This is a genomic window from Microbacterium halotolerans, from assembly GCF_003569805.1.
Taxonomy (GTDB): domain Bacteria; phylum Actinomycetota; class Actinomycetes; order Actinomycetales; family Microbacteriaceae; genus Microbacterium; species Microbacterium halotolerans.
Map to the genome: position 1 here is coordinate 416,163 of NZ_KZ984052.1, position 55,637 is coordinate 471,799.

Here is a 55,637-nt window from a genome sequence, read left to right on the forward strand (position 1 = left end):
GCGACCAGATCTGGCACATCTTCCAGGACGAGTACCTGCCTTCCGACACCTCAGACGCGCGCTGGGGACGATTCGAGATCATCTCCACAGACACCCGCAGCTCGGGAAGCGACGTCACCCTCGAGGTGACGCTGCGCGACGGCGAGGAGCAGCGCACTGTCACCGGAACCGGCAACGGGCCGATCGCGGCCTTCCTCGAGGTGCTGCGTGACTCAGGGCGCGAGGTCACGCTCTACGACTACGTCGAGCACGCGATGTCGGCATCCGGCGATGCGCAGGCGGCGGCCTATGTCGACCTGCAGATCGATGACCAGCGGCTGTGGGGCGTCGGCATCGACGGCGACATCTCGATGGCATCGCTGAAGGCGATCGTCTCGGCGGTCAACCGCACCATCCGGGCCCGCGAGGACGACCTCGTCGCTGCCTGAGCAACCGCGCCGACAATCGCTCAGGTGCGGCGACTTGCCGCACCTGAGCGGCGGGACCCGGTTCCGGTGCGGATTAGGCTGGAAGGGTGCCGACCTATCGAGACGAAGCGGTCGTGCTTCGCACCCACAAACTGGGGGAGGCCGACCGCATCGTGACGCTCCTCTCGCGGCAGCACGGCAAGATCCGTGCCGTCGCGAAGGGGGTCAGGCGCACGTCGTCGAAGTTCGGTGCGCGGCTCGAGCCCTTCATGGTCGTGGACGCGCAGTTCTACGCCGGACGCAGCCTCGACATCGTGCAGCAGGCGGACTCGATCGGCTCCTACGGGGCCGCGATCGCGAACGACTACGACAGGTACACCGCGGCCAGCGCGATGGCGGAGGCCGCTGACCGCATCGCCGAAGCCGAGTCCGGCGCGCAGCAGTACTACCTGCTGGTCGGCGCCCTGCGCTCGCTCTCGCGCGGCGAGCACGCGCCCGCGGCGATCCAGACGTCCTACCTCCTCCGGGCGATGGCGCTGTCCGGATGGGCGCCCGCCCTCGACGACTGCGCACGGTGCGCCGCTCCCGGCCCGCACAGCGCGTTCGTCGCACAGCTGGGCGGCAGCGTCTGCGGCAGCTGCGCACCCGCAGGAAGCCCGAAGGCACAGGAGAAGTCCCTCGTGATGCTGCGGGCGCTGCTCGCAGGAGACTGGGGAACGGTCGACGACGCACCCGAGGCAGATCTGCACAGCGCATCCGGTCTCGCGAACGCGTACGTGCAGCACCATCTCGAGCGGGGCATCCGCGCCTTCAGCCAGACGGGACGCCGCGGAGGCACACGATGACGAAGCCCTACACGCACCGCGACGCCGTCGCGTTCCGTCCGCTCGACTGGACGGGCGTGCATCCGACGCCCTTCGCCGGGCCTGTGCCGAACCACGTCGCCGTTGTGATGGACGGCAACGGTCGTTGGGCCAACAAACGTGGTCTGAACCGGATCGAGGGGCACCAGGCGGGGGAGGAGGTGCTGCTCGACGTCGTCGCTGGTGCCATCCAGGCAGGCGTGAAGCACCTGTCCGTGTACGCGTTCTCAACGGAGAACTGGCGCCGCTCGCCCGATGAGGTGCGCTTCCTGATGGGCTTCAACCGCGATGTGCTGCATCGGCGCCGCGACCAGCTCAACGAGTGGGGCGTGCGGGTGCGCTGGGCGGGGCGCGAGCCTCGCCTGTGGCGCAGCGTCATCAAGGAGCTGCGATACGCGGAGGAGCTCACACGCAGCAACGACGTGCTCACGCTGACGATGTGCGTCAACTACGGCGGACGCAACGAGATCGTCGATGCCGTCAGGCGGATCGCCGAGGATGTGGCGGCCGGCCGGATGAAGCCGTCGGGTGTGAGTGAGAAGGCGCTCCGGCGGCACACCTACATCCCGGACATGCCGGATGTCGACCTGTTCGTGCGCTCCAGCGGCGAACAGCGCACATCGAACTTCCTGCTCTGGCAGGCGGCGTACGCCGAGATGGTCTTCCTCGACACGCTGTGGCCGGATTTTTCGCGCGAGAACCTGTGGGAGGCCATCCGGATCTTCCACTCGCGCGATCGTCGATTCGGCGGGGCGATCGATGCGCCGAGCGACGGATAGGCACATGAGGCCGAAACCAGGGACGAGCACTTTCGGGTTCGAAGCAGTCGTCCTGCGGATCGACGCTCAGCACTCGTATGTGCGCCGATATCGTGCACGGTAGCGTGAGGCGGTATGAGAACAGATACGATCCCCCTCCGCGAGGGACGCGGCGACGTCACACTGACCACCTACGTCCTCGACGATTCGGCGGCGATGCTCGGCGGTGCATCCCGTCCCGCCGTTCTCATCCTGCCGGGCGGCGGCTACCTGAGCTGCTCCGACCGCGAAGCGGAGCCGGTCGCCATGGCGTTCGCCTCGCTCGGCTATCACGCGTTCGTGCTGCGCTACTCGGTGTACGGCGATGCCGACCTGACGCAGCCGCTCGAGCCGCGCGAGCGCTCGCAGTTCCCGCACCCGCTCGTCGACGTGGGACTCGCTATGCGCGAGATCCGCGCGCGGGCGGGGGAGTGGCTCGTCGACGTCGACCGGATCGCGGTGTGCGGTTTCTCCGCTGGCGGCCACAATGCGGCCATGTACGCCACCCACTGGGACAAGCCGGTGATCACCGATGCCGTCGGCGAGGGCCTGCGCCCGGCGGCTCTCATCGCCGGCTACGCGATCACGGACTACATCGACGTCGCCGAGAGGATGCACGAGGCCGGTGAGATCGAACGGGCCGTGCGCGGTGCGGCGGCGGTCGCGTACCTCGGAACCGCCGAACCGTCGCCGGAGGCACTCGTCGCGGCCAGCCCCGCGCGCACGGCTGACGCGACCACGCCTCCATCCTTCATCTGGGGCACCGCGGGCGATACCCTCGTTCCGGCGCGGCACAGCATGTACCTCGCGACGCGCTTGGCTGACGTGGGCGTGCCGTACGAGCTGCACGTGTACGAGGAGGGCCGCCACGGCCTGTCGCTGGCGACGCAGGCGACGGCCGGTTCTCGCGGCGACATGGATGTCAGGGCGGCCGACTGGTTCCGTCAGGCGTCGTCGTGGCTCGAGCGTCGGTTCGCCCTCGATGTGCCTGAGCTGTCCGCCAGGGAGCGCCCAGGCGCCTGACCGCCTCTGCAATGCGCTGACGGGTGCCCGGTCGCTGCGGTCAGGCGGAGCACTACTCGCGCAGCGCGCCCTCGATCGCAGTGATCACCGCGGGGTCGTCAGGGGTCGTGCGAGGGCGGAACCGGGTGACGGCGCCGTCGGGGGAGACGAGGAACTTCTCGAAGTTCCAGGTCACGCGGCCTGCCTTGCCCTCGGTGTCTTCGGTCTGCTTCAGCGCCTTGTAGAGGGGATGCGCGTTCCTGCCGTTGACCTTGACCTTGTCGGCGACCGGGAACGACACGCCCCACGTCGTCGCGCAGTAGTCGAGGATCTCCTCGATCGAGCCCGGCTCCTGACCCATGAACTGGTTGCACGGGAAGCCCAGCACGGTGAGTCCCTTCTCGCCGTATGTGCGCTGCAGCTGCTCCAGCTGCTCGTACTGCGGCGTGAGACCGCACTTCGACGCGACGTTCACGATGAGTACGGGGCCGTCGGAGACCTCGCCGAGCGTCTTCGTCTCTCCCGTCGCGGTGTCGAAGGGAATGCTGCGCACATCGAGTACTTCGCTCATACAGCCCAGCCTACGCCCGCCAGTCATCTTCGGCTCGGCGCGCTGTGGACCCGGTGAGGACGGAACGCCCCCCCATGGACAGCACGGTCGCCTCCCACGTCGACTCTGGAAGAATGGAAGGATGACCTCTGCGCTGACCGAATCTCGAGCTGCGGGCTCGGCGAACCCGACTGGCGCACCGCTGAAGATCGGCCCGCTCACGATCGATGTGCCCGTCGTCCTCGCTCCGATGGCAGGCATCACCAATACGGCGTTCCGACGCCTGTGCCGCGAGTACGGTGCGGGCCTCTACGTCAGCGAGATGATCACGACGCGTGCACTGGTCGAGCGCAACCCGGTCACGATGCGTCTCATCCAGCACCACGAGTCCGAGACGCCGCGTTCGATCCAGCTCTACGGCGTCGACCCCGAGTACACCGGCAAGGCGGCCCGCATCATCGCGGAGGAGAACCACGCCGACCACATCGACCTCAACTTCGGCTGCCCCGTCCCCAAGGTCACCCGCAAGGGCGGGGGAGCGGCGCTGCCGTGGAAGCTCGACCTGTTCCGCGACATCGTGGAAGCCGCAGTCGACGGCGCCGGCGAGCTTCCCGTGACGGTCAAGATGCGCAAGGGCATCGACGACGACCACCTCACCTTCCTCGACGCCGGGCGCATCGCGGAGGACGCCGGCGCGAAAGCCGTCGCCCTGCACGCTCGCACCGCAGGCGAGTTCTATTCGGGCCACGCAGACTGGTCCGCCATCGCCGAGCTGAAGCAGGCGGTCACGTCGATCCCCGTGCTCGGCAACGGCGACATCTGGAGCGCGGACGATGCCATCCGGATGGTCGAGGCGACCGGATGCGACGGTGTCGTCGTCGGGAGAGGATGCCTCGGTCGCCCGTGGCTGTTCGGCGATCTCGCACTGGCGTTCGGCGGGGAGGGCACGAGCGTCGATGCCACGCTCGCGTTCGTCGCGCAGGCGTTCAAGCGCCACGCCGAGCTCCTGGTCGAGTTCTTCGAGAGCGAGGACCGCGGCTGCCGCGACGTGCGCAAGCACGCATCGTGGTACTTCAAGGGGTACCCGATCGGCGGCGACCTGCGCGGACAGTTCTCGCAGGTGACATCGCTTGCGCACATCGACGAGCTCATCTCGCAGCTCGACCTCGACGCGCCGTACCCCGGCGCGCCCGCAGAGGGCCAGCGCGGGCGTTCGGGGCGGCCGAAGCGCCCCGTGCTGCCCCAGGGCTGGCTAGACTCGCGAGGGATGGCCGCAGACGCGACCAGCGAACTTCAGGAAGCGGAGCTGGACACCAGTGGGGGATGAGCTGACCCGGACGAGGCCTGCCGGATACACGGACGAAGATGCAGAGCGCTTCCATCCGGAACAGCATCGTTCTCAGCGCGACAGCTTCGCGCGCGACCGCGCCAGAGTGCTCCACTCCGCGGGCCTTCGGCGATTGGCCGCGAAGACCCAGGTGCTGAGCCCCGCAAGCCCTGCGGATTTCGCGCGCAACCGGCTGACGCACTCGCTCGAGGTCGCGCAGGTCGGGCGCGAGATCGGCAGTTCGCTCGACATCGCTGCCGATGTCGTCGACACCGCGTGCCTCAGCCATGACCTCGGTCATCCGCCGTTCGGGCACAACGGAGAACGCGCCCTCAACGACTGGGCCAGCGACATCGGAGGCTTCGAGGGCAACGCTCAGAGCCTGCGCATTCTGACCCGTCTCGAGGCCAAGATCGTCGGCGACGGGCGATCCCACGGCCTCAATCTCACGCGCGCCTCGCTCGACGCGGTCTGCAAGTACCCGTGGACGGTCGAGGATCCCGTGCCCGATCCAGGCGGCCGCCTCAAGTTCGGGGTGTACCCCGAAGACGAAGACGTATTCGCGTGGATGCGGCAGGATGCCCCGTACCGCAAGCGCTGCATCGAGGCCGAGGTGATGGACCTCTGCGACGACATCGCGTACTCCGTGCACGACTTCGAAGATGCCCTGCTCAACGGCTACCTCGACCTCCGACTCATCAACGACCCGGTCGAGCACCACCCGATGGTGGGGCGCATCCAGCAGTGGGTCGGCTACGACTTCTCACGTGAGGAGCTCGCAGACGGCCTGTACCGCCTCACCCATCAGCCGATGTGGCTGAGAAGGTTCGACCGCTCGCGCTCGGACATCGGTCGGCTGAAGAATCTCACCAGCGACCTGATCGGGCGCTTCGCCACCGAGAGCGTGAAGGCCACCCGTGAGGCGTACCCGCAGGAGTCGCTCACGCGCTACCGTGCGAGCGTCATCGTGCCGCGCAACATCGAGGTGGAGATCGCCGTGCTCAAGGGGATCATGGGCGCCACGGTCGCCAGTCTCGACACTCGCCGCGGCATCTACGAGGAGCAGCGCCGCGTGTTGGAGCGTCTCGCGAACACGCTGCTGTCGACCGACACGCTGTTCTCATCCGGCGCCGACCAGCTCGATCCGGAGTTCGCCGCCGACTTCGCCGATGCGACCACCGATGCCGAGCGCAAGCGGGTCATCGTCGACCAGGTGGCCAGTCTGACCGACCAGACAGCCCTCTCGTGGCACAACCGGTTGGTGGGCCCGATCGACCCCGAGGAGGTCGGCATCTGGGCTCCTCGCCCCTCCGAGCTGGCGGAGGTGTAGCCCGTGCCTCGCATTCGACAGGCCGACGTGGAAGAGGTCAAGTCGCGCACGAACATCGCCGACGTGATCGGTGACCGCGTCGCGCTGAAGCCGGCAGGCATCGGATCGTTGAAGGGACTGTGCCCGTTCCACGACGAGAAATCGCCCAGCTTTCACGTGCGGCCGCAGCACGGCTACTACCACTGCTTCGGTTGCGGCGAGTCGGGCGACGTGTACAGCTTCCTGCGCGAGATGGACCACATGTCGTTCACCGAGGCCGTCGAGCGCCTTGCCGCGCGCATCGGCTTCCCCCTGCACTACGAGGAGGGCGGCGGCCCGGCACCCGAGACGAGCGCCAGGTCACGGCTGCTCGCGGTGAACAAGGCCGCTGCCGACTACTTCCGCTCGCAGCTCGGCTCGCCGGGTGCCGAGATCGCGCGCCGGTTCCTGGGGGAGCGGGGCTTCGATCCTGCCGCGGCCGCACACTTCGGCGTCGGCTTCGCACCTCAGGGGTGGGATCACATGCTGAAGGCGCTGGGCCAGCAGGGTTTCACACGCGACGAGATGATCGCCGCCGGCGTGGTCTCGCAGAATCAGCGAGGCGGTGTCTACGACCGATTCCGCGGGCGCGTCGTATGGCCCATACGAGACGTCACCGGTCAGACCATCGGGTTCGGCGCGCGCCGGCTCTTCGACGACGACAAGGGCCCGAAGTACCTGAATACGCCCGAGACCGCCGTGTACAAGAAGAATCAGGTGCTGTACGGGCTCGATCTGGCCAAACGCGACATCTCGCGCGGCGAACCCAAGCGCGTGGTCGTGGTCGAGGGATACACCGACGTGATGGCTTGCCACCTCGCGGGCGTCACCACTGCGATCGCGACGTGCGGTACGGCATTCGGGCCGGACCACGTCACCGTGCTGCGACGCGTGATGGGCGACGACTCGGCCAACGGTGAGGTGATCTTCACCTTCGATCCGGATGAGGCGGGCCAGAAGGCAGCCGTGCGCGCGTTCGCGGAGGAGAAGCGGTTCAACGCCCAGTCGTATGTGGCCGTGGCACCGGACGGCCTCGACCCGTGCGACCTCCGCCTGCAGCGCGGTGACAGCGCCGTGAAGGGCCTCGTCGAGCAGAAGAAGCCGATGTTCGAGTTCATGATCGACCGGCGGATCTCCGGGTTCGACCTCGCGACTGTCGAGGGCAGGGTCGGCGCGCTGCGTTCCGGCGCTCCGATCGTCGCGGAGATCCGGGATCGGCTGCTGCGTCCCGGCTACGAGCGCGTGCTCGCGCTGCGCCTCGGCATGGACCCGGCCGACGTTCATCGCGAGGTCGAGGGCGCCGCGCACCAGGCGCGACGCAGCGCGTCCCAGCCGCAGCGCACCTACGGGGCGGATCAGGCGTCGGAGCATCAGGTGGCAGCCCCCGCGGTGACACTCGGCTCGCTCCCGCCCACACCGCAGAACGCGCGCGAGCGCGACGCACTCACCGGATTCCTGCAGTACGGCCACCGGGTCGATCCGGAGCTGTTCGTCAGGGCGCTCGCCGTGCCGTTCCATCATCCGGCTCTGGAGGGCGTGCGCGCCACGCTGGAGGGCACCGATCGGAGCAGGCCCGGATGGGCGCTGACGGTCGTGGAGAGCGCGCCGCCTGCATACGCGACGCTGGCCGGCGAGCTCTTGGCGCGGGACTTCCCCGCACGCGACGAAGAGCACGCAGTCAATTCGATAAACGACCTGGCCAGGCAGCTCATCATCGGAGCGCTCCTGGCGCAGAAGAATCAGCTTCTCGGTGCAATCCAGCGCGTGCCGGCCGATTCCGAGGAGGGCAGGGCGCTGCGCGTGCAGCTGCGCGACCTCGATGCGGAGAAGGCGCGCCTCACCCGTGATGACTGAGAAGCTGCACGAGAAAGGCCCCCACCCGGAAGGGTGAGGGCCGTCTGCTCCCCGGGTTGGACTCGAACCAACAACCTATCGGTTAACAGCCGATTGCTCTGCCATTGAGCTACCGGGGAATACTCCGTGGAGCGCGCCGCCGCGATCGCGACAACTCGTCCAGCTTAGCAAACGATCCGGAGGGAAATCGACTCCGGGCACGTCCCGGGCGCGTCACGAAATCGAGAGCGTCCCATCGACCTGGGCGTCCGGTGTCCACTGCACGTCATCGCTGGATCCGATCGCCACGACGTGTCCGCCGCGCAGCTGCATCCGGTCGGCGCGCAGCTCGCGCGCCAGGTAGGGGTCGTTGCTGACGATCAGCGACGCCATGTTCCACTCGGCGCGGCGCTTCACGATGGCGTCGAAGACGGTGTGGCGCACCTCGAGGTCGAGATTCGCCAGCGGCTCGTCGGCGACGAACAGCTGCGGGTCGAGGACGAGCGCGCGGGCGATCGCGACACGCTGCCGCATACCGGCGCTGAGCTCGTAGGGGAAACGGTCCGTGGCGCCCAGGGGGAGCTGCACCTCGTCGAGCAGCGCCGCGATGCGCAGGTCGAGTGCGCGTCCGGATGCGCGACGATCGCGGGAGAGAATCGGTTCGGCGATGATCTCGGCGACGTTGAGTCGCGGGGGCAGGTTCGCGCCAGCGCTCTGCGGCAGATATCCGGCGCGGTACGTCAGAACGCGGTGCCCGCGACCGGGCTTGCGGATGTTCACACCGCACACGGTGGCCTCACCGCCCGCGACCTTGCGGGTGTCGTCTCGTTCCCCTGCAAGCACCGAGACAAGACTCGACTTACCGGAGCCCGTCGGCCCGCTGATGCACATCGTCCCGGCCCAGTCGAGGGTGAATGAGACGCCGTCTACGGCTCTGATCGTCGGCCCTCGCCCCGCACGTCCGACGCTGAGATCGTGACACGTGATCGCAGCGTCCGGATGGTCTTCGATGCGCATTCCTCCATCCTGCCCCACGATGGGCATCCCGTGGTGGTCAGCGCCTGGTCGGGGTGTGTGAAAGTCGCTATGGACATCCGGGCACGGGCGTTGCAGACTAGCGGCAAGCGGCCGTTGAGCCGACCGTCGAGAGCAAGGGGGTTGTCTGTGGGAAGCGATGATATCGCTGGCAAGGCGAAGGACTTTCTCAACTCCGACAAGGCAGAAGAGATCAGCGACCAGGTACTCGATGGGGCTGAAGGCCTCGCAAACAAGGTCACAGGTGACAAGTTCGCCGACAAGGTCGAGGACGCACGCGATGCGGCTGACGACAAGATCGGCAACGAGTAACCTTCGCACTTGACGCGAACAGGTCCCTCGCTCGGTCTCCGAGCGAGGGACTCTTTCTGCCTGTCACCCTCCGGGGGTCAGCCCTCGAGGTCGTCGATGCCGGGCGTCCAGGCCTGTCCCGGCTTCCCCCAGCCGCGCTTCTTCGAGATCTTCTGCGCGGTCTTCCAGTCTCCGTCGGACACGCGGTCGATGTAGATGATGCCGTCGAGGTGGTCGAACTCGTGCTGCATGATGCGCGCGCGCCATCCGTCGACGTCGACGCGCACCGAGTCGCCGCGCACGTCGGTGCCCGTCACGATCACGCGATCGGAACGGCGCAGCGGGAACCTCTCACCGGGGAAGGACAGACATCCTTCTGACTCCTCGTCCTCATCCGGGTGACCGGGGGTCGGCGGCGTCATGAGCAGCTCTGGGTTCAGAATCTCCCCGCGCCAGGGTCTGCCGTCGTCGTCTTCGAAGGAATACACGTAGATGCGCAGGGCGACCCCCACCTGGGGGGCGGCGAGCCCGACACCGGGAGCGGCGTCCATGGTCTCGTACATGTCGGAGACGAGAGTGCGGATCTCGTCGGTGATCTCTGCGACCTCGGCGGCGGGTGCGTGGAGCACGGGATCGCCCCAGATGCGAATGGGAAGGACTGCCATTCGTCCAGCGTAGACGCGCCGATTCGGAGATCCGTGCATGCGTGGCATCGTCTCGATCCGGTCACGGTCGCGGGGGAGAACCCCCGTAATCCCGGTGTTCTCTGCGTGCTGGACCGATCTGCGCAGGAGGGCCCATTAGGCTCGGTTTCCGTGATGTGGGGCATGGAAGTCGGCGACCCAGGCGAGCAGCTCGTCGGGTTTCTGCAGAACCCTGGGCTGCTGCTCGGCATTCCGCTGGCGCTGGCCGGTGCCGTGTTCATGTCGCTCGGCGCCCAGTACCAGAGCCGCGGCGTCCGCAAAGTCGAGCGGCTCTCCGGCGCGACGGGGGAGCAGGGCCTCGGCATGGCCCACTTCCTGCGCCTGCTGCGTCGCCCGTCGTGGATCGTCGGCACGCTGTTGTTGGGCGTAGCCGTCGTCTGCCAGCTCAGTGCGCTCTCCGTCGCTCCGCTCGTCGTCGTGCAGCCTCTCGGCGCGGTCTCCCTCGTGATCACGACCCTGCTGAATGCGCAGATGACGGGCCACATGCCGACCAGACGGTCGATGACCGCGATCGGCCTGTGCGTCGGCGGCATCTTCGTCTTCGTCATCATCGCAGCGCTGTTCGCAACCGAGCGACCAGTCACCGACTACGAGCTGCTCACGGTACTCGCGATCCTGCTCATGGTGGCCATCGCCCTCGGAACGGCGTGGCTGGCGCTGCGGAAACGGCTGTCCGCGCTGTTCTACATCACCGCCGGCGGCATGCTCTACGGCTTCGTCGCCACCTTCGCGAAGATCATCATCCTCCGCGTGCAGAGCGGGAACTTCGGCTGGGTGACGATCACCTGCGCGATCGCGCTGATCGCCGCCGCCGTCGTCGGCGGATACTTCGTGCAGACCGCGTACTCGTCGGGACCGCCGGACCTCGTCATCGCCGGTCTGACCGTGATCGACCCGATCATCGCCGTGCTCATCGGTGCGCTGGTGCTGGGAGAGACTGCACACGCGCCGTTGTGGGCCGTTGTCGTGTTCATACTGATGGGCGCAGTCGCCGCCGTCGGGGTGTTCCTGCTCGCCAGGCACCATCCACAGGTGATCAGTGAGTCGCAGCAGCTGAACATCGCGCGCGGCGGCGACGCGCGCCTCGATCGCACCGCCACCGATGCGCAGCGAGGCGCGCCTCGTGCGTCCAGTGAACCGTTCGAACAGGATTCAGCGGTCATCCGCGATCAGCCCCTCACGCGCGATCCGGATTCTTCGCACTCGCCGTCGACGCCGCTCGACGACCTGCGCGCACTGCGCGACCCCGACGATCTGCTGGAGCGCCGTAACCCGCCGCAGGACGGATCGCCGAAGCGCGGTGACACCGCCCCGCCGCCGCGTGGCACCGACGACACGTCGCGGTAAGCTGTGAACCGAAACGGGGCCGTAGCCAAGATGGTCAAGGCAGCGAGCTCATAACTCGACGATCCGTGGGTTCAAGTCCCACCGGCCCCACCGTCTGACCCTCCTTCTGCCGCATGATTCCGCGGAAGTCGGAGTGAATCATGAACGTCGTGGAAACCGCAGATCGAGCGAAGTCGTCGTTCTATGGTCCTCAAAGGCGTGTCCGCCGCGCGGGACGAGCCAGCAACGCCGCAGAAGACGATATGCCACTTTCAGAAGCGGAGAGGGCCGTCGCCACGGCACTGGCGGTCCACGGCGCGCCGAGCCATCAGCAGATCAGCCGGCCCGTTCTGTCTGGAGCTTGCGCAACCGGAGCTTGATCTTGTCGCGGTTGACGTCGGGGTCACCGACGAGGTCGAGCAGTTTGCCTTGTGAGAATCCTCGTGCAGGTCTGCCTGTGGGGCTTCGCACAGCTGTGTCACGATGAAGGCATGAAAGCCGTCTTCACCGCGTGCGTTGTGCTTGCTGGCACGCTGTGTCTCGTCGCATGCAGCCCGTCCGCGCCACCTGTGGGTCAGGTTGTGAAGGGCCTTCCGGAGGGCTGGGAAGGGCCGGAACCGGACTTGCTTGCTGCAGAGACTACGGTCGGTTGGGCCGATGGTGGTACTTCATTCGGCGTCGTGACCATCGGCAGTAGCTCTTGCCCGGTGGTCGCTAGGTCACTTACCACCGAGCCACCGGACGAAATCACGATCACCTTCGAAGCAGCGGCACACGAAGAGTGCACTGCAGACTCCGCGGTGACGACTCACGTCTTCGACTTGCCATCCGAGATCGTTGAAAGCCCCATCACCATCGTCGCTGAGATCGCTGGCCAGGAGATCGAGCTCCGGCTCCGATGATCGCAAAGTGCTTCACAAGCGATTCGAAGCTCGCGCGCATGCTTGGCCAAGTTGACTGAGGCCCGAGGCGCCTCATATCTAACTGGTCACGAATCGGCACTGTCGTTGCTTGCCCGCGCCGCTAGCGTGGGGCGGGCTGGAGGTCGATGTGCTGATCACCGCGGCGCAGGAACGCCCCGGCGCCGGAGCGGCCCTCGGACTCCGGCACTTCCGCGACGCGCCCGAAGGACACGCTTGTGATTTCGGGGTCGTAGGTGTGATAATCGAACCGCAATCGAATACGCAGTCCGCCGGATCTCCGGTCGGGTTCATGACAGGTCGTAGGGGAAGACGCACCTGACACACGAACCAGACGAAAACGGAGAAGATCATGGCGACACCACATGCGCGCGGAGTGATCTACATCCACTCCGCGCCGAAAGCGCTCTGCTCACACCTGGAGTGGGCGGTCGGTCGTTCGCTCGGCCGGGCCGTGAACTTCGAGTGGGCGGAGCAGTCGGTTATGCCCGGCGCTCGGCGCGCCGAGTTCTACTGGGAGGCCCCCGCGGGAACCGGCGCCGCTCTGGCGACCGCGATTCGCGGCTGGGAGCATCTGCGGTTCGAAGTGACGGAGGATCCGACGCCCCGCAGCGACGGCGGCCGCTGGATGCACACCCCCGATCTCGGCATCCACTACTCCCAGATGGACACTGCCGGCAATGTCGTGATCCCGGAGGACCGCGTGCGCTACGCCATGGAGGTCGCCTCCGGCGATGCGTTCGAGCTGCAGCGCGAGCTCGACATCGCGCTGGGCTCCGCGTGGGACGACGAGCTCGAGCCCTTCCGGCACGCCTCTGACGATGCCGCCGTGGTCTGGCTCCACAAGGTCGGCTGACCGACCCTCAGGCAGTCATCTGTGCTCCGTGCGCGGGCATAAAGACTTGCGGCCGCCCGGTCGAAGGATCCTGGGCGGCCGCAGTACGTCGTCGTCGGCTGTCAGTCGTCGTAGCTCGCGAAGGCGACGACGGCGTTGTGGCCGCCGAAGCCGAACGAATTGCTGATCGCGAGCTGCGGCCCGTCGCCGAGCGGTTGTGACTCGCCCGACAGCTTGAACGGCACGGCCGGATCCTGTTCCGTCATGTTGATCGTCGGCGGGGCCACGCGGTCACGCAGCGCCAGCACGGTGAACGCGGCCTCCAGCGCACCGGTTCCGCCCAGCAGATGACCCGTCGACGCCTTGGTCGCCGACACCGGGATGTCATCGACCCTGTCGCCGAACACGCTCCTCAGCGCCACGTACTCGTTCGGGTCTCCGACCGGGGTCGACGTGGCATGGGCGTTGATATGGGTCACATCGTCCGGCGCCGCACCGGCTTGCGCCAGCGCCTGCTCCACGGCACGGGCTGCGCCCGCACCCTCAGGGTCGTTGCCCGTGATGTGGTAGGAGTCCGCCGTCACGCCTCCGCCTACGAGATAAGCGTAGATCTTGGCACCGCGCGCCTTGGCGTGCTCCTCCGTCTCGAGGACGAGCGCGGCGCCGCCCTCACCCATCACGAAACCGTCGCGGTCGATCGCGCCGGGACGCGATGCGCCCTCCGGATCGTCGTTGCGGCGCGACAGCGCCTGGGCGGAGGCGAACGAGGCCATCGTGATCGGATGGATCGCGGACTCCGCACCACCGGCGATCACGACGTCGGCGAGGCCGTCCTGCAGGTGCTCGTATGCGTTCCCGATCGACTCCGTGCTGGAGGCGCAGGCGCTGACCACAGTACGGGCGAAGGCCTTCGCCCCGAACTGCAGCGACAGGTTGCCCGCGCCCGCGTTGGGCATGAGCATCGGAACAGTGAGGGGCATCACACGCCTCGGACCCTTCTCACGCAGAGTGTCCCAGGCATCCAGCAGCGTCCACACGCCGCCGATGCCCGTCGCCCAGTCCACGCCGAGCCGCTCGGGGGCGACGTCGGGAGCACCGGCGTCCTCCCACGCCTCGCGGGCAGCGATGAGGGCGAACTGCGTGGACGGATCGAGACGCTTCGCCTCGTGGCGAGGCAGCACTTCCGACGGGCGAACGGACGCCTCGGCGGCGAACGTCACCGGAATCTGATACTGCTCGATCCACTCGTGAGGCAGTGTGTGCGCTCCTGGCTTTCCTGCGAGCAGGTTCTTCCAGTTGTCCTGAACGGTGCCGCCGAGCGCCGAGGTGGCTCCGATTCCGGTGACGACGATGCGCTTGGTCATGGTTGGTTCCTTGATCCGGGCTTGAATGTTGCTCGGGAGAGTGACGTGGTGCCGTACGCCGTAGGTACGGCACCACGCACCATCACTGGTTGCTGGTGATGTAGTCGACCGCGTTCTTGACGGTCTTGAGGTTCTTCACCTCATCGTCCGGAATGGTCACGCCGAACTTCTCCTCCGCGTTGACGACGATCGTCATCATCGAGATCGAGTCGATGTCGAGGTCGTCGGTGAACGACTTCTCGAGCGCCACCTCCGATGCGTCGATGCCGGTCTCGTCGGTGATCAGCTCAGCAAGGCCCTCGAGGACCTCGTCGTTCGTGAATGCCATGGGTTTCTCCTTAGTCGAAGGGATTATTCGGGTCTCAGAACCGGGATCAATTCTATGAGTGATCGTGCTCGATCAGGGGAGCACGACCACCTGCGCGGCGAAAACAAGGCCGGCGCCGAAGCCGATCTGCAGTGCGAGTCCGCCGCTGAGCTCCGGCCGCTCCTCGAGCAGCCGGTGCGTGGCGAGTGGAATCGACGCGGCGGAGGTGTTTCCCGTCGTCGTGATGTCATCCGCAATCGCGACCGTGTCGGGCAGGCCGAGCTGCTTCGCGAACTCGCTCACGATGCGCATGTTGGCCTGGTGCGGGACGAAGGCCGAAAGATCCTCGGCCTTCACACCTGCGTCGTCGAGCGTCTGCTGGGCCACCTTGACCATGTCCCACACAGCCCAGCGGAAGACGGACGGCCCCTCTTGGCGCAGCGTCGGCCACTCCGCCTCGCCGTCGCGGAACTGCGTCAGCGTCGCGTTCATGCCGACGAGGTCAGCCTTCGAACCGTCAGAGCCCCACTGCGTCTTGGAGACGCCGGGTGTGTCGCTCGGGCCGAGAACGGCGGCGCCTGCGCCGTCGCCCAGCAGGAACGAGATACTGCGATCGGTCGGGTCGATGACGTCACTGAGCTTCTCGGCCCCGATGACGACCACGAACCGGGCCCCGCCTGACCGGATGAGGGCGTCGGCCTGCGCGATCCCGTAGCAGTATCCTGCGCACGCGGCGTTGAGGTCGAAGGCGGCGGCCGGCGTCGCCCCGATGCGGTCGGCGACGACCGCCGACACGGAGGGGGTCTGCTGCGGGTTGCTGATCGTCGCGACGATCACCGCATCGATCTCCGTCGGGTCGACGCCCGACTTCCGAATCGCCTCGGTCGCGGCGTCGACGGCGAGATCGACGGCCGACGTATCCTTTTCGGCACGAACACGCGTGATCACACCTGTGCGCTTCTGAATCCACTCGTCGCTGGAGTCGATCGGCTCGATGATGTCGGAGTTCGGCACGGCGTTCTCGCCTCGTGCGGCACCCATCGCGTAGATGCGCGAGTGGGCGGCGCCCGTCGCTTCGGTAAGTGTGGCAGTCATTCTGGGTCTTTCTGCTCAGGCGGCGAGAAGCTCACGTGCGGCGGTGAGGTCATCCGGGGTCTTGACCGCGACGCTGGGCACACCGCGGAGTCCGCGCTTGGCGAGGCCGACGAGCGCGCCTGCGGGTGCGAGCTCGATGATGCCCGTGATGCCGCGTTCGACGAATTCGGCCATGGTGAGGTCCCAGCGCACCGGGTTCGAGATCTGGTGCACGATCAGGTCGAGCGCGCGCGCTCCCGTGTCGACCGGCTTGCCATCGCTGTTGCTCCACAGGGTGATCGACGGGTCATTCACGTCCGCGACGGAGTCGACCGCAGAGCGCAGCTCCTCGCGCGCGGAGGCCATGTAGCGCGTGTGGAAGGCACCGGCCACCTGCAGCGGGACGACGCGCGCGCCGCGCGGGGCGTTCTCACCGAGGGAGACGAGGTTCTCCTTCGCGCCGGCGGCGACGATCTGACCACCGCCGTTGAAGTTGGCGGGTTCCAGGTCGTTCTCCGCGATCGCTTGAAGCACCTGCTCCTCGACACCGCCCACAACGGCGCTCATTCCTGTCTCGACCCGTGCCGCGGCATCTGCCATCGCCCGACCGCGCGTTCCGACGATGCGCACGGCGTCGTCCTGAGAGATCACGCCGGTCGCACCGAGCGCGGCGAGCTCACCGACCGAATGGCCGGCGACTCCCGCAGGGGGAGTGGCATCGGCGGTCAGCGCGTTCCATGACAGCAGGCTCGCCGCCACGATCAGCGGCTGCGCGACGCGGGTGTCGCGGATCTGGTCCGCGTCCCACTCCGTGCCTGCCGCGAGCAGATCAACGCCTGAGGCCTCGCCGAAGGCGGCGATGCTCTCGCGCGCGCCATCCAGCTCGAGCCATGGAGCGAGGAATCCGGGCGTCTGGGAGCCCTGTCCAGGGCATGCGACAACAATCACCCGTCAAGTCTGCCAAGACGGAGGCGCAACCCTGTGGAGGCTCTCGGACAACAATCGGATGTTCCGTTGTGCATGTCTCACAGTCGCGCCTGCCTTCGGCCGCATATGCGGGCTATCGAGCACGACGCGGCGAGCCTGCACGACGCCGGGCGAAGGCATCGCCCGAACCCATGGAGCCCAGGATGAGCGAGGTCTGCAGGATGAGTGCCTCGCGCGCGCCCTGCGCGTCCCATCCGATCACGTCACCCACCTTCTTGAGCCGGTAGCGCACGGTGTTCGGATGCACGAACAGCTCACGAGCGGTGGCTTCGAGGGAGCGGCCGTTGTCGAGGTAGGCCCACAGCGTGGTCACGAGATCCGTCGAGTGGTCCGCGAGCGGCTGGTACACGCGCTCGACCAGGGTGCGCTTGGCGAGCGGGTCACCCGCGAGCGCGCGTTCCGGCAGCAGATCGTCGGCTTCGACGGGACGAGGGGCTTTCCGCCACGCCCGTGCCACGGCGAATCCGGCCAGCGCGGCGCGGGCGCTGAGGCTCGCGTCCACGAGCGCATCGACGGTCGGTCCGAGGACGAGGTGCCCCTCACCGAAGTACGGCTCGAGCCCGAGCGCGATCTGCGAGAACGGCAACTCCGTCTTCTCCTCCTGCCGAGGGCCGGCGTGCGCACGGCCGAGCACCAGCACGAGCCGGGATCCCTGCACCCCGATCAGCACATCGACGCCGAGCTTTCGCGCTGATCGGCGGACCTGGTCGACGTCGAACCCGCGCGATACCGTGCCGACCAGCACGCAGGACTCGCCGTGACCGTGCCAGCCGAGCGCCGCAATGCGACTGGGGAGCTCCTCGTCGCTCTCGCCCGTGAGGATCGAGTCGACGACGAGTGCTTCGAGCCTCGCATCCCACAGACCGCGCGATTCCGCTGCACGTGCGTACACGTCTGCTGCAGTGAACGCGACTTCGCGCGAGTACAGCAGCATCGCCTCGCGCAGCTCCTCGCTCTTGCTCGCCACGCGCTCTTCGACGACCTCGACTGTCAGACGGACCAGCTGCAGCGTCTGCTGCAGGCTGACGCTGCGCAGCAGCTCCCGCGGTGCCGCAGCGAAGATGTCGGCTGCGACCGACGGCGTCGAGGTCGGGTCGTCGTACCACTGGATGAACGACGAGATGCCCGCCTGCGCGACCAGCCCCACAGCGGAGCGACGCGAGGCGGGCATGTCGACGAACCACGGGAGCTGCTCCTCGAGCCGCTTCGTGGTGGCGGTGGCGAGATCGCCGGATATGCGACGCAGCCACGAGAGTGTGGCCGCCTTGTCCATCCCGACGGTCCCGCCGCCGTGCGGGGCCTGCTCAGGCATCCCCGCCCGCGTTGCCGGAGGTTCCGGCGTTGACGTCGAGCAGGCGGTACTTCTCGATCGCCTGCGCCACGACGCCCTCGTCGACCTTGCCCTGCTCCGCCAGCATCTGCAGCGCCTTCACGACCATCGACGGCCCGTCGATGGTGAAGAATCGGCGCGCGGCCTGACGGGTGTCGCTGAAGCCGAAGCCGTCCGCCCCGAGGGTGCCGTACGGACCGGGGACCCACGCCCGGATCTGGTCCTGCACGGCGTGCATGTAGTCGCTCGTCGCGACGAAGGGCTGACCTTCGGCGTGCGCGAGCTTCTCCGTGACGTAGGCGGTGCGCGGGGTCTCGTCCGGATGGAGCATGTTGTGCTCGTCGGCGTCGAGACCGTCGCGGCGCAGCTCGGTCCAGCTGGTCACCGACCATACGTCGGCGGTGACGCCCCAGTCGTCGCTGAGGAGCTTCTGGGCCTCGAGCGCCCAGGGCACGCCGACTCCTGAGGCGAGCAGCTGCACCTTCTCGCCCGTGCCCTCGCCGACCGACACGCGATGGAGACCCTTCACGATCCCCTCGACGTCGACGCCCTCCGGCTCGGCCGGCTGGACCATCGGCTCGTTGTACACCGTCAGGTAGTACATCACGTGCGGGTCGGCGTGCTCGCCGCCGTACATCCGCTCGATGCCGGACTGCACGATGTGGGAGACCTCGTAGCCGTAGGCGGGGTCGTAGGAGACGACCGCCGGGTTCGTGGACGCGAGCAGGTGCGAGTGGCCGTCCATGTGCTGGGTGCCCTCACCCGTCAGCGTCGTCCGCCCTGCGGTCGCGCCGATGACGAAGCCCTTCGCCATCTGGTCGCCGGCGGCCCAGAACGCGTCGCCGGTCCGCTGGAAGCCGAACATCGAGTAGAAGATGTAGACGGGGATCAGCGTCTCACCGTGCGTCGAGTAGGACGTGCCCGCCGCCGTGAGCGCCGCGGTCGCGCCGGCCTCGTTGATGCCGACGTGGATCATCTGGCCCTGCGGGCTCTCCTTGTAGGCGAGGAGCAGCTCACGGTCGACCGACGTGTAGTTCTGCCCGTGCGGGTTGTAGATCTTCGCCGTCGGGAAGTACGAGTCCATGCCGAACGTGCGCGCCTCATCCGGAATGATCGGAACGATCCGCTCGCCGAAGCCCTTCGTCTTCATGATGTCCTTGAGCATCCGGACGAAGGCCATCGTCGTGGCGACCTCCTGCGTGCCCGAACCCTTCTTCGGCATCCCGTATGCCTTCTCCTCCGGAAGGCTCAGCGGCACGTTGGTGACGCGACGCTCGGGCAGGAAGCCGCCCAGCTGCCGACGACGGTCGATCATGTACTTGATCGTCTCGTCCGACTCACCTGGGTGATAGTACGGCGGACGGTACGGATCCTCCTCGAGCTGCGCGTCGGTGATGGGGATGTCCATCGTGTCGCGGAACAGCTTGAGGTCGTCGAGCGTCATCTTCTTCATCTGGTGCGTCGCATTGCGGCCCTCGAAGTGCGGCCCGAGCCCGTAGCCCTTCACCGTCTTGGCGAGGATGACCGTCGGCTGCCCCTTGTGCTCCATCGCGGCCTTGTACGCCGCGTACACCTTGCGGTAGTCGTGACCGCCGCGCTGCAGCGCCCAGATGTCGTCGTCGGAGTAGTCCTTGACGAGCTCGAGCGCGCGAGGGTCGCGGCCGAAGAAGTTGTCGCGGACGAACTTGCCGTCCTCGGCCTTGTACGTCTGGAAGTCACCGTCGGGCGTCGTGTTCATCAGGTTCAGCAGTGCGCCCGACGTGTCCCGCGCGAACAGGTCGTCCCAGCCGCGGCCCCAGACGAGCTTGATGACGTTCCACCCGGCGCCGCGGAAGAAGCTCTCCAGCTCCTGGATGATCTTGCCGTTGCCCCGCACCGGACCGTCGAGGCGCTGCAGGTTGCAGTTGATCACGAAGGTGAGGTTGTCGAGGCCCTCGTTCGCCGCCACCTGGAGCTGCCCGCGCGACTCGACCTCGTCCATCTCGCCGTCGCCGAGGAACGCCCACACGTGCGAATCCGCGACGTCCTTGATGCCGCGATTGGCGAGGTACTTGTTCGTCATCGACTGGTAGATCGCGTTGATCGGTCCGAGACCCATCGACACGGTCGGGAACTGCCAGAAGTCGGGCAGCATGCGCGGGTGCGGATAGGAGGGAAGTCCGTGCGGTGCGGCGGACTTCTCCTGACGGAAACCGTCGAGCTGCGTCTCGGTGAGACGGCCCTCGAGGAATGCGCGGGCGTACATGCCGGGGGAGGCATGGCCCTGATAGAAGATCTGGTCGCCGCCGACGGAGTGGTCGAGGCCTCGGAAGAAGTGGTTGTGCCCGACTTCGTACAGCGAGGCGGCCGAAGCGTAGCTCGAGATGTGGCCGCCGACGCCGACACCGGGACGCTGCGCGCGGTGCACCGTGATAGCGGCGTTCCAGCGCAGCCAGTGGCGATAGCGGCGCTCGAGGCTCTCATCGCCGGGGAACTCGGGCTCATCCTCAGCCGAGATCGTGTTGACGTAGTCCGTGGTCGGAACCATCGGCACGTTGAGGCGCTTCTCCTTCGAACGCTTCAACAGGCTCAGCATGATCTCGCGAGCGCGCTGTGTGCCCTTGGCCGCGACGAGTTCGTCGAGCGACTGCTGCCACTCGCTGGTCTCTTCGGGATCGCTGTCCTGCGGCCCCTGCGAGTACGGATCCTGATCGTGAACAGCCACCGGGTGACCTTTCGTCGTTGCGGCAGTTCATGCCGCGGAGCAATACCGGGGCGTGCGGAAGGTCCGATCCGGACGAGCCCGCACGCTGTCGCATCCAGCCTATCTCCATCCGGAAGTGCTGGTTGAACCCGACAAACCCGATCCGATGCGGCCGACGAAGCCTCGGCCGGATCGGCGACCGGATGCGTTGCGCATCGGTCACAGGCTCCGGGTACGATGGCGCCGATGAAAGCGGATTGGACGCGGCTGTGTCAGCTGCTCGATGACGACCAGGAGCTGCTCGAGGCCGTGGAGCTCGCGGCAGGAGATCCTGAGGCGTTCCTCGCGGCCCATGGCGACATGCTGGGGGAGCTGGGTGTGACCAAGGCGTCGCAGATCGATCCGTGGCTCGCCATGATCGACGCGCTCGACGACGCAGGTGCGCTCGCGTATCTGGAGGGAGACGACGCAGGGGAGGAGCTGGCCGACGCACTCGCCGCGCTCCCGCGGATCGTCGCCGCCGGCGCGGAGCTCGATGAGGTCTCGGATGTCGAGGACTCGCTCGTCGCCGCCATCGTCGTCGCCGATCGTCTGCTCGCACCGCACGGTCTCCGCGTCGTGTACCTCGACGAGGGCACGGAGGACGTGCCGCTGGTCGTCGTTCCCGTCGCGAACGTCGAGGAGATCCTGCTGGTTGCGGACCGCCTCGACCGCACCGCCCGCGTCTACAGCTGAGCGACATCCGTCGCACGGCGGAGGCGTGGCAGCCGCCCCGGTGGCAGACTCGGGCCATGAGGTGCGCAGGATGATGCCCGAGCGACGGGCGGACGTCTCGGCCGTCGACCTCCGCCGTCTGCTGCCGGCATGGGCGAGGCGGAGGCTTGCGCTGCCGGGGCACCGTTCCGTCCGGCCGTTCGAAGACATCGCGATTCGAGCTTCCCGGCAGGCCGGTGATGCCGCGGTGCTGCGAGACGATGACCTCCGCGGCTCACCGGACGATGCGCCGGAGTGGCTGCTTGCTCTCGCCGCAGAGGCGGCGTCCAGAGGTCTCGGGCATGACCCGTTCCAGGAACAGCTCGTCGCCGCTGCTGCTCTCCACGTCGGCCTCGCCGTGGAGATGGACACGGGCGAGGGAAAGACACTCGCCGGTGCCATTGCGGCAGCGACGTTGGCGATGTCGGGCCACCGCGTGCACGTGCTCACGGTGAACGACTACCTCGCTGAACGAGATGCGGAATGGATGCGACCGGTGCACGCCGCCCTCGGGCTGTCATCTGGACACGTGGCCCAGTCCGCGTCGACCGACGAACGCAGGAAGGCGTACCAGACGCAGATCGTATACGTGTCGGCCAGTGAGGTCGGCTACGACGTGCTGCGTGACCGGCTGGCGACGAGCGACGCTGATCGTGTGCTTCCTCGTTTCGACGCTGCGATCGTCGACGAGGCCGACGCCGTCATGATCGACGACGCCATGATCCCGCTCGTGCTGGCAGGCGAGGCGCCTGACGCCGCCCACGACTTGGTCGAGGCGACTCGACTCGTGCACAGACTCATGGCTGGTCGCGACTTCACCGTTGACTCCGACCATGCCACGGCATCGCTCACCGATGCCGGCTTCGACGCTGTCGAACGCGCGCTGGGCGGCATCAACCTGTTCGAACCGGAGCATGCTGAGGCACTCACCCGTATCAATCTCGCGCTGCACGCGCTGGTGCTCGTGCAGCGCGACGTCGACTATGTCGTCACAGACGGACAGATCGGACTGATCAACACCGCGCGCGGGCGGATCGCACGACAGCAGCGCTGGCCGGACGGGCTGCACGCGGCCGTCGAAGTCAAAGAGGGACTCACCGTGACTCCGCCGGGGGAGGTGCTGGACAGCATCACCATCCAGGATCTGCTGTCGCTCTACCCGCACCGGAGCGGAATGAGCGGAACGGTTCGATCGGTCGCCGAGGAATTGCTGGAGTTCTACCGCCTCCCGACCACGGGTCGTTCGCGTCACTCGAACGATGCGCCGACGACGGCGCCCTCGGCTCCGCGGCTCGGCAGATCACTCTGTACGTTCTGGATCGCCGTTGGTGCGAGCATCTCGCGATGCTCGCCGAACTGCGTGACAGCATCCATCTGCGGGCTCTTGCAGGCCAGAACCCCGTCGACGAGTTCCACCTGACCGCCCTCCGCGAGTTCGACGGCTTCTTCGGACGCGTCGATGATGACGTGGCCGGAGCTCTGGCCGAACTGAGCCCGTCGCAACTCGACGACCCGCTCGCAGCGCTCGGTCTGCACCGGCCATCCGCGACCTGGACGTACATGATCCGTGACGATCCCTTCGGAGACCCGGCCGGACGTGCCGCCGAGGGGCTCAAGCGCCTGGCACGGGAGCGTTTCTCCACCCGACCTGGGTGACGACGGCCATGTCGAGCCGCCGAATCGCTCGACCGCACCGCCCGTGTCTACAGCTGAGCGACATCCGGAGCGAGCCGGTACAGCACCTCGGGCCTGCCGCGCTTGCCGTAGCGATGGGCGATGTCTGCACGTCCCTCCGACACCAGGTGCTCGAGATACCGTCGTGCGCTCGCTCTCGAGATCGACGCGTGCTCGGCCACTTGCGACGCCGACGCCGCCGTGACCGGGTCGAGGGCCGCCAGCACTCGTCGCAGAGTGACCTCCGCGATGCCCTTCGGGAGACCGGATGAGGAACGGGCGGTCGGCGATGGCACCTGCACGCGCCCCGTGCTCAGCAGCTCGTCGATCTCTCGCTGCGCCAATTCTTGCTCGCGCTCGGCGTGCGTCTGCGCCTCATCCGAAGGCCGGTGCTGTGCACGGTAGCGGCTCAGCCGCTCGGCGAGTGCCTCATATGTGAACGGCTTGACGAGATAGCCGGCAACCCGCCCCGCCAATGCCTGCCGCACCGTCACCTGGTCGCGGGACGAGCTGATGATCATCACGTCGGGGGAGTGCGTGCCGAGCGTGCGCAGGCGGTGCAGCACCTCGATGCCGCTGACGTCGGGAAGGCGGAGGTCGAGCAGGATCAGATCGACGCCGCCGTGCGAGCCGAGCTCGATCGCGGCCATTCCCGTGCCGGCAGCTGCGGTCACGGTGAATCCCGGTGTCTCCGACACGAAACGCGCGTGCAGAGCCCGAGCGGCGGCATCGTCGTCGATGACGAGCACGCGCACCTGTGCATCGCTCACCTGCTGCCCTCCATCTCGAATGCGAATCGTGCGCCGCCGAGCCCGCTGGTCGAGACCTCGATGGTGCCGCGGCGCGCCGCGACCGTGCGACGCACCATGTCGAGTCCTATCCCGCGCCCCGTTCCGGTGATGTCGGGCTTCGACGAGTATCCCCGCGCGAACATCCGCACGCGCTGCAGCGCGCCGATGCCCGGTCCATCGTCTTCCACGACGCCGCTGATGCGTCCGTCGCGCTCGTGCAGCTCGCACCGCACCCGCGCGGCACCGGCCTCGCCGGCGTTCCGGCACAGATTCGCCAGCACCAGCATCACGGCGTCGTCCACCTCGCCCGTGACGTCGATCGCGGTCTCCAACGCTGCGCCGGCCGCGCTGAGCTCCGTACGCAGCGCCTCGATCGTCGCGCGCAGCAGCGGAGGACCTGCAGAAGCTTCAACCTGCACCGGCGTGGACACACTCGTCGACCTGTCGATGTAGTCGACGGCCTCGCCGGTGTCGCCGTGTGCGACGAGACCTCGCACGACATGCAGCCGCGTGTCGAACTCGTGCGCCTGCTCGCGCAGCGCAGCGGCGGTGCGGCCGACCTGCTCCAGCTCGCGCGCCGCCGCGTCGTGTCTGCGGAGCCGACTCCTGATGGCGGCGGCCACGGCCGAACTGGCGACAAGTCCTGCCGCCAGCGCACCTGCCGCCCACGGCAGCAGCTGCCACAGCGCAGTCTCGACGTCATCGGCCATCCGGGATTCGAGCATGCCTGCAGAGATCGCGCCGATCACGTTCCCCTCGGCGTCCAGCACCGGATGCTTCGCGCGCAACGTGCGGCCGATGGTTCCCGTGTCCATCTCGAGCACGGATTCGCCTGACAGCACCATGCCGCTGTCGGTCGAGACCGGCCTGCCGCGCTCGTCCGGCACCGGATGGGTGATCCGGATGCTGTCGGTCGTCATCACGACGACGTAGTCGACGCCCGCTGCGCGTTCGACGATGCTCGCGATCGGCTGCAGTTCGGCCGTTGCCTGTTCTCGTTCGGCAGCGCTCTCGAGCACCTGCACGATCTGATCCAGCTCCGCCAGCTCGGAAGACACGTCGGAGACTCGCTCTGCCGTCGTCTCTCGGATGCTGTCGCGCTGCACCGACATCGCGACGGCTGTCGTCGCGCCGACGCAGACCAGCACGATCACGCTCGGCAGGACGACCAGAGCGAGGCGCGCCACCCGGTACCGCCAAGACGTCTCCACAGCGTTCGTCCTTCCGTTCCGCACACGACGTGCCGTGCGCACTTATGAGCACAATCCGCGCACAGGCTGTGCGCGGCGCTGCGCCTAATGCATGTTAGGTCCTGCACGCCGTCCGCACAGTGGGCGATGGATGCCGAGATCCGCCCCTACAGGCCGTGCACGACGAAGACGTCAGCACGAAGGAGTGAGCCCATGTCAGACGCATTGCGTCCTCCGCACGAGGACGAACCTGATCGGTCACCGTCGACGACCCGGCGCACGGTGCTGCGCGCGATCGGCGGCGTGGTCGCCGCGGCGACGATCGGCGCCGCGAGCTACGGGTCGATCACGTCCGCGGCATCCGGTGACGATTTCCACGCCTCGATGACGATCGTCGCGCCCGCAGCGGCGGGAGGCGGTTGGGACACGCTGGCGCGCGAGCTGCAGCAGGCGCAGAAGGCGAACGGTCTCGTGAACAACGTGCAGGTCGTGAACATGCCGGGCGCCGGCGGCACGATCGGGCTCGGCAACGTCTCGACCCTCGAGGGACAGGCGGACAGCCTGCTCGTCGGCGGCACGGGGCTGCTCGCCGCGACGATTCAGTACGGCACCGCGACGACGCTCGACGACGTCACCAACCTGGCCGTGCTGTTCGAGGAGTACGACGTGATCGTCGTACCGGCGGACTCGCCGTACCAGACGCTCGATGAACTCGTGCGGACGTGGCGGGAGGACCCTGCGGCGATCCCGTGGACCGGCGGCGGGTCGTTCGACCAGCTCGTCGTCACGGACCTCGCCCTCGAAGCGGGTATCGAACCGGTCGAGACGACCTACATCTCCTCGGACGGCGGCGGCGAGGCCATCCAGGCGCTGCTCAACGGCACCGCCGGGGCCGCAACAGGGGGCTACCCCGACAACATCGATCAGATCGAGTCCGGCAGGCTGCGTGCCCTCGCCCTGGTCGCACCGGAGCCGGTCGACGGCATCGACATCCCCACGGCCCGACAGCAGGGCTACGACATCACACTGTCGAACTGGCGCAGCCTCTCCGCGCCGCCGGGAATCACCGACGACCAGGCGGCGGGTCTGGTGTCGCTGATCGAAGACACGCTCGCAACCGACGAATGGAGCGCAGCCGTGGATCGCTACCACTGGACCCCGCAGGTGCGCACGGGCGACGAGCTCGGTGCGTTCCTCGACGATGAGCGCACCCGGATCGAGCGACTGTACGGGGAGATGGGGCTGTGACGTTCTCCGATCGACCATCGAACAACCCGACGGCCGTGTCGGCCACGCTCGGACGCAGATACCGCGGGGGCGCCTCCGCCGAGATCGCGAAGAGTCTGGTGATGCCGGGACTGCTGGCACTTTTCGGCTGCTATCTCGTATTCGGCATCATCACGATGGAAGTGCCGGAGGGCACGGCGTTCCCCGGCCCACGGTTCTTCCCTGGCCTGATCGCAGCCGGGCTGTTCCTCTTCGCCATCCTGCTCGTCGTGGGCGACCTGCGCCGCCGGCCCGCGGCTCCGGCGGACGAGGACACCATCGAACCGGATGGAGCTCTCGCAGACGATCGTGCCGACGGCAGGCTCTCCTGGTCGTCGCTCGCGTGGGTCGTGCTGGGCTTCCTCGGGTTCGCACTCACCCTGGGCATCCTCGGCTGGATCATCGGGGCCGCACTGCTGTTCTGGTGCGTGGCCCACGGGTTCGGGGAGAGGCGACGGCTGGTCAGCTTGGTCGTCGGCCTCACGGCCAGCTCGATCACCTACATCGCCTTCGACATGCTGCTGGGGCTCTCGCTGCCTTCCGGCATCCTCGGTTGGGAGTTCTGAGATGGACACTGTGCAGCTGCTCGGCGAGGGATTCCTCGGCGCGCTCACCCTCCAGAACCTGCTGTGGGTGCTCTTCGGATGCCTGCTCGGCACCGCCGTCGGGGTGATGCCGGGGCTCGGTTCGTCCATGGCGGTCGCTCTGCTGCTGCCGATCACGTTCGCGCTCGAGCCCACGGCGGCGTTCATCATGTTCGCCGGCGTGTACTTCGGCGGGCTGTTCGGCGACTCGACCATGGGCATCCTGATGAACACCCCCGGTCAGGCCTCCGCCATCGCCTCGACGTTCGAAGGCCACAAGATGGCTCTCGACGGCAGAGCGACGCAGGCGCTGGCCACGGCGGCGATCGGCGCGTTCATCGGCGGTTTCGTCGCGTCCATCGCGGTTGTGTTCCTCGCCCCGGTGCTGGCGGACTTCTCGACGCAGTTCGGGCCGGCCGAGTTCTTCGCCCTCGCGGTGTTCGCCTTCGCCGCCACCTCCACCGTCGTCACCGACAACACCGTGAAAGGTCTGGCATCGCTCTTCCTGGGCCTCGGCATCGCCGTGATCGGCATCGACGGCGTATCCGGTGCTCCGAGATTCACACTCGGATCGCCCTACCTGTTCGACGGCGTCTCGCTTGTGACCGTCACCGTGGCGATCCTCGCGCTCGGGGAGGTGATCTTCGTCGCGTCGCTCGCCCGTCACGGCGGCGGCATGAAGCTCATCCGCCCCAAGGGAAGTCCCTGGTTGTCGCGACGTGCGATGCGCGAAGCCGCTCCCGCCTGGGCCCGTGGCACAGCGATCGGGCTGCCGTTCGGCATCGTGCCTGCGGGAGGATCGGAGATCCCTACGTTCCTCGCCTACGGGCTCGAGAAGCGCCTGGATGCGCGCCGGAAGTCGCCGCAGTTCGGCAGGGGAGCCATCCGGGGCCTGGCCGCGCCCGAGGCCGCGGGGAACTCGACGACCGGCATGGCTATGGGCGCGCTGCTGTCACTCGGCCTGCCGATCTCCGCGACCGCCGCGATCATGCTCGCCGCCTTCCGCCAGTACGGGCTGCAGCCGGGCCCGCTGCTGTTCGAGCGTTCGCCTGAGCTGGTCTGGTCGCTGTTGGCGAGCTTCTTCATCGCGATGGTGGTGCTGCTCGTCCTGAACCTCCCGTTCGCCGCCCTGTGGGCGCGGCTGCTGCTGATCCCGAAGCCCTACCTGTACGCGGGCATCACGATGCTGTGCGCGATGGGAATCTATGCCTCTTCCGGTTCGGTGTTCGATCTGCTGATGGTGCTCGGAATCGGGTTGCTCGGGTTCATCATGCGCGCGCACGACTTCCCGCTGGCGCCGCTGATCATCGGCATGGTGCTGGGCCCGCTCGCCGAGACGAGCCTGCGCGACGCCGCGATGAGCGCCAACGGCGACTTCGCGGTGCTCGTGCAGAGCCCGATCGCCCTGGGGCTGTACGGGGTGCTCGTCATCGTGCTGGTCCTCGCCGTCACCAACCGCGTGCTCGCCAGGCGCAGGGCGCGCGCAGAGCTGTGACGGCGCTCGTGTCGCCGGCGGACACGTCCTCGGCTGCCCGGCCGCGATAGCGTTGACGCATGCAGTACACATCACTGGGGAACAGCGGTCTCGTCGTCTCGGCACTCGGAGTGGGATGCAATGCATTCGGCCGCAGGATCGACCAGGATGCGAGCACGGAGGTGGTCTCGACGGCGCTCGAGAACGGCGTGAACTTCTTCGACACGGCGGACTCGTACGGCGCCGGCGCGTCCGAGACGATGCTGGGGCGCGCACTCGGCGCCCGCCGGGACGAAGCCGTCGTGGCCACCAAGTTCGGCATGGACATGGCAGGCGTCTACCCAGGCGCCAGAGAGAACCGCACCAGCCGTGGATACATCGCTCGCGCAGTCGAGGGGAGTCTCACCCGTCTCGGGACGGACTACATCGACCTCTACCAGCTGCACACGCCGGATCGGATCACGCCGATCGAGGAGACCCTCGTCGCGCTGACCGATCTCATCAGGGCGGGCAAGGTGCGCTACATCGGATGTTCGAACCTCGCCGCGTGGGAGGTCGCCGATGCAGCCGCGGTGTCGGATGCGATCGGCGCTGAGCACTTCATCACCTCGCAGAACGAGTACTCGCTGTACAACCGCAGCGCGGAGTCGGAGCTCGTGCCCGCCTTGGAGCACTACGGGATGAGCCTGCTGCCGTACTTCCCGCTGGCATACGGACTGCTCACCGGCAAGTACGCGCGCGGCGAGGCAACTCCCGAGGGAACCAGGCTCGTCACGGAGTCCTCACGCCTCGACGGCGCGGATTGGGACATCGTCGAAGGGTTCCGCACGTTCGCCCGCGAACGGGGCATCAGCATGCTCGACGTCGCGCTCGGCGGCCTGCGCGCCCAGGCCACAGTCGACACGGTCATCGCCGGTGCGACGCGGGGGGAGCAGATCGTCGCGAACGCGCGCTCGGTGGAGTGGGTGCCGAGCGATGAGGACCTTGCTGCGCTGGACCAGATCGTTCCGCCGGGATCCGGATCGGGGTACCTGACGTTCGCAACGCCCCGGCGGTAGCAGATCACTCGTCATGTCCTCAGCAGAGCCGATGAGATGACCGCGAACTTGAGTGATAGCTGCCGTTCAGTTGTGTCTTCGTCGACGCTTGCGTCGTCCGAAACGGGATTCAGCCCCGACAAGCCGCGAGTGCTTTCACCTCACCGCTCTCCGTCGCACGACCACAGCTGACGTCGCACTCGAGTCGTACTGAAGGTGTTCCTCAGAAGGCTGTTTGACAACAGCTACTTTGTATTGCAAGGCTTGTTTGCATGGCTGCCAGGGATCGGACTGCACAACTCCGCAAGGGAGTGTTGGAGCTCGCGATCCTTGCGGTGCTTGATGGCGAGGAATATTACTCCATCGAGATCATCGAACAGTTGGGCACGCAGCCCGCACTGACCGCGACTCCAGGTACGGTCTATCCGCTGCTCGCACGGCTGGAGAAAGCCGAAAAGGTAGTCACTCGTTGGGTTGAGGCTGGGAGCGGCGGCCCTCCAAGAAAGTACTACAGCCTCACAGATGAGGGCCGCGCGGCGCTCGAAGAGGGAGCGGCGGCCTGGGATGCGCTGAGTAGCGCGATGGGCGAGCTGCTCCGGAAAGGTGGTCGCGTCTCATGAAGTCCTACCTGCGTGCAGTTGGCGCCCACCTCGGGAACCTCAGCAGAACGGATCGCTTGCTCGCTTTGGAAGGGCTTGAAGCTCAGCTCGGCGAGCTGCTGGAAGCACACATGGATCCCGTGGAGGCGCTGGGCGCTCCTGAGGACTACGCAGGTGAGCTTCTCGACGCGCTTGCGAGCGATGTGCCTGCCGACGAGCCCCACCTCCGAGTGCTGGGGCTCCCCGTGGAGACGCGGGGCCCGGTGAGCGCCAAGGTCCGTTCGCGAACATGGAATCCGGAGAGCTCGCGCCTCGTGGTACCGAGACTGCTCGGAGTCGGATGGACGCTCAATCTCGGCGCTCTCGCCGTGAGACTCAGGCTCATCCGCCCTGACGACGCAACCAGCGAAGTGCTCGACCAGGTGCCTGAACGCACAGTTCGCGCCGCGCAGCTCGCGCCGCTCCTGACTGCAGGCGCGGCCGCGGGCGCTCTGGCGCTCACGTGGAAGAGAATGCCGGACCGTGTTGCGTCTCGTTTTGACATCCTGGGGCGACAGAATCGCACAAGTTCGAAGCTCTCGATGCTCGGCAGCCTTGCCCTGGGCATCGTGCCAGCACTGTGGGCGGTACGCAGGCAGGCTTCAGTAGAGGATCGGCTCGTGAGCGCCGCAAGCGCAACAACCCTGGCTGCCGTCTCGGCCTCGGTTGTCGCGGCTTCAATCCTCAGCGCACGCCAACCACGTGGCCGATGGGGGCTGCTCGTCCCCACTGGACTCATTCTCGGCGTCACGGCATCACTCGGGGTGATCGTGCTCCCGCTGCGTGCAGGTCTGCGCCGCGCCTGGCGCAACGCCAAGGTGACCTCGGACCGTGCGGAACGCGAGCGCTGAGAGTCATCGCTTGGACCCTCATCGAGTGCGGCTCGTGCTCTTTGGTGCTGATCGCTTTGGTCTTATGAGCCAACCGGACAGACGCTGTCGCCGGGCCGGCGCTCCGAGCCCGATGGATCGCCACGACTGACGACCACGCCGCCCCAGCAGGGGGAGGCACGCTTGACTTCACTAATATGTAATGCAAGGATGTATGCAATACATATATCAAGTGCATCACATGCGCCTTCTGTTCGGTCTCCTGGTCAGAACTCGGCCTGATCCCGACCGCATCATCAATCGCCACCGGTGCACCGCAGAATGAGTCCGCTCTCTGGTGGCCGATCGGCACCGGCCTGATCCGCTTGCTGCTGCTCGCAGCCGCCGTACTCATCTTCCGCCGAAAGGAACTCCGATGACACACCCCACCGTTGCCGCCGACCACCTCACCAAGAGATTCGACGACCGCGAAGCTGTTTCCGGTCTGTCGTTCTCGGTGCCCCGCGGGCAGGCGTTCGGGCTGCTCGGTCCGAACGGATCAGGCAAGACCACCACCATTCGACTCCTCAACGGGCTCCTCACCCCTGACGGTGGCACTGTCACTCTCTTCGGGGAAGCCGTCACCACAAGGAACGCAGATGCGCTTCGACGGAGAATCGGAGTCCAAACCGACACGAATCTCTACGAGACTCTCTCTGCACGCGAGAACCTGCGCACCTGGGGCTCGCTCTACGGAATCGACCGCAACTCACTCGATAGTCGCGTCGATGACGTGCTCGACATCTTCGGGCTCTCAGATCGCGCGGACTCCCTCGCAGGCGAGTTCAGCAAGGGGATGCGACAGAAACTCGCTATCGGGCGCGCCATCATCCACAACCCCGAGCTGCTGTTTCTCGACGAGCCGACCGCTGGCCTTGACCCCGAGGCCGCCGCCGAGCTCATCGACTACCTCAAACAGATGATCCGCTCCCTTGACACCACTGTTGTGATCTCGACACACCAGCTCGCCGGCCTCGAAACGCTCTGCGACGACATCGGCATCATCAAGCAGGGGCGGCTGCTCACCGCCGGACCAGTCGATGTGCTCCTGCGGCAGGAATGGCCCGGATATCGCTACGCCCTGAGCATCGACGGCGACCACGATACGGCCCGCCGCATCGTCGCCTCGCTCGCGACCGTTGACGAAAGCGCCGCCGCCTCGCAGATCCCGTTCCAGACCGTTGATGACGGCACCGTCTCCGAGGTCGTTGCGATGCTCGTGCGCGCCGACATCGCGGTACGCGCAGTGACCCCGCAGCATCCCACGATCGAAGACTTCTACTTCACCACGCTCAACAAGGAGGCCAGCGCATGACTGCCCAGCTCCATACCTCACAGCGCCGCGGAACCCGTGGTGGGATCGGCTGGCAGCGCGTCGCCGCCGTGATGCGCAAAGACTGGCTCGAGGTGGTGCGCAACAAGCAGATGCTCGCTTCCCTCGTCGCAGTGCCGTTGGTATTCGCGATCCTGCTGCCGACGGGGATCATCCTGCTCGGCGGCAGCGGGATCCTCACCTCCACCATCGCGGGGCTGCAGGGCTTTCTTGACAACTTGCCCGCGGGCATCGCTCCGACCGGCTACACGCCAGACCAGACCGTCGTCTATGCGGTGATCGTGTACTTCCTTGCCCCGTTCTTCCTCGTGATCCCTGTCATGACCGCGTCGATCACCGCCTCCTCCAGCCTTGTCGGCGAGAAGGAGCGTCGCACCATCGAAGGGCTGCTCTACACACCCCTCTCCAACCGCGAGCTCGTACTCGCCAAAGTGCTCGGATCGGTGATCCCGTCAGTAATGCTCACCTGGATCGCGTTCGTGATCTACGCGGTGATCGTGGGAGTGCTCGGTGCTCCGATGATGGGCGGGATCTTCTTCCCGACTTGGACATGGGCAGTGCTCATCATGCTGCTCGTGCCCCTCGTCGGGTTCCTCGCGACCAGCGTGATCGTCGCGGTGTCCGGGCGGTCGACCACGATGCAGGGCGCGCAGGGCACCGCGATGTTCGTCGTGTTCCCTATCCTCGCCCTCGTCGTCGGCCAGGCCACCGGTCTCATGCTGTTCAACGTCGGCGTCGCCCTCATCGCGGCGGCCGTGCTCGTCTTGGCCGATGTGCTCGCGTTCGTGCTCGTCGTGGCCAGGTTCCAGCGAGAGCACATCGTCACGAAGCTCTGACTCGCAAGCACTGCGAAAGGCAAGCCTGCAGATATGCCGACGACGGATGCGGGGACGAACGACAGTGCGGCGTTGGTGTCGCCGTTCGCAGAGGACCGCTGAAAGGCTCCGTCTGTTCGGGCGACTGCGGCTCCCGTCTCATGATCACTCACGCGAAGAACGGCAAGGGCATCGTCTACCCGTACTTCATCTGCGCCGGTCGGCACTCCAAGCGCACGAGCTGCGTCCGTCAGGCCATGCCGATCGAGCACATCGAACGACATGCCCAGGACTACTGGATGTCAAACCTGCGGACGTCGCAAGTTCGTGCTTCGATCATCGGGTGGGCCCTGCCGGGATCGAACCGACGACATCCACGGTGTAAACGTGGCGCTCTACCAGCTGAGCTAAAGGCCCTGGTACCGACCAGTCTATCGGCACGCGGCCGACGCGGCTGTCACGCCGCAGCGCGCTTGGGCCACATCCGGCGCGGCAGTTCGAACAGCAGGCTGACAGGCAGGCGGCGGCCGATCAGCGCGAACCCGGTCGACACCGCCACCGTCAGCAGGAACACCACCGGCAGCACCACGGCGGGGTGCGTCACACCGACCCGCTCGGCGACGTTGAAGATCGCCGCATACGCGGGGTAGTGCACCACGTAGAAGATCAGCGAGTACTGCCCGACGAAGCGCACGGGCCGCAGCCATCCGGCATCCGGGATGTACACGGCCACGCGGGCGAGCGCGAGAATGCCGAGCAGGCCTGGCACCGCGGCGAACGGCTCGTACCAGAGCGGCACCCAGAACGCCGAGGCGAGGCCGAGCGCAAGGGGGATCGCAGTCAGTGCGATCGCGACCGGCACGTTGATCGCGGCGACGAAACGATCCCAGTACCGTTCGATGAAGGCACCGAGGAAGAAGAACGGCATCAGGTAGAACAGCCTCTGGATCAGCGTGTCGTCCGGCAGCAGGAACATACCGACGAAGCCCAGCAGGATGAACGCCCATGCCGGCACCCATTTGGTCAGCAGCGCGACAAGGTAGTACACCAGCACGAACTGCATGAACCACAGGTATGTGTTCCAGAAGCCCCACTCCCATGGCATGCCGGGCAGCGAGCCACCGCCGGCGATGAGTGCGAGATTGAAGACGACCGTCCACACGATGATCGGCCACAGAATGCGCCGCAGCTTGCCCCAGACATACTGCCCGGCTGTGCGCTTCAGCGACCCGGAGATCAGCAGTCCCGACAGGAACATCAGCATCGGCATCCGGAACGGCGCGAAGAACTCGCTCAGGAAGATGAACGGTTCCAGCACCGCGGGCGGGTGGGGGTCGTCGGCGAACGATGCCGTGACGATCTGTGTCGAGTGGTGAAGGATCACCAGCAGGATCGACAGTCCCCGCAGAGCGTCCATCCAACCCAGCCGACTGCTCGAACGATCGAGGGCGACGTGCGCACGGCTCACGGGCGCAACTGCACGCGCAGCCCTTGCATCGGCGCGCGATCGGGGGTTCTGTGACTCTGACACGCCGTCACTCTATCCGTGCCCGCACACGACGACGTGAAGCCTTGCCGAGTGCAGCTGACGCCCCGGCAGAACCGGATGCGCATTCGGTCCGCACACGCGGGCTCACTGACGTAGGTTGGAAGGATGAAAGCCTCTCCCGCCGACCAGCGCCTCCTGCTCGAAATCGCCGCGCTCGATGATCGGTACGACCGTGCCAAGCGCACGAAGGAGAACCCGCCGCAGGCCGCGCGCGTACGCGAGCTCGTGGAGCAGCGCACGGCCGAGAACCGGGTGCTCGCCGAACTGGTCGGTGAGCGCGACGGCCTGCGGACCGAGCTCACCAAGATCGACTCCGACGTCGACCTGGCGACCACGCGCAGGGAGCGCGATGCGAAGCGCCTCGAGCAGGCCACGGATCTCGCCACGATCAAGGCCCTCGAACAGGAACTCGCCTCACTGGCGCGGCGCCTCGATGATCTCGAGACCGCCCAGCTCGAACTGATGGAGAGGATCGAGCCGGCCGAGACGGCCGTGGCCGAGCAGGAGGCGACCGTACGGTCGACGATCGAAGAGGGCCAACGGCTCAGCGCCGAGGGTAAGGTGGGCGTCACCTCCGCCGCCCGCGACATGGAGGAGGCCTCGCGTGACCGGGCCGCCGTCGCCGGCAACGTGCCGGACGCTCTGCTCGCGATGTACGAACGGCTGCGTGCCAGGGGAGTAGGTGCCTCGCTTCTCGCCCGGGGCGTGTGCGGCGGATGCCACATGGCGCTGTCGCCGAGCGACCTCGCCGCCGTGCGCGCGCTCGCCGACGATGAAGTCGCCACCTGCCCGGAGTGCGGCGGAATTCTCGTGCGCACGGAAGAGAGTGGGCTCGGCGACGCCGGCGACGGACACGACCAGGGGACGGGCACCGTCTCATTCTCGTGACGCCGTGCCGATCGATTCTCCTTGGCGCGATGCCGATCTGATCGCACTCGGCCGCGATGGCCGGGACGCGGTCGTCGCTGTCGCCCTGCAACGCACCAACGGCGCCCCGGTGGAGATCGGCCGTCGTCCGCTGGCGCACGCCGAGCTTTCGCCCTGGGTCGCGGCCCGTGAGCGTGAGGCGCGCGACGGTGGTCGGCACGTGCGCTGGGTGTGGTCGTCGTCCGCCGTGTGGTATCCGTTGCTGCTCGCCTCGGGTGTGCGCGTCGAGCGCTGCAGCGATCTGCGCCTCTCCCGCACGATCCTCCGCAGCGCGCGGGAAGGCGCTCTGCCCGACAGCGCGACCTGGGATGCACCGGCCGAGGACGCCGCGCCGGCTGCGCTGTTCGATCTGGCGCCGGATGGCGGGTCGCGCCCGCAGCACGTCGACGAGACGCTCGCCGAACTGGTTCGTCACGACGGCGTTCTGCGCGCCGCTCCCGCCGGCGTCGCGGGCCGGTTGCGCCTTCTGCTGGCCGCAGAGTCGGCCGGGTCCCTCGTGGCGGCGGAAATGACGACGGCGGGCCTGCCGTGGGATCGTACGCGGCACGAGCAGCTCCTCGTGGCGGAACTGGGGGAGCGGATGGCGGGCGGCGTGCCGAGACGCATCACCGAGCGGGCGGACGAGGTGCGCCGTGCACTGGGGGACCCCACGGCGTCGCTCGATTCTCAGCCCAAGCTGCTGCGCGCGCTGCACAGGGCAGGCGTCGAAGTGCGCACGACCAGCAAATGGGAGATCGCCGATCACGATCATCCGGCGATCGCGCCTCTGCTCGACTACAAGCGGATGATGCGGTTGTACACCGCCAACGGATGGGCGTGGCTCGACGAGTGGGTGCGCAACGGCCGCTTCCGCCCCGTGTACGTGCCTGGCGGCGTCGTGACGGGCAGATGGGCGTCGTCAGGCGGCGGCGCGCTGCAGATCCCGAAGAGTCTCCGCGACGCCGTCCGAGCCGATCCCGGATGGATGATCATCGACGCCGACGTGGCCCAGCTGGAACCGCGAGTGCTCGCCGCCATGGCGCACGACGAGCACATGGCGGATGCCGCGCGCGGACGGGACCTCTACGACGGCATCGTCGACACGGGAATCGCCGCGTCGCGGACCGAGGCGAAGTACGCCGTCCTCGGCGCGCTGTACGGCTCGACGACGGGCGACGCAGCACGGCTGATGCCTCGACTGCGGCGCGCGTTCCCTCGCGCCATCCGCCTGACCGACGACGCGGCGCGAGCGGGGGAGAGGGGCGAGCGCGTGGCGACGCTGCTCGGCCGGATGTCGCCGCCGCCCGACGAGCGCTGGGTCGAGCTCCAGCGCGATGCAAGGGAGTCGGCTGCAAACGAACGGATGGCCGGCACGGCGGCCCGCGAGCGCGGCCGGTTCACCCGCAACTTCGTCGTCCAGGGAACAGCGGCCGAGTGGGCGCTGGCCTGGATGGCCGATCTGCGCTCGAAACTGGCCGCCTTTCCGCCATCTGGCGTGCCGGCAGCGGCATCCGGCCCCGTGTTCGCCCGCCGTGCGCACCTGGCGTTCTTCCTGCACGACGAAGTGATCGTGCACGCCCCCGCCGAGCACGCCGAGGCCGCGGCCGACGCCATCCGGAGCTCCGCGGCCACCGCCGCCCGCGTGCTGTTCGGCGACTTCCCGATCGACGTACCGCTGGACATCCGTATCGGGCCCAGCGCCGCGCCCTGACCCGACGACGATGAGAGAAGCGAATGGGCCGGCCTGTACGCCGGGTTCTGTTCGGGAGCTCTCGCTCCGTCGGCGGCCATCTCTCTCGGCGACGCGTTGCCGCGCCGCTCCAGCAACCTACCCGGGGACTCGGCGGGCCGCGTCAACATCCCCTGTCTGGTCTTGCTCCCGGTGAGGTTTACCCAGCAGGCCGCGTCACCACGGCCCCTGGTGGTCTCTTACACCACCGTTTCACCCTTACCGGCCGAAGCCGGCGGTCTGCTTTCTGTTGCACTGTCTCGCGGATTGCTCCGGGTGGGCGTTACCCACCACCGTGCCCTGTGGAGCCCGGACGTTCCTCGGCGTGCTCATCGCACGACGCGACCGCCCGGCCGACCCATTCGCTGCTTCGAGTCTACCGCCGCAGGCTCTCCGGAACGACCCAGCGGCGTCAGAGACGGGCGAGATGGTCCTCGTCGGTGCGGGCGAGGCTGGCGGCGCCGATGATGCCTGCGTTGTTGCGGTGCTCGGCGATGCGCATCTCGGCCCGTGTGGAGAGGTACGGCATGAACTTCTCAGGGTTCTTCGACACACCGCCGCCCACCAGGATCAGGTCGGGGGAGAACAGGAACTCGATGTGCTCGTAGAAGTGCTGCAGATTATCCGCCCATTCCTTCCACTTCAGGCCGAGCCGCTCGCGCGCCGATGCCGAGGCGATGCGCTCGATGGACTCGCCTTCCCAGAGGAGGTGGCCCAGCTCGGTGTTGGGCACGAGCCTGCCTGCAAAAAGGAACGCGGAACCGATGCCGGTGCCGAGCGTGGTGAGGATCGTCAGGCCCGGCACGCCCTTGGCCGCGCCGTAGCGCAGCTCTGCGAGGCCCGCCGCGTCCGCGTCGTTGACGAAGTGGATATCGCGCCCCAGACCCTCCTCGAAGAACTTCTCCGCGGCGAAATCGATCCAGTCGTCCGAGATGTTGGCGGCCGACAGCGTCTTGCCGTCCTTGACGATCGCCGGAAAGCACACGCCGAGCGGCAGGCCGTCCGCGTCGTCCCCGAGAAGTGCGAGCAGCTCGCCGGCGGTCTCGAGGACGTCCTTCGGGCGCGCGCCGTCCGGCGTCGGAATACGCACGCGGTCGGTCACCAGCTCGCCGGTGTCGAGATCCACGATTCCGGCCTTCATGCCGGTTCCTCCGACGTCGATTCCCACCGCACGATTTTCACTGTCTGCCATGACCATCAGCTTACTTCGGGCAGCGTGGTGCCTCGCGCCACGGCCGTGCCATCGGTCCGAATGTGTCGACGTTCCGCAGCGGAGCGCTCGCCGGACGTGCCCTTCGGTGGCGTTCGGGTCGCGTCGCGCACGACGAAGGGCGCCGACATCCGGAATCGCATCCGTGTGCCGACGCCCTGTCGAGATCGCCTGCTACGCGCTCTTGGCTTCCTTGTCGCCCTGACCACGGCGGGCGCGGACGAACTCGAGGCGCTCCGCGAGGATCTCCTCGAGTTCCGGGAGAGTGCGGCGTTCGAGCAGCATGTCCCAGTGCGTTCGCGGGGTCTTGTCGTCGGAGTGGTCGACCTCTGCCTGCCCCTTCTCCGTCTGCAGAAGCGCCTCGCCCGTGCAGGTGCGGCATTCCCAGCCCGCCGGCGGCTCCGCGTCGGCGGCGAAGTTCAGTACGGTGTCGCGACCGCACTGAGTGCATTTGTAGGTGTATTCTGCGCGCTCCATGAACACGACGCCGTCTTCGCTCTGTAGGCTCTGGGCGCCGAGTCGGATGCCACGAAGGCTACGGTCTGCCATTGTGTGGTCCTCTCGTCAGCTTTTCTTTATAGCGCGTGCGCCTGAATGGATCATCCGAAGGTACACCCGGCGCGCCTCCGTGTCAGCCGGGAAGGGCAAGATCGCGCGATCATCCCAACGCGCGAAGGGTCGCATCGGCACGATCCGTGACGATGCCGTCGACGCCGCGGTCGACGAGCATGCGCATGCGGTCGGTGTCGTTCACCGTCCACACGTGCACCTCGGTTCCCGCGGTGTGCGCATAGTCGATCAGACGGCGTGTCAGCACACGCACCGGTCCCTGGCGTTCCGGTATCTGCAGCGCGTCGATCTCCGCGAGCAGGCGCGAGGCCCTCGCGTCTGCGCGGATCGCCGCCGCCAGGACCAGCCGGATGATCGTTTCCCGACCTGCGGACGTGGCAGGGCGCGCGGGCGCCGCCGCACGCAGCGCCGTCAGCCGTCGCGCGTCGGAGAAGCTCGTCACCAACGCGCGTTCGGCGTACCGACCGACGATCCGGCCGGCCGGCCCCGCTGCGTCGTTCGCCTTGACGTCGATGTTGAACCGCATGCGCGGGAACGCATCGAACGCCTGCTCGAGCGTGACCAGGCCGCCGCGGTCGGCGAGTTGGCGCTCCATCTCGTGCGCCGTCACCTGATCGACTCGGCGCGGGTCACCCGTGACGGACGCGAGTGTGTCGTCGTGGAAGAGCACGACCTCGCCATCGGCCGTGAGGTGGCAATCGCTCTCGATGTACTCGACCCCCGCCGCGTGTGCGGCGGCGAAGGCCGCGAACGTGTTGGGTGCATGCTCGTCGCCCGCGGCGACGAGCCCCCGATGTGCGAGGACTCGGGGGCTCGTCGGCGCGAAGAACGGATGCGTCACTCGTTCGGCGGGTAGCCGCCCGGTGCGGGCGGCGCCGGGGGAATCGTTCCCTCGGCAGGAGCGGCGCGCTGCTCGGCGCGGGTGGCGGGAGCCGGCGCTCCGCCGACCGATGAGGTCGTGGCCTCAGCTTCCGCCTCCTCGGTCACCTTCGCGGCCTCTGCGACCGCTGCGGCGGCAGCTTCTGCGGCCGACGAGGACGGCTTCGGCGGAACAGGGGCCGGGGGAGTGGGCGCCGACCCGGAAGGGCCTGCCTGTCCACCGCCGGCGAACCCGCCGGCGATCCCCTTCAGCGCCTCGGTCATCTCGCTCGGGATGATCCACATCTTGCTCGACTCGCCCTCGGCGATCTTCGGCAGCGTCTGCAGGTACTGGTACGCGAGAAGCTTGTCGTCCGGCGCACCGGCGTGGATCGCGTGGAACACCGTCTGGATAGCCTCGGACTCACCCTGGGCGCGCAGAACCTGGGACTGCTTGTCACCGTCGGCCTTGAGGATCTCGGACTGCCTCGCGCCCTCGGCGACGAGGATCTGCGACTGCTTGTGTCCCTCGGCCGTGAGGATCGCGGCGCGACGGTCTCGCTCGGCACGCATCTGCTTCTCCATGGCGTCCTGCAGCGAGGGCGGCGGATCGATCGCCTTCAGCTCCACGCGGTTCACCTTGATGCCCCATCGGCCCGTCGCCTCGTCGAGCTCCGTCATCAGCTTCGCGTTGATCGTGTCGCGCGAGACGAGCGCCTGCTCGAGGTTGAGCGAGCCGACCACGTTACGCAGGGTGGTGATCGTGAGCTGCTCGACGGCGCCGAGGTAGTTCGCGATCTCGTAGGTAGCCGCACGCGGGTCGGTGACCGTGAAGTAGACGACCGTGTCGACGTCGACTGTCAGGTTGTCCTCGGTGATGACGCCCTGAGGCGGGAACGAGACGACCTGCTCGCGGAGGTCGACGCGCAGTCGGGGCTTCTCGAAGAACGGGATGATCCCGTGCGGGCCTCCGTAGAGCGTGCGGTTGTACTTTCCGAGTCGCTCGATGATCAGCGCGTCGCTCTGCCGCACGATCGTGATCGCTTTCGCAAGCGTCACGATCACGAACAGCAGAATCGCGATCGCGAGGATCCACAGGACTATGGTTCCCGGCATGATTAGTTCTCCCCAGTATTGGTGGGCGGAATGGGCTGGTCGGTGACGTACACGGTGGCCCCTGACACCTGCTGCACGTAGATCAGTGCGCCTGACGGAATCTGCCGCGCCGTCGAGGTGCGCGCCGTCCATGTCTGTCCGTTGGACAGCTTCACGGTTCCCGTTGTCGGGCTGACGGCCTGCTGCACCGTACCGGCGATGCCCATCAGGGCGTCGACGTTGAACTTCTGCGGATCGCGCGGCCGCTTCACCCGCTTCAGCAGCGGCGGCCGGATGAACAGCAGCAGGATCACCGCGACGACGGCGACCACAATCACCTGCAGCCAGATCGGTGCGCCGAGCAGAGAGGAGACGACACCGGCGACACCGCCGATCGACAGCATCAGGAAGGTGAGCTCGCCTGAGAGCATTTCGATGACCAGCAGGATGGCGATGATCGCTATCCAGCCGATCCAGGCATAGTCGGTGACGAGGTCCATTGATCCTCCACTTGCGGCGTTTACTGAAGCCTATCGGTTAGTCTCGGCGTGGTCTGCCGCGACGTGTGCTCAATGATGTCCGGCATTCCGCCCGTCCCGATCACAGGTCATAGGAGTTCACCCGTGTCAGAGTCGCTCGCCCCCGGATCGCTCACCGGAAGGACCGCCGTCGTGACGGGGTCCTCCCGCGGAATCGGAGCCGACACCGTTCGCAGCCTCGCGCAGGCCGGCGCGAACGTCGTCATCAACTACCGCAACAAGGCGCCGCGGGCCGAGAAGCTCGCGAACGAGGTCAGGGAGATGGGCGTCGAGGCGCTCGTCGTCGGCGCAGATCTCACGGACGCGGATTCGCTGGAGAAGATGTTCGCGGGCGTGAAGGACGCGTTCGGGTCGATCGACATCCTCGTGCTCAACGCGTCGGGCGGCATGGAGTCGGGCATGGCGGAGGACTACGCTCTCACGCTGAACCGCGACGCCCAGCTGGCAACGCTCGACGCCGCGGCCCCGTTGCTCGGTGCCGGCTCGCGTGTCGTCTTCGTCACCAGCCACCAGGCCCACTTCATCCGGACGACGCCGACCATGCCGGAGTACGAGCCCGTCGCACTGTCGAAGCGCGCAGGCGAAGATGCACTGCGCGAGCGGATCCCCGCTCTCACGGAGCAGGGCATCGAGTTCGTCGTCGTCTCCGGCGACATGATCGAAGGCACGATCACCGCAACGCTGCTGGAGCGCACCAACCCCGGTGCCATCTCGGCGCGTCGCGAGGAGGCCGGCAAGCTGTACAACGTCGCGGAGTTCGCCGCGGAGATCGCGCAGGCCGCGGTCGAGCCGATCCCCGAGAACAACGAGCGCATCGTGGGAGACGTCTCCGGCTTCACCGCCTGACCCCGCGGAAGATCCCACCACGGTGGGATCCGGCCCCGGAACCCGCGTGGCACGATGGCTCCGTGGCACGACAGAGGAGACCCAAGCGCGAGCGCAGGGAGCGGACCCGCGCCGGCGCGGTCGGCCGGTGGGCGCGGCAGCACCCGCGTGCGGTCTGGTACGTCTCGGCCAGTGCCGTTGCGGCCGTGCTGTACGCAGTCGCCGCACCGCTCGAAGCCGCGCAGTACGGTGCCCCCGTGCTGGTGGCGCTGCTGGTCACCGCCGCCAGGTTCGGTGCCATCGTGCTCGCCGTGCGCTTCCCCCTCATCGGAACGGTCCTGTTCGCCGCGGTGAGCGTCGTGGTGCGCTGGAGTCCGGCCCCGAACGGCCTCCCGTGGCCGTGGACGGTCACGACGATCGTGGGCTTCGTCGCCCTCGTGGTGATCGTCTGGGCACGCCACGGCTGGCTGCGGGGACTGATCGCGTACCTGGTGCCCGCCGTCTCGGTGAGCGCACTTGCAGCCATCGAGTTCGATGCCAGATCGCTGTCCGGGTTCATCGTCGCCGTGTCCGTCGGCGCCGTCGCGGCGGGTGCCGCGGCGCTGCTGCGCGAGAGGGCAAGGCTCGGCCGCGCCCTGACCAAGGAGCGCGAGGTGAGCGAGGCCGAGCAGGAGCGGCGCCTCGTCTCGGAGGAGCGGCAGCGCATCGCGCGCGAGCTGCACGACGTCGTCGCACACGGCCTGTCCCTGATCCAGGTGCAGGCGACGTCTGCCCGTTATCGACTCCCGGATGTCCCGGCCGATGCCGCAGCGGAGTTCGACGACATCGCAGCGTCTGCACGTTCCTCGCTCGCCGAGATGCGGCACCTGCTCGGCGCCCTGCGCGGCGACGAGCAGCCGGCGCAGCACGCCCCGCAGCCCACCATCGAGGAGGTCGCCGACCTTGTCTCAGATGCCCGGCGTGCCGGCGCCGACGCGTCGCTGTCAGCTGTGAACCTCGACAGCGTGCCCACGGCCGTCAGCCTGACCGCGTACCGCATCGTGCAGGAGGCTCTGAGCAATGCCATCCGCCATGCACCGGGCAGCCGTGTCGATATCGCCCTTCACCACGACGACGACCGGCTGCTCATCGAGGTGCGCAACTCCGTACCGACCCAGCCCGCGCCCCGTGCCAGCGGCAGCGGTCACGGGCTGATCGGAATGCGGGAGCGGGCCGGCCTGCTCGGCGGCACGCTGTCCGCCGGCGCCACCGACGTCGGCGGGTATCTGGTGCGCGCCGAGTTCCCCATCGAATCGGACACCACAGGGCAGAGCGTGACGGAGGCAGGATGAGCACGGACCGGATCACGGCGCTGGTCGCTGATGACCAGAGCATGGTGCGAGCGGGGTTCGCCGCGCTTCTCGATGCGCAGCCGGACATCAGGGTCGTCGGTCAGGCCGCAGACGGGGAGGAGGCCGTCTCGTCGGCACGCGAGCTGCGCCCCGACGTCGTGCTGATGGATGTGCGCATGCCGACGATGGACGGCATCGAGGCCACGAGGCGGCTTCTGCGCCCTGATCGTCCGCTGCCGCATGTGCCGCGGGTGCTGATGCTGACCACATTCGACATCGACGACTACGTGCACGAGGCGCTGCGCGCCGGGGCCAGCGGCTTCCTGCTCAAGGACGCGCTGCCGGATGAGCTCGCCCAGGCCGTGCGCGTCGTCGCCGCGGGCGACGCACTGCTCGCGCCGAGCGTGACGAAGCGCCTGATCGAGAGATTCGCCGACACGCGCGACCCTGCACCGTCGCGCGCTGCCCTTCGTCTGAACGCACTCACCGACCGCGAGCGCGAGGTGCTGGAGCACATCGGCCGCGGCCTGTCGAACTCGGAGATCGCCGCCGCCCTGTTCATCGGGGAACAGACGGTGAAGACGCACGTCGGCAAGCTGCTCCAGAAGCTCGGTGCCCGCGACAGGGTGCAGCTCGTGATCACCGCGTACGACTCCGGACTCGTCGCGCCCGAGTGATCCCTCTGCGGTAGGGGGCGCCCGCCGGAAGATCACTCCGGGGGCGGATGTCTGGGCCGAGCCCAGCGACATACCTTCCTCGAAGTCGATTCGAGGAGAGCGCTATGACCACCTTGCACGTGCCAACCCCCGCACGGAGTACCAGAGGCCGCACGCCGACGGCTGCGGCTCCTGGACGGGATCGCAGCATCGATCTGATCCGTTCGGCCAGTCTCGTGCTCGTCGTTCTTCTGCACGCCATGATGGTCGGCGTCACAGTGTCCGACGGTGACCCGGTCTTCGAGAATGCGCTCGAGACGGACTGGTTCGGTCCGGTGAGCTGGTTCGTGCAGATGATGCCGCTGTTCTTCTTCGCCGGCGGTTTCACCGCCTTCGGATCGTGGAGGAGGGCACGCGCGAGGGGTGTGTCGGCCTCAGCGTTCGTGGCGGGCCGCGTGCTCAGACTCATGGCGCCGGCCGTCGCCCTCTTCGTCGTGATCGCCGCAGGACTCGCGGCGCTCACGCTGGCGGGGGTTCCGGCCGACATCGTGGCGACGGCCGGCTTCCGCATCTCTCAGCCGCTCTGGTTCCTCGGTGTGTTCCTGCTGGCTCAGGCGCTCGTTCCGGCGATGGCGGCATGGCACGAAAGGCGGCCGGCGATTGCGCTGGCGACCCTTGCGGCTGCCGCTGCGGCGATCGACGTCGTCCGGTTCGCGACGGGTTGGGAGGCGATCGGCTTCCTCAATCTCGCCGTGGTGTGGCTGTTCGTGCAGCAGCTGGGGTTCTGGGACGCGGATGGTCTCGTCTCGCGCATTCCTCGCCGCGTCCGGATCGGTGGGGCGCTCGGCCTGCTCGGCGGCATGATCGTGCTCGTGGCGACGACCCCGTATGTGGCGAACATGTACGCCAATCAAGACCCGCCGACGCTCCTGCTCGCTCTGCTCGCGGTCGTGCAGGTGGCGCTGTTCTCGCTGGCGAGGCCCCATCTGGCGCGGTTCGTGCAGCGCGATGGCGTTGCACGGGTGGTCGACTGGATCGGTTCCAGAGCAATGACCATCTATCTGTGGCACATGACCGTGCTGATCGCCCTTGCCGGCCTCAGCGTGCTCGGCGCGTTCAGCGGACAGATCGTGCTGCCCGAGCTGCATTCCGCTCAGTGGTGGCTGACACGGCCGGCGTGGTTGGTGGCCGCAGTGATCGCCGTCGCCCTGCTCTCAGCTGTGACAGCCCGGTTCGAGCAGAAGCCGATGCCGCGCGCATCCGCGGATGCCTGGCGTGCGGTTCCCGCCGCCGCACTCGGCGTGGGGTGCGTCGTCATCGTCTTCGTCGTCGGCCTCACCTGGGTCACCGCGGCCGTCTGCGCGGGCCTCGCGGCCCTCGCCATCGCGTTGGCGGGGGATATCCCCACGGGCAAGACGCGAGGTTTCGTCATACCGCGTTCCTCGTCTTCCGGCGATGCTGGGGGAGTGGAAGCAGAAGACGGGGTGCGCGCGTGACCGAGATCACGGAGATGCTGCTGGCGTTGGCTACGTCCCCCTGGGTGTACCTGATCGCCTTCGCCGTCACGATGCTCGATGCCTTCTTCCCGCCGGTTCCGAGTGAGTCGCTCGTCGTGGCGTTCGCTGCGGTCGCCGCGGCGACGGGCGAGCTCAATCCTGTCCTGCTCGGAGCGTGCATGGCGGTGGGCGCGTTCGCCGGTGACAACATGGTGTTCATGCTCGGCCGAAGGCTCGGCATCGACCGATTCAGGTGGATGAGAGGTCGCCGCGCCCGTTCGACACTCGCCTGGGCGGGTCGTGCACTCGAGCGCCGGGGCTCGATGCTCATCCTGATGGCGAGGTACATTCCGATCGGTCGCATCGCCGTGAACCTCACAGCCGGTGCGACCGCGTTCCCTCAGCGCCGGTTCGTGCCGCTGTCGGCTGTCGCCGCTGTGCTGTGGGCCGGATTCTCCGTCGGCATCGGCATGCTCGCGGGTGCGTGGTTCGAGCAGTACCCGCTGGTCGGAGCCGCGGTCGGCATCGTGCTCGCCCTCGTGCTCGGACTGGCCGTCGATCAGGGCCAGGTGCTGCTGCGCCGACTCCGCACTCGTCGCGCGGCCGCGTACGGATCAGCCGAGAAGCAGAACGGCGCCGAGCAGCATCGGGATGCAGCCGACGGTCGTGACGAACACGGTGTCGCGCGCGATGATCTCGCCGACCCCGTACCGCTGAGAGTAGTTGAAGACGTTCTGGGCACTGGGCAGACAGGCCATCACCACCACCGCGAGCAGGTCATGGCCGGTCATGCCGAACAGGAAGGATCCGGCCAGCCACGCGACGAACGGCATGACGACGAGCTTCAGCCCGGACGCGATCAGGACGTCGGAACGAGTGCCGGGCGTCGCGAGAACACGGGCACCGCTGAGCGACATACCGAAACCGATCAGGAGGACGGGGATCGCCGCACCGGCTATCAGCTCCGCAGGTTCCATCACCATGTCGGGCAGCTCGATCCCGAACGCCGCCACCAGCGTTCCGAGCAGCGCGCCGATGATCATCGGGTTGCGCGCCGTGCGCTTCAGAATCGGTCCCAGAGCCGTGCTGCCGGTTGAGATCGCATCGAGCAGCATCAGGAACACGGGCGTGAGGATCAGCAGCTGCAGCACGATGATAGGTGCGGAGTATGCACCGCTGCCCAGCACGTACGTCGCCAGCGGCAGCCCGATGTTGTTCGCATTGACGTAGCCGGAGGCGAGGCTGCCGATCACGGTCGCTCCCGCGGAGCGCTTCGTGAACAGGCGTGCGACGACGGCGAAGATGACGAACATCACAACAGCGGAGATCGCCGCGACCGGCAGCTGCGACGAGAACAGCACGTGCACGTCGGCGTTCGCGAGCACGGAGAACAGCAGAAAGGGACTGAGCACGAAGAACGTGAGTCTGCTCAGGACGAAGCGTCCTTGCTCACCCAGCAGTCCGATCCGTCCTGTGATGAAACCCGTTGCGATCGCGACCCCGACCACGACGAAGCCGGTGAGCGCGGGGATCATGCCCCTGCCGGAATATAGGAGGCGGTCGGGTGAATCATCATCGACCACAATACTGCGCACGTGTCCGACCTGGTCGATAGCGCTCGGTCGGGATAGCGTGCTGACATGGCCACGCATCCCGCTGACTCCCATGACACCATCCGCGTCCGAGGGGCGCGCGAGAACAATCTCACCGGCGTCGACGTCGACGTGCCCAAGCGACGTCTGACGGTCTTCACCGGAGTGTCGGGGTCGGGGAAGAGTTCGCTGGCGTTCGGGACCATCGCGGCTGAGTCGCAGCGGATGATCAATGAGACGTACAGCGCTTTCGTGCAGGGGTTCCTGCCGCAGCTCGCACGGCCGGAGCTGGATTCGGTCGACGGAGTCACGACGGCGATCCTGGTCGATCAGGAACGTCTCGGTGCGAACATCCGGTCGACCGTCGGCACGGTCAGCGACGCGAACGCGATGCTGCGCACGCTGTACAGCCGCGTCGGAGAGCCCCAGATCGGCCCGCCCAACGCATTCTCGTTCAACACGCCCTCCGTGAAGGCATCCGGTGCGATCCTCGTGGAGCGCACCGGCAGGGCGAAGCGGGAGCGCGCGTCGTTCACGATGCTCGGCGGCATGTGCCCGGGATGCGAGGGCACGGGCCGTGTGTCAGATCTCGATCTCGCACAGCTGTACGACGAGACCAAGTCGATCAACGACGGCGCGATCACCGTTCCCGGATACAAGCCGGGCGGCTGGTCCGTGCGCTTCTACGCAGAGTCCGGCTTCTTCGATCCGGACAAGCCGGTGCGCGAGTTCACCGCCGATGAACTGGACGCCTTCCTGTACAAGGACGAGACGAAGATCAAGCTCAACGGCATCAACATCACGTACACGGGTCTCGTGCCGCAGGTGCGCAAATCGATGCTGTCAAAGGACAGGGAGGCGATGCAGAGCCACATCCGGGCCTTCGTCGACCGCGCGGTGACTTTCATGCCGTGTGCGGAATGTGGTGGGACGCGCCTTGCCGAGCCTGCGCGATCGTCGAAGATCGTCGGACTCCACATCGGCGAGGCATGCGCAATGCAGGTCTCCGACCTGCTCGAGTGGGTGCGAGGGCTCGACCTCGAGGGTGCGGCTCCGCTGCTGACAGCGCTCGACGATCTGCTCGCGTCGTTCGTAGACATCGGGCTCGGGTATCTGTCTCTGGAACGGGCCTCCGGCACGCTCAGCGGGGGAGAGGCGCAGCGCCTGAAGATGATCAAGCACCTCGGGTCGCCGCTCACCGACGTCACCTACGTGTTCGATGAGCCCACCGCGGGACTGCATCCGCACGACATCGAGCGGATGAACAACCTGCTCGTGCAGCTGCGGGACAAGGGCAACACTGTGCTCGTGGTCGAGCACAAGCCGGAGACCATCGCCATCGCCGACCACATCATCGACATGGGTCCAGGTGCCGGTTCGCACGGGGGAGAGGTGTGCTTCGCCGGTGACCTCACCGGCCTACGCGAAAGCGGCACCGCGACCGGACGCCATCTCGGCGACCGCGCCAGGATCAAAGACGAGGTGCGTGCGCCGCACGGCGCGATCGAGGTGCGCGGCGCAGCGTCGAACAACCTCCGTGGCGTCGATGTGGACGTACCGCTCGGCGTCCTCGTGGCGCTGACGGGTGTCGCGGGATCGGGGAAGAGCTCGCTCGTCGACGAGAAGCTCGCCCGTCGCGACGGCGTCGCATTCGTCGACCAGACGCCGATCAAGGGCTCGAGCCGGAGCAACCCGGCCACGTATACCGGACTGCTCGAATCCATCCGGAAGGCCTTTGCCAAGGCGAACGGCGTCAAGCCTGCGCTGTTCAGCTCGAACAGCGAGGGTGCGTGCCCGACCTGCAAGGGAAACGGCACCATAACGACGGAGTTCGGATTCATGCAGGGGGTGACGACGCCGTGCGAGGACTGCGGCGGGCGACGCTTCACCGCGGCGGTGCTCGAGTATCAGTTCGGTGGAAGGAACATCGCGGACGTGCTGGCGCTGCCGATCTCCGAAGCACTGGGCTTCTTCTCCTCTGGCGAGGCGAAGGTACCGGCGGCCGCGAAGATCCTGAAGCGTCTCGACGACGTCGGACTCGGGTACGTCAGCCTCGGGCAGGCGCTGTCGACCCTGTCCGGCGGCGAGAGGCAGCGCCTCAAGCTCGCCGTGCAGATGGGTGACGGCGCGGACGTGTACGTGCTCGACGAACCGACCACAGGCCTTCACCTGCAGGACGTCGAGGCGATGCTGACGATGCTCGACGAGCTCGTCGACTCCGGGCACTCGGTGATCGTCATCGAGCACCACCAGGCCGTGATGGCTCATGCCGATTGGATCATCGATATGGGCCCGGGTGCAGGTCACGACGGCGGCCGCATCGTATTCGAAGGGACGCCGGCTCGACTCATCGCAGATGGTTCGACGCTGACAGGCAAACACCTCGCCGGGTACGTCGCTGGGTGAGGGCCACGTGAGAGACGTGGCGCGCCGGTGCAGCCGGCCCGCGCCGAGTAGCCGAACCGGCTCCATACAGTCTTTTACATGTCCCTCACCTGTTGAGGGTTATAGCCGATAATGTACATTATGTCAGTTCATGAATCGGGAGAGCTCCCCAATGGCCCTGCCCCGCCGCTACGCGAGCCCGAGGAAGACGACGAGCGCGCGCTCGATGTCTGTGAGCCGCTTCGCCGAGACGCTCCCCACCCGTTCGACGACGTTCGCGCGACGAACCGTTGTGACCTTGTCGATCATCGCGTGACTGGCTTTGCTCAGCCCGGACCCCTCGTCGACATCCAATGGCACGCGCAGCATCGGTGCGTCGATCAAGGCGGTGGTCAGCGGCACGACCGTGATCGAGTCAGTTCCTTCGAACTCGTCTGCTTGCAGCACCAGCGCGGGCCTCGGCTTCGATGCGTGCACGCCGCCCGCAACCGTCCATAGTTCTCCGCGCTTCACTCCTCACCCCACGGCGCAGATACCGCTTCGATGAACTGCTGGTCGTCGGACGTTCGATCTGCGGCGGCCACAAGATCTGCCTGACGCCGAGCCTCGGCCCTGGTCTGATCGCCACGCACGTCGAGTACCCACATCTGCACGGACCGGTAGCCGGCCCCTCGCATGCGCTTGCGATACTGCCCCACACGATCGCTGATTCCCATGCTCAATTGTTACATGTAACACGCGATTCAAGGAAGGGGCAGCTGTCTGCCTGCTCCTGAGCGTCGGATCAGCGCAGCTTCAACAGCCTCCCGGCATCCGCTGTGCGTACGATCAGTGGCCGCGCAGCGCGCGCAGGTAGCGCCGCCGCACGACGATCTGCGCGATCCGGAGTGCGGGGAACATCGCACGCCACGGCTGCTGCGATGCGGGCTTCGTGAGTGAGCGCACCGTGAGGGAGACCTCGTCCCCGGCGCGGGAGACGATGAAGGCCTCCTCCCCCGACACCGGATGTCCCGGCAGGGTTCGGTATGAGAATCCGACGCGCGTCGACGAGGCATGCACGTCGACGACCTCGATCGGCTCTCGGATCGTGATGCCGAGAACGCGGAAGGTGATCGTCAGACGCACCCCGGGTTTCACGGGCTCGTCGCCGCCCACGGCGAAGCCGCTGCGAGTCTTCACCTTCCAGCGCAGCACGTCTCGCGACACACGACTCCAGACGGCATCCCCCTGCCCGACGACGGCGGACACCTGCGACCGCACGTGGCCGTTGTGTTCGGAAGGCCACACCGCGAGACTCGGAGAGGTCATCTTCAGCGTCGGCCGCCGACGTGCTCTTCGGCGAGTTCCACAGTCATGTACACGCTGTTCGGATCCTCTGCGTAGTCGCCGAACGGCTCCGTGACGACGAAACCGGTGCGTGCGTACAAGTGGCGTGCCGCCTCGAAGAACTCCATGCTCCCCGTCTCGAGCGAGACCCTTCGGATGCCACGAGCACGTGCGTCGTCCAAGGCAGACGTCAGCAGGCGCGCACCGATTCCACGGCCGCGCATCAGCGGGTCGGTCCGCATGCTCTTGAGTTCCTCGTGCCAGGGCTCCACGTGCGTCAGTGCGATCGTGCCGGCGAGCTGGTCACCCATCAGCGCAGTCCACACCCGGGTTCCCGGCCGCTGCAGGGACGCGTAGTCGAGTGCGTGGCGGCTCTCCGGCGGTGCGGTCGGGGCGAGGTCGGCCAAGTGCGCTTCGAGGAAGGTCCGCAACTGCGGATCGGAGAAGTCCGCACGCGTGATCGTCACCATCCCGCGATTCTACGGTTCAGGTCGTCGGCACGCGGTACTTGAACCCGACGTGCGAGTCCGCGAACCCCAGCCGCGTGTAGAAGCGGTGGGCGTCTGAGCGTTGAGCGTCGGAAGTGAGCTGAACGAGATTCGCTTCGAGTGCCGGTGCCGCCGTATGCATCGTCCAGCGCATCATCGCCGCCCCGATCCCTGACGAGCGACGGTCGCTGGCCACCCTGACCGCCTCGATGAGCAACCGGGAGCTCCCCTGCCGTGCCATCCCGGGTATCAGCGTCAGCTGCATGGTCGCGACCGCCTCGTCCTCGTCTGTGACGACGACGAGATCATTGCCCGCATCTTCCAGGATCGTGCGCAGCGCGGCTGCGTAGCGCTCGGTGTCGGAAGGATCCGCGACGTCACCGCGCGAGCTGCTCACCGGGTCGTCGGAGAGCAGACGCATCAATGCGCCGAGATCTTCCGGAACGGCTCGTCTCAGTGTCAGCGGCGCAGCGATGTCGAGCGGGACCGGCAGGTCGAGAAGAGTCAGCACTCCCCTATTCTGCTCTGCCCGATCTCATGTGCCTGTCCACGGCTCGGACATCGCCAAGCCGAGCACTTCGAGCACCGCGGTCAGGTCGTTCGGATCGGATGCATCACGTGCGATGAGGAGCGCACGCATGCCGGCGCCGCGCGCACCCTCCACATCTTGGAACGGGTTGTCGCCGACGAACAGACACTCCCCCGGCGATGTGCCCAGGCCTCCGGCGAGAGTGTCGAACGCGTGCGCGTCGGGCTTGTGCACGCCGATCCCCTCCGAGGTGCACACGACGTCCACGGCCTCGGCAAGGCCGATCGCGCTCAGCTTCTCGTTCTGCTGCGCCTCGGCGCCGTTCGTCAGCACGCCGACTCGGAGCCCCGCCCGGCGAACCGACGCGAGCACCTCCCGCGCTTCCGGGAACGCACGCCAGTGCGTGCGATACATCGCCAGATACCGCTCGAACATCGCGTCGAGGCCCGACGCGTCCGCGGGCACCTCGAGGCCGAACGCACGCAGCACTCGCACGAGGCGCTGCCGCCGCTGTTCAGCGAAGGAGATCTCACCCCGGCGCCAGCGCTCGAACTCCATCTCCTCGGCGGCGAACCAGGCAGCGCGGAACGCCGATGCGTCATCGACGCCGAGGTGCGCGGCGAAGGCGTCAGCACCTGCACCGGATGCGCCGCGATGGTCGAACAGCGTCTCATCCAGGTCGAAACCGACCGCCTTCACTGGGCTCACCGCCACCACGGTAGCGGACGCATCCGTCCCCTCTGGACCGTCGAATCGCTCAACGATCGACGGCTCCCCCGATCACGGCCGACAGCGGCCGTGGCGCAGCCGTTGCGTGTTCGACGACATCGACGCGCCGCGCTCCGCAGACGACGCACGACACGTAGCTGACCGTGCCGACGCTCGTCGCATGCGACGACTGCGTCGCCCACCCGTGTTCGTGCGCCCGCGGTGTCGCCCCGGTGATGATCTGCTGAAGCCCTGTTGTCATACTCCCCAGCGTGCTGTAATGCCGTTATGCATCTCAACCCTTACGGAGAGTACGCGGTCCTGCTCGCGGCGTCCCTGGCGAATGACTGGCCGGATGATCGCGAGCGGATCGAGGAGCGCACACGCGACTTCGGCATGACGATGGCGTTCGCACGGCGCGATGACGACCATGCACTCACCGGCGCCGTCGTCGACCGCTGGCTCGCGATCGTCGACGCAGCCGATGAGGCCCAGCGCGCGGTGCTGCTCAACGAGGAGATGGCGCAGGCATCGGCCTACCCGAGGCTCGTCGATCACAACGACGAGGGCTGGCACCTGCACTACCGCGACGAGGATCAGTCCCTCGCGCATGTGCTGCACGCGGTGATCAGCGTGGGCACGGCGTTCCACCTCACCACCCGCGGTATGCACCGCCTCGGCAGATGTGCGGCTTCCCCGTGCACGGACGTCGTCGTCGACATCACGCGGAACGGCCGGCAGCGCTACTGCTCGGTGCGGTGCGCCAACCGAGATGCCGTCAGGCGCCACCGCGCACGGGCCCGTTGACACGGCACCGGGCCGGTCCTCCTCCGAGACACAGCTGTGGGTGGGCGCTTCGCAGAGGCGCCCACCCACAGCGATACAGACCGGGTCAGCTCTTCGGCAGCACCAGCTCCTGGCCGACCTCGATGAGGTCAGGATCGGTGATGTCGTCCTGGTTCACGGCGAAGATGCCGAGCCAGCCGCTGTCGAGATCCGTGTGCTCCGCGATCTCGAACAGGGTGTCACCCGACTCGACGGTGTACGTCTTCTTCGACGCTTCCACATCGGGGAGCGTGTAGGTCGGTGCAGCAGGCTCGGGTGCGGCCGGCTGCTCTGCGGGTGCGGCCTGCTCCTGCGACTCAATCTGACCCGACGAGTCGCTGCTGGTCTCAGCGGGTGCCGGCGCCGTCTCCGTCGGCTCGGCCGATCCGGATGCACCGATCTGCGCCGAGCACGATGGCCATGCGCCCCAGCCCTGACCGGCGAGCACGTTCTCAGCGATCCGGATCTGCTCTTCACGGGAGGCGTCAGCGGGGTTGCCCGAACCGCCGTAGGCTTGCCAGGTCGACAGCGAGAACTGCAGGCCACCGTAGTAGCCGTTGCCGGTGTTGATCGACCAGTTGCCGCCGGATTCGCACTGAGCCAGCGCGTCCCACGTCGCACCGTCGGCGGCATTCGCCGCGGTGGGAACGAAAGCGGTCGCGGCGATCGCCGCCACGCTCGCAGCCAGCAGCCCACCGCCCAGACGGCGGGCGGAACGACGGCTGTCAGCGTTGTTGAGGGAAGTCTTCTTCTTGAACACGGTGAACTCCACAGCCCCGTCTCGACCCGCACTGTGTGCAGACCGTCCGCCCGACCGAAGCATCGCATTGGTTTCGGGTGACGCAAAGGGCTCTCGGGGCGAATAAGACGGCTGCCCTCTGCGGTTCAGTGTCCTACGTCACCACACATCACGTCTTGATAACAAATCAATTCAGGTCCTTGCCAGCAAGATCACAAGTCAGTAGCGGGTCTCTGTGCGGGTGATCATGCCGGAACCGGTGCTCGTCGCTCCCCTTGTACCAGGTGGCGCCGCCCTCACATACTGGAGACGTCCCGCGCACGATAGACGAAGGAGCCGACCGGATGGACAGCACAGAGGTCGTCAGGATCCTCAGCCTCCCCTACAGCGAGGAGCTGCTCGCGCGCGACATCCTCCGCATGGCGTACGTCGCGAAGGACGGTTCGCCGCGCATCGTGCCGATGGGTTTCGTCTGGAACGGGACATCGATCGTCGTCTGCACGACGACGAATGCACCGAAGCTGCGGCACCTGCGCGAGAACCCGCAGGTCGCGCTCACCATCGACACGGAGGTCTTCCCGCCGAAGATCCTGCTGATCCGAGGCGACGCCGACCTCGAGTTGGTCGACGGCATCCCGGACGAGTACATGAGTGCCAACAACGTCTATTCGATGACCGACGAGCAGCGCACCGAGTGGGAGAAGGAGGTGCGCTCGCTCTACAAGCAGATGTATCGCATCACCATCACGCCTACGTGGGCGAAGCTCATCGACTTCGAGACGACGCTTCCGTCGGCCGTCGCGGAACTGATCGAAGAACGCACGACCCGCGAGGGCGCCTGACGCGCCCCTCCTGCGTCCGACCGCGGCGCACC

At 67.3% G+C, this 55,637-nt stretch carries 57 protein-coding genes, 3 tRNA genes, 1 other RNA gene and 2 pseudogenes (1 of these 63 only partly in view); 34 read left to right on the plus strand and 29 right to left on the minus strand.

What is annotated here, in order from left to right:
- The 4 genes from leuA to DZG09_RS11220 form a co-directional block, all read left to right on the plus strand.
- On the plus strand, positions 1 to 428 hold the end of the coding sequence (gene leuA, locus DZG09_RS11205; protein WP_119697802.1) for a 2-isopropylmalate synthase. The gene continues 1,324 nt to the left of window position 1, outside the view; 428 of the gene's 1,752 nt are visible here — the last part of the coding sequence; the start codon falls outside the window, past its left edge; the stop codon is at positions 426 to 428.
- Between the two features lie 86 nt (positions 429 to 514).
- The gene (recO, locus tag DZG09_RS11210) at positions 515 to 1,252 is read left to right on the plus strand and encodes a DNA repair protein RecO (RefSeq protein WP_119697803.1); all 738 of its coding nucleotides are present in this window, start codon (positions 515 to 517) and stop codon (positions 1,250 to 1,252) included.
- Positions 1,249 to 2,049 carry an isoprenyl transferase gene (locus DZG09_RS11215; protein WP_119697804.1) on the plus strand — a complete coding sequence of 267 codons (801 nt, stop codon included), beginning with the start codon at positions 1,249 to 1,251 and terminating at the stop codon, positions 2,047 to 2,049. The genes recO and DZG09_RS11215 overlap by 4 nt, the downstream gene beginning before the upstream one ends.
- Before the next feature lie 114 nt (positions 2,050 to 2,163).
- Positions 2,164 to 3,090 (plus strand): alpha/beta hydrolase, encoded by a 927-nt coding sequence (locus tag DZG09_RS11220; protein ID WP_119697805.1) that lies wholly within the window; start codon positions 2,164 to 2,166, stop codon positions 3,088 to 3,090.
- Between the two features lie 52 nt (positions 3,091 to 3,142).
- Here DZG09_RS11220 and DZG09_RS11225 read toward each other — a convergent pair whose 3' ends face one another.
- Entirely contained in the window at positions 3,143 to 3,640 is a 498-nt protein-coding gene (locus DZG09_RS11225; protein WP_119697806.1) for a glutathione peroxidase, read from the minus strand.
- A 121-nt stretch (positions 3,641 to 3,761) separates the two neighbouring features.
- Here DZG09_RS11225 and dusB point away from each other — a divergent pair, with 121 nt between their 5' ends.
- From dusB to dnaG, 3 genes are read left to right on the plus strand one after another with little or no spacing between them, the layout of a single operon-like run.
- Positions 3,762 to 4,946: a tRNA dihydrouridine synthase DusB gene (gene dusB, locus DZG09_RS11230; protein ID WP_119697807.1), complete on the plus strand. Its 1,185-nt coding sequence runs from the start codon at positions 3,762 to 3,764 to the stop codon at positions 4,944 to 4,946.
- Positions 4,936 to 6,276, plus strand: a complete 1,341-nt coding sequence (locus tag DZG09_RS11235; RefSeq protein ID WP_119697808.1) for a deoxyguanosinetriphosphate triphosphohydrolase — start codon at positions 4,936 to 4,938, stop codon at positions 6,274 to 6,276. The genes dusB and DZG09_RS11235 overlap by 11 nt, the downstream gene beginning before the upstream one ends.
- Positions 6,277 to 6,279: 3 nt before the next feature.
- Positions 6,280 to 8,148 (plus strand): DNA primase, encoded by a 1,869-nt coding sequence (gene dnaG, locus DZG09_RS11240; protein ID WP_119697809.1) that lies wholly within the window; start codon positions 6,280 to 6,282, stop codon positions 8,146 to 8,148.
- A 47-nt stretch (positions 8,149 to 8,195) separates the two neighbouring features.
- On the opposite strand, the gene DZG09_RS11245 is transcribed toward dnaG, so the two are convergent.
- Together DZG09_RS11245 and DZG09_RS11250 are read right to left on the minus strand one after the other, a co-directional pair.
- Positions 8,196 to 8,267: transfer RNA gene (locus DZG09_RS11245), tRNA-Asn, on the minus strand.
- A gap of 94 nt (positions 8,268 to 8,361) precedes the next feature.
- Complete coding sequence (locus DZG09_RS11250; RefSeq protein ID WP_119697810.1) at positions 8,362 to 9,144, minus strand: ATP-binding cassette domain-containing protein; 783 nt, start codon at positions 9,142 to 9,144, stop codon at positions 8,362 to 8,364.
- Positions 9,145 to 9,291: 147 nt separating this feature from the next.
- Here DZG09_RS11250 and DZG09_RS11255 point away from each other — a divergent pair, with 147 nt between their 5' ends.
- Positions 9,292 to 9,474 carry an antitoxin gene (locus tag DZG09_RS11255; protein WP_240423962.1) on the plus strand — a complete coding sequence of 61 codons (183 nt, stop codon included), beginning with the start codon at positions 9,292 to 9,294 and terminating at the stop codon, positions 9,472 to 9,474.
- A 77-nt stretch (positions 9,475 to 9,551) separates the two neighbouring features.
- On the opposite strand, the gene def is transcribed toward DZG09_RS11255, so the two are convergent.
- Positions 9,552 to 10,118, minus strand: a complete 567-nt coding sequence (gene def, locus DZG09_RS11260) for a peptide deformylase (RefSeq protein WP_119697811.1) — start codon at positions 10,116 to 10,118, stop codon at positions 9,552 to 9,554.
- A 153-nt stretch (positions 10,119 to 10,271) separates the two neighbouring features.
- On the opposite strand from def, the gene DZG09_RS11265 reads away from it, so the two are divergent.
- The 4 genes from DZG09_RS11265 (at position 10,272) to DZG09_RS11285 (ending at position 13,259) form a co-directional block, all read left to right on the plus strand.
- Complete coding sequence (locus DZG09_RS11265) at positions 10,272 to 11,504, plus strand: DMT family transporter (RefSeq protein ID WP_205529164.1); 1,233 nt, start codon at positions 10,272 to 10,274, stop codon at positions 11,502 to 11,504.
- Between the two features lie 15 nt (positions 11,505 to 11,519).
- Positions 11,520 to 11,594, plus strand: a tRNA-Ile gene (locus DZG09_RS11270).
- A 380-nt stretch (positions 11,595 to 11,974) separates the two neighbouring features.
- Entirely contained in the window at positions 11,975 to 12,385 is a 411-nt protein-coding gene (locus tag DZG09_RS11280; RefSeq protein ID WP_162893289.1) for a hypothetical protein, read from the plus strand.
- Positions 12,386 to 12,755: 370 nt separating this feature from the next.
- Entirely contained in the window at positions 12,756 to 13,259 is a 504-nt protein-coding gene (locus tag DZG09_RS11285; protein WP_119697814.1) for a DUF3145 domain-containing protein, read from the plus strand.
- A gap of 101 nt (positions 13,260 to 13,360) precedes the next feature.
- Here DZG09_RS11285 and DZG09_RS11290 read toward each other — a convergent pair whose 3' ends face one another.
- The 6 genes from DZG09_RS11290 to aceE all read right to left on the minus strand — a co-directional run bounded on the left by DZG09_RS11290 (position 13,361) and on the right by aceE (position 21,004).
- Positions 13,361 to 14,602 carry a beta-ketoacyl-[acyl-carrier-protein] synthase family protein gene (locus DZG09_RS11290; RefSeq protein ID WP_119697815.1) on the minus strand — a complete coding sequence of 414 codons (1,242 nt, stop codon included), beginning with the start codon at positions 14,600 to 14,602 and terminating at the stop codon, positions 13,361 to 13,363.
- Between the two features lie 82 nt (positions 14,603 to 14,684).
- Positions 14,685 to 14,930 (minus strand): acyl carrier protein, encoded by a 246-nt coding sequence (locus tag DZG09_RS11295; protein WP_119697816.1) that lies wholly within the window; start codon positions 14,928 to 14,930, stop codon positions 14,685 to 14,687.
- Positions 14,931 to 15,002: 72 nt separating this feature from the next.
- Positions 15,003 to 16,004, minus strand: a complete 1,002-nt coding sequence (locus tag DZG09_RS11300) for a beta-ketoacyl-ACP synthase III (RefSeq protein WP_119697817.1) — start codon at positions 16,002 to 16,004, stop codon at positions 15,003 to 15,005.
- 15 nt (positions 16,005 to 16,019) lie between these two features.
- On the minus strand, positions 16,020 to 16,931 hold the full coding sequence (locus tag DZG09_RS11305; RefSeq protein WP_119697818.1) for an ACP S-malonyltransferase: 912 nt from the start codon (positions 16,929 to 16,931) through the stop codon (positions 16,020 to 16,022).
- 112 nt (positions 16,932 to 17,043) lie between these two features.
- Positions 17,044 to 18,282: a PucR family transcriptional regulator gene (locus tag DZG09_RS11310; RefSeq protein ID WP_240423964.1), complete on the minus strand. Its 1,239-nt coding sequence runs from the start codon at positions 18,280 to 18,282 to the stop codon at positions 17,044 to 17,046.
- Positions 18,275 to 21,004 (minus strand): pyruvate dehydrogenase (acetyl-transferring), homodimeric type, encoded by a 2,730-nt coding sequence (gene aceE, locus DZG09_RS11315; protein WP_119697819.1) that lies wholly within the window; start codon positions 21,002 to 21,004, stop codon positions 18,275 to 18,277. Before aceE ends, DZG09_RS11310 begins: the two co-directional genes overlap by 8 nt.
- 225 nt (positions 21,005 to 21,229) lie before the next feature.
- On the opposite strand from aceE, the gene DZG09_RS11320 reads away from it, so the two are divergent.
- Genes DZG09_RS11320 through DZG09_RS16625 form a run of 3 tightly spaced genes read left to right on the plus strand, consistent with a single transcriptional unit; the run spans position 21,230 to position 23,392 of the window.
- A complete protein-coding gene (locus DZG09_RS11320) occupies positions 21,230 to 21,718 on the plus strand; it encodes a DUF6630 family protein (RefSeq protein ID WP_119697820.1) in 489 nt (162 codons plus the stop codon).
- Between the two features lie 25 nt (positions 21,719 to 21,743).
- Complete coding sequence (locus DZG09_RS11325) at positions 21,744 to 23,156, plus strand: preprotein translocase subunit SecA (RefSeq protein ID WP_162893290.1); 1,413 nt, start codon at positions 21,744 to 21,746, stop codon at positions 23,154 to 23,156.
- The gene (locus DZG09_RS16625) at positions 23,081 to 23,392 is read left to right on the plus strand and encodes a hypothetical protein (protein ID WP_162893291.1); all 312 of its coding nucleotides are present in this window, start codon (positions 23,081 to 23,083) and stop codon (positions 23,390 to 23,392) included. The genes DZG09_RS11325 and DZG09_RS16625 overlap by 76 nt, the downstream gene beginning before the upstream one ends.
- A 47-nt stretch (positions 23,393 to 23,439) precedes the next feature.
- Here the strand turns inward: DZG09_RS16625 and DZG09_RS11335 are convergent, their stop codons facing one another.
- A complete protein-coding gene (locus tag DZG09_RS11335) occupies positions 23,440 to 24,180 on the minus strand; it encodes a response regulator (protein ID WP_119697823.1) in 741 nt (246 codons plus the stop codon).
- A complete protein-coding gene (locus tag DZG09_RS11340; RefSeq protein ID WP_240423966.1) occupies positions 24,177 to 25,412 on the minus strand; it encodes a sensor histidine kinase in 1,236 nt (411 codons plus the stop codon). Before DZG09_RS11340 ends, DZG09_RS11335 begins: the two co-directional genes overlap by 4 nt.
- Positions 25,413 to 25,604: 192 nt before the next feature.
- Here DZG09_RS11340 and DZG09_RS11345 point away from each other — a divergent pair, with 192 nt between their 5' ends.
- The 9 genes and pseudogenes from DZG09_RS11345 to DZG09_RS17100 form a co-directional block, all read left to right on the plus strand.
- The gene (locus DZG09_RS11345) at positions 25,605 to 26,639 is read left to right on the plus strand and encodes a Bug family tripartite tricarboxylate transporter substrate binding protein (RefSeq protein ID WP_119697824.1); all 1,035 of its coding nucleotides are present in this window, start codon (positions 25,605 to 25,607) and stop codon (positions 26,637 to 26,639) included.
- Positions 26,636 to 27,223 (plus strand): tripartite tricarboxylate transporter TctB family protein, encoded by a 588-nt coding sequence (locus tag DZG09_RS11350; RefSeq protein ID WP_119697825.1) that lies wholly within the window; start codon positions 26,636 to 26,638, stop codon positions 27,221 to 27,223. The genes DZG09_RS11345 and DZG09_RS11350 overlap by 4 nt, the downstream gene beginning before the upstream one ends.
- Position 27,224: 1 nt before the next feature.
- Entirely contained in the window at positions 27,225 to 28,736 is a 1,512-nt protein-coding gene (locus DZG09_RS11355) for a tripartite tricarboxylate transporter permease (RefSeq protein WP_119697826.1), read from the plus strand.
- A 59-nt stretch (positions 28,737 to 28,795) separates the two neighbouring features.
- Complete coding sequence (locus DZG09_RS11360) at positions 28,796 to 29,773, plus strand: aldo/keto reductase (RefSeq protein ID WP_119697827.1); 978 nt, start codon at positions 28,796 to 28,798, stop codon at positions 29,771 to 29,773.
- Positions 29,774 to 30,024: 251 nt separating this feature from the next.
- A complete protein-coding gene (locus DZG09_RS11365) occupies positions 30,025 to 30,372 on the plus strand; it encodes a PadR family transcriptional regulator (RefSeq protein WP_119697828.1) in 348 nt (115 codons plus the stop codon).
- The gene (locus tag DZG09_RS11370; RefSeq protein WP_205529151.1) at positions 30,369 to 31,241 is read left to right on the plus strand and encodes a DUF5808 domain-containing protein; all 873 of its coding nucleotides are present in this window, start codon (positions 30,369 to 30,371) and stop codon (positions 31,239 to 31,241) included. Before DZG09_RS11365 ends, DZG09_RS11370 begins: the two co-directional genes overlap by 4 nt.
- A 394-nt stretch (positions 31,242 to 31,635) precedes the next feature.
- On the plus strand, positions 31,636 to 32,574 hold the full coding sequence (locus DZG09_RS11375; RefSeq protein WP_119697830.1) for an ABC transporter ATP-binding protein: 939 nt from the start codon (positions 31,636 to 31,638) through the stop codon (positions 32,572 to 32,574).
- Positions 32,571 to 33,428 carry an ABC transporter permease subunit gene (locus DZG09_RS11380; protein WP_119697831.1) on the plus strand — a complete coding sequence of 286 codons (858 nt, stop codon included), beginning with the start codon at positions 32,571 to 32,573 and terminating at the stop codon, positions 33,426 to 33,428. The genes DZG09_RS11375 and DZG09_RS11380 overlap by 4 nt, the downstream gene beginning before the upstream one ends.
- 98 nt (positions 33,429 to 33,526) lie before the next feature.
- A pseudogene (locus tag DZG09_RS17100) lies at positions 33,527 to 33,679 on the plus strand (hypothetical protein); the annotation flags it as partial.
- 72 nt (positions 33,680 to 33,751) lie between these two features.
- Here the strand turns inward: DZG09_RS17100 and DZG09_RS11385 are convergent.
- A tRNA-Val gene (locus tag DZG09_RS11385) sits at positions 33,752 to 33,824 on the minus strand.
- Between the two features lie 40 nt (positions 33,825 to 33,864).
- Positions 33,865 to 34,824 carry an acyltransferase family protein gene (locus tag DZG09_RS11390; protein ID WP_119697832.1) on the minus strand — a complete coding sequence of 320 codons (960 nt, stop codon included), beginning with the start codon at positions 34,822 to 34,824 and terminating at the stop codon, positions 33,865 to 33,867.
- 237 nt (positions 34,825 to 35,061) lie between these two features.
- Between DZG09_RS11390 and DZG09_RS11395 the strand changes: the two genes are divergently transcribed.
- Together DZG09_RS11395 and DZG09_RS11400 are read left to right on the plus strand one after the other, a co-directional pair.
- Positions 35,062 to 35,844 carry a zinc ribbon domain-containing protein gene (locus DZG09_RS11395; RefSeq protein ID WP_119697833.1) on the plus strand — a complete coding sequence of 261 codons (783 nt, stop codon included), beginning with the start codon at positions 35,062 to 35,064 and terminating at the stop codon, positions 35,842 to 35,844.
- A gap of 4 nt (positions 35,845 to 35,848) precedes the next feature.
- A complete protein-coding gene (locus DZG09_RS11400; RefSeq protein ID WP_240423968.1) occupies positions 35,849 to 37,573 on the plus strand; it encodes a bifunctional 3'-5' exonuclease/DNA polymerase in 1,725 nt (574 codons plus the stop codon).
- A gap of 20 nt (positions 37,574 to 37,593) precedes the next feature.
- On the opposite strand, the gene rnpB is transcribed toward DZG09_RS11400, so the two are convergent.
- The 6 genes from rnpB to DZG09_RS11430 all read right to left on the minus strand — a co-directional run bounded on the left by rnpB (position 37,594) and on the right by DZG09_RS11430 (position 41,824).
- Positions 37,594 to 37,952, minus strand: an RNA gene (rnpB, locus tag DZG09_RS11405) — RNase P RNA component class A.
- Positions 37,953 to 38,003: 51 nt separating this feature from the next.
- The gene (ppgK, locus tag DZG09_RS11410; protein WP_119698009.1) at positions 38,004 to 38,783 is read right to left on the minus strand and encodes a polyphosphate--glucose phosphotransferase; all 780 of its coding nucleotides are present in this window, start codon (positions 38,781 to 38,783) and stop codon (positions 38,004 to 38,006) included.
- A gap of 192 nt (positions 38,784 to 38,975) precedes the next feature.
- Entirely contained in the window at positions 38,976 to 39,350 is a 375-nt protein-coding gene (locus DZG09_RS11415) for an RNA polymerase-binding protein RbpA (protein WP_119697835.1), read from the minus strand.
- Between the two features lie 109 nt (positions 39,351 to 39,459).
- The gene (locus DZG09_RS11420; RefSeq protein WP_119697836.1) at positions 39,460 to 40,212 is read right to left on the minus strand and encodes a glycerophosphodiester phosphodiesterase family protein; all 753 of its coding nucleotides are present in this window, start codon (positions 40,210 to 40,212) and stop codon (positions 39,460 to 39,462) included.
- Positions 40,209 to 41,345: an SPFH domain-containing protein gene (locus tag DZG09_RS11425; protein WP_119697837.1), complete on the minus strand. Its 1,137-nt coding sequence runs from the start codon at positions 41,343 to 41,345 to the stop codon at positions 40,209 to 40,211. Before DZG09_RS11425 ends, DZG09_RS11420 begins: the two co-directional genes overlap by 4 nt.
- A 2-nt stretch (positions 41,346 to 41,347) precedes the next feature.
- Positions 41,348 to 41,824: an NfeD family protein gene (locus DZG09_RS11430; RefSeq protein ID WP_119697838.1), complete on the minus strand. Its 477-nt coding sequence runs from the start codon at positions 41,822 to 41,824 to the stop codon at positions 41,348 to 41,350.
- A gap of 123 nt (positions 41,825 to 41,947) precedes the next feature.
- Here DZG09_RS11430 and DZG09_RS11435 point away from each other — a divergent pair, with 123 nt between their 5' ends.
- The 5 genes and pseudogenes from DZG09_RS11435 to DZG09_RS16900 all read left to right on the plus strand — a co-directional run.
- Positions 41,948 to 42,709: an SDR family oxidoreductase gene (locus tag DZG09_RS11435; RefSeq protein ID WP_119697839.1), complete on the plus strand. Its 762-nt coding sequence runs from the start codon at positions 41,948 to 41,950 to the stop codon at positions 42,707 to 42,709.
- 62 nt (positions 42,710 to 42,771) lie between these two features.
- Positions 42,772 to 44,019, plus strand: a complete 1,248-nt coding sequence (locus DZG09_RS11440) for a sensor histidine kinase (RefSeq protein WP_162893292.1) — start codon at positions 42,772 to 42,774, stop codon at positions 44,017 to 44,019.
- On the plus strand, positions 44,016 to 44,696 hold the full coding sequence (locus DZG09_RS11445; RefSeq protein WP_119697841.1) for a response regulator: 681 nt from the start codon (positions 44,016 to 44,018) through the stop codon (positions 44,694 to 44,696). The genes DZG09_RS11440 and DZG09_RS11445 overlap by 4 nt, the downstream gene beginning before the upstream one ends.
- A gap of 104 nt (positions 44,697 to 44,800) precedes the next feature.
- Positions 44,801 to 46,171 (plus strand): acyltransferase family protein, encoded by a 1,371-nt coding sequence (locus DZG09_RS11450; RefSeq protein ID WP_162893293.1) that lies wholly within the window; start codon positions 44,801 to 44,803, stop codon positions 46,169 to 46,171.
- A 71-nt stretch (positions 46,172 to 46,242) separates the two neighbouring features.
- Positions 46,243 to 46,629, plus strand: a pseudogene (locus DZG09_RS16900) (DedA family protein); the annotation flags it as partial.
- 156 nt (positions 46,630 to 46,785) lie between these two features.
- Here DZG09_RS16900 and DZG09_RS11460 read toward each other — a convergent pair.
- On the minus strand, positions 46,786 to 47,706 hold the full coding sequence (locus DZG09_RS11460; RefSeq protein ID WP_119697843.1) for an AEC family transporter: 921 nt from the start codon (positions 47,704 to 47,706) through the stop codon (positions 46,786 to 46,788).
- A 105-nt stretch (positions 47,707 to 47,811) separates the two neighbouring features.
- On the opposite strand from DZG09_RS11460, the gene DZG09_RS11465 reads away from it, so the two are divergent.
- Positions 47,812 to 50,169 (plus strand): ATP-binding cassette domain-containing protein, encoded by a 2,358-nt coding sequence (locus tag DZG09_RS11465; RefSeq protein ID WP_119697844.1) that lies wholly within the window; start codon positions 47,812 to 47,814, stop codon positions 50,167 to 50,169.
- Positions 50,170 to 50,337: 168 nt separating this feature from the next.
- Here DZG09_RS11465 and DZG09_RS11470 read toward each other — a convergent pair whose 3' ends face one another.
- The 7 genes from DZG09_RS11470 to DZG09_RS11500 form a co-directional block, all read right to left on the minus strand.
- Positions 50,338 to 50,661 carry a type II toxin-antitoxin system PemK/MazF family toxin gene (locus tag DZG09_RS11470; RefSeq protein WP_119697845.1) on the minus strand — a complete coding sequence of 108 codons (324 nt, stop codon included), beginning with the start codon at positions 50,659 to 50,661 and terminating at the stop codon, positions 50,338 to 50,340.
- A complete protein-coding gene (locus DZG09_RS11475; RefSeq protein ID WP_119697846.1) occupies positions 50,658 to 50,864 on the minus strand; it encodes an antitoxin MazE family protein in 207 nt (68 codons plus the stop codon). Before DZG09_RS11475 ends, DZG09_RS11470 begins: the two co-directional genes overlap by 4 nt.
- Positions 50,865 to 50,976: 112 nt before the next feature.
- Entirely contained in the window at positions 50,977 to 51,435 is a 459-nt protein-coding gene (locus tag DZG09_RS11480) for a DUF1990 family protein (RefSeq protein WP_240423970.1), read from the minus strand.
- Between the two features lie 23 nt (positions 51,436 to 51,458).
- Complete coding sequence (locus DZG09_RS11485; RefSeq protein ID WP_119697848.1) at positions 51,459 to 51,944, minus strand: GNAT family N-acetyltransferase; 486 nt, start codon at positions 51,942 to 51,944, stop codon at positions 51,459 to 51,461.
- A 16-nt stretch (positions 51,945 to 51,960) separates the two neighbouring features.
- Complete coding sequence (locus DZG09_RS11490) at positions 51,961 to 52,473, minus strand: GNAT family N-acetyltransferase (RefSeq protein WP_240423972.1); 513 nt, start codon at positions 52,471 to 52,473, stop codon at positions 51,961 to 51,963.
- Between the two features lie 24 nt (positions 52,474 to 52,497).
- On the minus strand, positions 52,498 to 53,199 hold the full coding sequence (locus tag DZG09_RS11495; protein WP_162893294.1) for an HAD family hydrolase: 702 nt from the start codon (positions 53,197 to 53,199) through the stop codon (positions 52,498 to 52,500).
- A gap of 49 nt (positions 53,200 to 53,248) precedes the next feature.
- Complete coding sequence (locus DZG09_RS11500; RefSeq protein WP_119697850.1) at positions 53,249 to 53,461, minus strand: hypothetical protein; 213 nt, start codon at positions 53,459 to 53,461, stop codon at positions 53,249 to 53,251.
- Between the two features lie 26 nt (positions 53,462 to 53,487).
- Here DZG09_RS11500 and DZG09_RS11505 point away from each other — a divergent pair, with 26 nt between their 5' ends.
- Positions 53,488 to 54,006, plus strand: coding sequence for a CGNR zinc finger domain-containing protein (locus tag DZG09_RS11505; RefSeq protein ID WP_119697851.1), 519 nt, complete (start codon positions 53,488 to 53,490; stop codon positions 54,004 to 54,006).
- 85 nt (positions 54,007 to 54,091) lie between these two features.
- Here the strand turns inward: DZG09_RS11505 and DZG09_RS11510 are convergent, their stop codons facing one another.
- Positions 54,092 to 54,784, minus strand: coding sequence for a LysM peptidoglycan-binding domain-containing protein (locus DZG09_RS11510; protein ID WP_240423974.1), 693 nt, complete (start codon positions 54,782 to 54,784; stop codon positions 54,092 to 54,094).
- A gap of 323 nt (positions 54,785 to 55,107) precedes the next feature.
- On the opposite strand from DZG09_RS11510, the gene DZG09_RS11515 reads away from it, so the two are divergent.
- Positions 55,108 to 55,605, plus strand: a complete 498-nt coding sequence (locus tag DZG09_RS11515; protein WP_119697853.1) for a pyridoxamine 5'-phosphate oxidase family protein — start codon at positions 55,108 to 55,110, stop codon at positions 55,603 to 55,605.
- Positions 55,606 to 55,637: the final 32 nt, after the last annotated feature.

Coding starts and splice junctions, on each gene's coding strand:
- DZG09_RS11430 (WP_119697838.1), bottom strand. CDS start 41,824: ATGGACCTCGTCACCGACTATGCCTGGATCGGCTGGATAGCGATCATC.
- ppgK (WP_119698009.1), bottom strand. CDS start 38,783: ATGGCAGACAGTGAAAATCGTGCGGTGGGAATCGACGTCGGAGGAACC.
- DZG09_RS11360 (WP_119697827.1), top strand. CDS start 28,796: ATGCAGTACACATCACTGGGGAACAGCGGTCTCGTCGTCTCGGCACTC.
- DZG09_RS11370 (WP_205529151.1), top strand. CDS start 30,369: ATGAAGTCCTACCTGCGTGCAGTTGGCGCCCACCTCGGGAACCTCAGC.
- DZG09_RS11220 (WP_119697805.1), top strand. CDS start 2,164: ATGAGAACAGATACGATCCCCCTCCGCGAGGGACGCGGCGACGTCACA.
- DZG09_RS11390 (WP_119697832.1), bottom strand. CDS start 34,824: ATGGACGCTCTGCGGGGACTGTCGATCCTGCTGGTGATCCTTCACCAC.
- DZG09_RS11445 (WP_119697841.1), top strand. CDS start 44,016: ATGAGCACGGACCGGATCACGGCGCTGGTCGCTGATGACCAGAGCATG.
- DZG09_RS11355 (WP_119697826.1), top strand. CDS start 27,225: ATGGACACTGTGCAGCTGCTCGGCGAGGGATTCCTCGGCGCGCTCACC.
- DZG09_RS11415 (WP_119697835.1), bottom strand. CDS start 39,350: ATGGCAGACCGTAGCCTTCGTGGCATCCGACTCGGCGCCCAGAGCCTA.
- DZG09_RS11450 (WP_162893293.1), top strand. CDS start 44,801: ATGACCACCTTGCACGTGCCAACCCCCGCACGGAGTACCAGAGGCCGC.
- DZG09_RS11295 (WP_119697816.1), bottom strand. CDS start 14,930: ATGGCATTCACGAACGACGAGGTCCTCGAGGGCCTTGCTGAGCTGATC.
- DZG09_RS11290 (WP_119697815.1), bottom strand. CDS start 14,602: ATGACCAAGCGCATCGTCGTCACCGGAATCGGAGCCACCTCGGCGCTC.
- DZG09_RS11215 (WP_119697804.1), top strand. CDS start 1,249: ATGACGAAGCCCTACACGCACCGCGACGCCGTCGCGTTCCGTCCGCTC.
- def (WP_119697811.1), bottom strand. CDS start 10,118: ATGGCAGTCCTTCCCATTCGCATCTGGGGCGATCCCGTGCTCCACGCA.
- DZG09_RS11425 (WP_119697837.1), bottom strand. CDS start 41,345: ATGCCGGGAACCATAGTCCTGTGGATCCTCGCGATCGCGATTCTGCTG.
- DZG09_RS11300 (WP_119697817.1), bottom strand. CDS start 16,004: ATGACTGCCACACTTACCGAAGCGACGGGCGCCGCCCACTCGCGCATC.
- DZG09_RS11320 (WP_119697820.1), top strand. CDS start 21,230: ATGAAAGCGGATTGGACGCGGCTGTGTCAGCTGCTCGATGACGACCAG.
- DZG09_RS11365 (WP_119697828.1), top strand. CDS start 30,025: ATGGCTGCCAGGGATCGGACTGCACAACTCCGCAAGGGAGTGTTGGAG.
- DZG09_RS11465 (WP_119697844.1), top strand. CDS start 47,812: ATGGCCACGCATCCCGCTGACTCCCATGACACCATCCGCGTCCGAGGG.
- DZG09_RS11250 (WP_119697810.1), bottom strand. CDS start 9,144: ATGCGCATCGAAGACCATCCGGACGCTGCGATCACGTGTCACGATCTC.
- DZG09_RS11225 (WP_119697806.1), bottom strand. CDS start 3,640: ATGAGCGAAGTACTCGATGTGCGCAGCATTCCCTTCGACACCGCGACG.
- DZG09_RS11395 (WP_119697833.1), top strand. CDS start 35,062: ATGAAAGCCTCTCCCGCCGACCAGCGCCTCCTGCTCGAAATCGCCGCG.
- DZG09_RS11485 (WP_119697848.1), bottom strand. CDS start 51,944: ATGGTGACGATCACGCGTGCGGACTTCTCCGATCCGCAGTTGCGGACC.
- DZG09_RS11285 (WP_119697814.1), top strand. CDS start 12,756: ATGGCGACACCACATGCGCGCGGAGTGATCTACATCCACTCCGCGCCG.
- DZG09_RS11375 (WP_119697830.1), top strand. CDS start 31,636: ATGACACACCCCACCGTTGCCGCCGACCACCTCACCAAGAGATTCGAC.
- DZG09_RS11310 (WP_240423964.1), bottom strand. CDS start 18,282: ATGCCTGAGCAGGCCCCGCACGGCGGCGGGACCGTCGGGATGGACAAG.
- DZG09_RS11505 (WP_119697851.1), top strand. CDS start 53,488: ATGCATCTCAACCCTTACGGAGAGTACGCGGTCCTGCTCGCGGCGTCC.
- DZG09_RS11265 (WP_205529164.1), top strand. CDS start 10,272: ATGTGGGGCATGGAAGTCGGCGACCCAGGCGAGCAGCTCGTCGGGTTT.
- DZG09_RS11500 (WP_119697850.1), bottom strand. CDS start 53,461: ATGACAACAGGGCTTCAGCAGATCATCACCGGGGCGACACCGCGGGCG.
- DZG09_RS11280 (WP_162893289.1), top strand. CDS start 11,975: ATGAAAGCCGTCTTCACCGCGTGCGTTGTGCTTGCTGGCACGCTGTGT.
- DZG09_RS11475 (WP_119697846.1), bottom strand. CDS start 50,864: ATGGGAATCAGCGATCGTGTGGGGCAGTATCGCAAGCGCATGCGAGGG.
- DZG09_RS11460 (WP_119697843.1), bottom strand. CDS start 47,706: ATGATCCCCGCGCTCACCGGCTTCGTCGTGGTCGGGGTCGCGATCGCA.
- dusB (WP_119697807.1), top strand. CDS start 3,762: ATGACCTCTGCGCTGACCGAATCTCGAGCTGCGGGCTCGGCGAACCCG.
- DZG09_RS11380 (WP_119697831.1), top strand. CDS start 32,571: ATGACTGCCCAGCTCCATACCTCACAGCGCCGCGGAACCCGTGGTGGG.
- DZG09_RS11345 (WP_119697824.1), top strand. CDS start 25,605: ATGTCAGACGCATTGCGTCCTCCGCACGAGGACGAACCTGATCGGTCA.
- DZG09_RS11515 (WP_119697853.1), top strand. CDS start 55,108: ATGGACAGCACAGAGGTCGTCAGGATCCTCAGCCTCCCCTACAGCGAG.
- DZG09_RS16625 (WP_162893291.1), top strand. CDS start 23,081: ATGCTCGCCGAACTGCGTGACAGCATCCATCTGCGGGCTCTTGCAGGC.